General features: G+C 73.2%; 50 protein-coding genes, 3 tRNA genes and 2 pseudogenes (1 of these 55 cut by a window edge). 30 read left to right on the top strand and 25 right to left on the bottom strand.

Translation table 11 applies throughout. The annotated features are described in order from the left end of the window. The 3 genes and pseudogenes from AB0J08_RS08585 to AB0J08_RS08575 all read right to left on the bottom strand — a co-directional run. A pseudogene (locus AB0J08_RS08585) lies at positions 1-122 on the bottom strand (IS630 family transposase); the annotation flags it as partial. 78 nt (positions 123-200) lie between these two features. Next, on the bottom strand, positions 201-467 hold the full coding sequence (locus AB0J08_RS08580; protein WP_360629024.1) for a protealysin inhibitor emfourin: 267 nt from the start codon (positions 465-467) through the stop codon (positions 201-203). Positions 468-581: 114 nt separating this feature from the next. Beyond that, complete coding sequence (locus AB0J08_RS08575; protein WP_360629021.1) at positions 582-1,601, bottom strand: M4 family metallopeptidase; 1,020 nt, start codon at positions 1,599-1,601, stop codon at positions 582-584. Between the two features lie 331 nt (positions 1,602-1,932). Here AB0J08_RS08575 and leuA point away from each other — a divergent pair, with 331 nt between their 5' ends. The 4 genes from leuA (at position 1,933) to AB0J08_RS08555 (ending at position 6,664) form a co-directional block, all read left to right on the top strand. Next, positions 1,933-3,729: a 2-isopropylmalate synthase gene (gene leuA, locus AB0J08_RS08570; RefSeq protein ID WP_360629018.1), complete on the top strand. Its 1,797-nt coding sequence runs from the start codon at positions 1,933-1,935 to the stop codon at positions 3,727-3,729. 249 nt (positions 3,730-3,978) lie between these two features. Beyond that, the gene (locus tag AB0J08_RS08565) at positions 3,979-4,671 is read left to right on the top strand and encodes a TerB family tellurite resistance protein (RefSeq protein ID WP_360629015.1); all 693 of its coding nucleotides are present in this window, start codon (positions 3,979-3,981) and stop codon (positions 4,669-4,671) included. A 393-nt stretch (positions 4,672-5,064) separates the two neighbouring features. Beyond that, a complete protein-coding gene (gene recO / locus AB0J08_RS08560; RefSeq protein WP_360629012.1) occupies positions 5,065-5,811 on the top strand; it encodes a DNA repair protein RecO in 747 nt (248 codons plus the stop codon). A 4-nt stretch (positions 5,812-5,815) separates the two neighbouring features. Further along, a complete protein-coding gene (locus AB0J08_RS08555; RefSeq protein ID WP_360629009.1) occupies positions 5,816-6,664 on the top strand; it encodes an isoprenyl transferase in 849 nt (282 codons plus the stop codon). Positions 6,665-6,766: 102 nt separating this feature from the next. On the opposite strand, the gene AB0J08_RS08550 is transcribed toward AB0J08_RS08555, so the two are convergent. Genes AB0J08_RS08550 through AB0J08_RS08535 form a run of 4 tightly spaced genes read right to left on the bottom strand, consistent with a single transcriptional unit; the run spans position 6,767 to position 9,877 of the window. After that, positions 6,767-7,177, bottom strand: a complete 411-nt coding sequence (locus AB0J08_RS08550) for a Fur family transcriptional regulator (RefSeq protein WP_329487566.1) — start codon at positions 7,175-7,177, stop codon at positions 6,767-6,769. Positions 7,178-7,212: 35 nt separating this feature from the next. Further along, entirely contained in the window at positions 7,213-8,133 is a 921-nt protein-coding gene (locus AB0J08_RS08545; protein ID WP_360629006.1) for a metal ABC transporter permease, read from the bottom strand. Further along, on the bottom strand, positions 8,130-8,894 hold the full coding sequence (locus tag AB0J08_RS08540; RefSeq protein WP_360629003.1) for a metal ABC transporter ATP-binding protein: 765 nt from the start codon (positions 8,892-8,894) through the stop codon (positions 8,130-8,132). The genes AB0J08_RS08545 and AB0J08_RS08540 overlap by 4 nt, the downstream gene beginning before the upstream one ends. A gap of 17 nt (positions 8,895-8,911) precedes the next feature. Beyond that, positions 8,912-9,877, bottom strand: a complete 966-nt coding sequence (locus tag AB0J08_RS08535) for a metal ABC transporter substrate-binding protein (protein ID WP_360629000.1) — start codon at positions 9,875-9,877, stop codon at positions 8,912-8,914. 190 nt (positions 9,878-10,067) lie between these two features. Here AB0J08_RS08535 and AB0J08_RS08530 point away from each other — a divergent pair, with 190 nt between their 5' ends. Beyond that, positions 10,068-11,450, top strand: coding sequence for a glycine--tRNA ligase (locus tag AB0J08_RS08530; RefSeq protein ID WP_360628997.1), 1,383 nt, complete (start codon positions 10,068-10,070; stop codon positions 11,448-11,450). An 82-nt stretch (positions 11,451-11,532) separates the two neighbouring features. Here AB0J08_RS08530 and AB0J08_RS08525 read toward each other — a convergent pair whose 3' ends face one another. Further along, positions 11,533-12,819, bottom strand: a complete 1,287-nt coding sequence (locus tag AB0J08_RS08525; protein ID WP_360628994.1) for a hypothetical protein — start codon at positions 12,817-12,819, stop codon at positions 11,533-11,535. Between the two features lie 275 nt (positions 12,820-13,094). Then, positions 13,095-13,673: an NADAR family protein gene (locus AB0J08_RS08520; protein ID WP_360628991.1), complete on the bottom strand. Its 579-nt coding sequence runs from the start codon at positions 13,671-13,673 to the stop codon at positions 13,095-13,097. A gap of 242 nt (positions 13,674-13,915) precedes the next feature. On the opposite strand from AB0J08_RS08520, the gene AB0J08_RS08515 reads away from it, so the two are divergent. Next, on the top strand, positions 13,916-14,836 hold the full coding sequence (locus AB0J08_RS08515) for a hypothetical protein (RefSeq protein WP_360628987.1): 921 nt from the start codon (positions 13,916-13,918) through the stop codon (positions 14,834-14,836). 366 nt (positions 14,837-15,202) lie between these two features. On the opposite strand, the gene AB0J08_RS08510 is transcribed toward AB0J08_RS08515, so the two are convergent. Continuing rightward, a complete protein-coding gene (locus AB0J08_RS08510) occupies positions 15,203-16,561 on the bottom strand; it encodes an ALF repeat-containing protein (RefSeq protein WP_360628984.1) in 1,359 nt (452 codons plus the stop codon). Positions 16,562-16,933: 372 nt separating this feature from the next. Then, a complete protein-coding gene (locus tag AB0J08_RS08505) occupies positions 16,934-18,280 on the bottom strand; it encodes a hypothetical protein (RefSeq protein ID WP_360628981.1) in 1,347 nt (448 codons plus the stop codon). A 181-nt stretch (positions 18,281-18,461) separates the two neighbouring features. Between AB0J08_RS08505 and AB0J08_RS08500 the strand changes: the two genes are divergently transcribed. After that, a complete protein-coding gene (locus AB0J08_RS08500; protein WP_360628978.1) occupies positions 18,462-18,962 on the top strand; it encodes an ATP-binding protein in 501 nt (166 codons plus the stop codon). Positions 18,963-19,161: 199 nt separating this feature from the next. Continuing rightward, positions 19,162-20,028: an alpha/beta hydrolase gene (locus AB0J08_RS08495; protein ID WP_360628975.1), complete on the top strand. Its 867-nt coding sequence runs from the start codon at positions 19,162-19,164 to the stop codon at positions 20,026-20,028. A gap of 59 nt (positions 20,029-20,087) precedes the next feature. On the opposite strand, the gene AB0J08_RS08490 is transcribed toward AB0J08_RS08495, so the two are convergent. Then, positions 20,088-20,474: a VOC family protein gene (locus AB0J08_RS08490; RefSeq protein WP_360628972.1), complete on the bottom strand. Its 387-nt coding sequence runs from the start codon at positions 20,472-20,474 to the stop codon at positions 20,088-20,090. Between the two features lie 399 nt (positions 20,475-20,873). Between AB0J08_RS08490 and AB0J08_RS08485 the strand changes: the two genes are divergently transcribed. Together AB0J08_RS08485 and AB0J08_RS08480 are read left to right on the top strand one after the other, a co-directional pair. Then, positions 20,874-21,437, top strand: coding sequence for a sigma-70 family RNA polymerase sigma factor (locus tag AB0J08_RS08485; RefSeq protein ID WP_360628969.1), 564 nt, complete (start codon positions 20,874-20,876; stop codon positions 21,435-21,437). Then, positions 21,430-21,699 (top strand): hypothetical protein, encoded by a 270-nt coding sequence (locus tag AB0J08_RS08480; RefSeq protein WP_360628966.1) that lies wholly within the window; start codon positions 21,430-21,432, stop codon positions 21,697-21,699. The genes AB0J08_RS08485 and AB0J08_RS08480 overlap by 8 nt, the downstream gene beginning before the upstream one ends. Before the next feature lie 291 nt (positions 21,700-21,990). Here the strand turns inward: AB0J08_RS08480 and AB0J08_RS08475 are convergent, their stop codons facing one another. After that, positions 21,991-22,464 carry a hypothetical protein gene (locus AB0J08_RS08475; protein ID WP_360628963.1) on the bottom strand — a complete coding sequence of 158 codons (474 nt, stop codon included), beginning with the start codon at positions 22,462-22,464 and terminating at the stop codon, positions 21,991-21,993. Continuing rightward, positions 22,461-23,033, bottom strand: coding sequence for a hypothetical protein (locus AB0J08_RS08470; RefSeq protein ID WP_360628960.1), 573 nt, complete (start codon positions 23,031-23,033; stop codon positions 22,461-22,463). The genes AB0J08_RS08475 and AB0J08_RS08470 overlap by 4 nt, the downstream gene beginning before the upstream one ends. Before the next feature lie 135 nt (positions 23,034-23,168). Between AB0J08_RS08470 and AB0J08_RS08465 the strand changes: the two genes are divergently transcribed. From AB0J08_RS08465 to AB0J08_RS08430, 8 genes are all read left to right on the top strand, one after another. Further along, positions 23,169-24,398 (top strand): histidine kinase, encoded by a 1,230-nt coding sequence (locus tag AB0J08_RS08465; RefSeq protein ID WP_360628957.1) that lies wholly within the window; start codon positions 23,169-23,171, stop codon positions 24,396-24,398. Further along, a complete protein-coding gene (locus AB0J08_RS08460; protein WP_360628954.1) occupies positions 24,386-25,030 on the top strand; it encodes a response regulator transcription factor in 645 nt (214 codons plus the stop codon). Before AB0J08_RS08465 ends, AB0J08_RS08460 begins: the two co-directional genes overlap by 13 nt. Positions 25,031-25,032: 2 nt before the next feature. Continuing rightward, entirely contained in the window at positions 25,033-25,812 is a 780-nt protein-coding gene (locus tag AB0J08_RS08455) for a DUF4097 family beta strand repeat-containing protein (RefSeq protein ID WP_360628951.1), read from the top strand. 332 nt (positions 25,813-26,144) lie between these two features. Further along, a complete protein-coding gene (gene dusB, locus AB0J08_RS08450; RefSeq protein ID WP_360629033.1) occupies positions 26,145-27,251 on the top strand; it encodes a tRNA dihydrouridine synthase DusB in 1,107 nt (368 codons plus the stop codon). Positions 27,252-27,815: 564 nt separating this feature from the next. Then, positions 27,816-30,524 (top strand): pyruvate, phosphate dikinase, encoded by a 2,709-nt coding sequence (gene ppdK / locus AB0J08_RS08445; RefSeq protein ID WP_360628948.1) that lies wholly within the window; start codon positions 27,816-27,818, stop codon positions 30,522-30,524. Between the two features lie 329 nt (positions 30,525-30,853). Further along, the gene (locus tag AB0J08_RS08440; protein WP_360628945.1) at positions 30,854-31,372 is read left to right on the top strand and encodes a ribonuclease domain-containing protein; all 519 of its coding nucleotides are present in this window, start codon (positions 30,854-30,856) and stop codon (positions 31,370-31,372) included. 105 nt (positions 31,373-31,477) lie between these two features. Next, entirely contained in the window at positions 31,478-31,963 is a 486-nt protein-coding gene (locus AB0J08_RS08435; RefSeq protein WP_360628942.1) for a hypothetical protein, read from the top strand. Next, on the top strand, positions 31,963-32,280 hold the full coding sequence (locus tag AB0J08_RS08430) for a transcriptional regulator (protein ID WP_360628939.1): 318 nt from the start codon (positions 31,963-31,965) through the stop codon (positions 32,278-32,280). The genes AB0J08_RS08435 and AB0J08_RS08430 overlap by 1 nt, the downstream gene beginning before the upstream one ends. A gap of 20 nt (positions 32,281-32,300) precedes the next feature. Here AB0J08_RS08430 and AB0J08_RS08425 read toward each other — a convergent pair whose 3' ends face one another. Both AB0J08_RS08425 and AB0J08_RS08420 read right to left on the bottom strand, forming a co-directional pair. Continuing rightward, entirely contained in the window at positions 32,301-32,960 is a 660-nt protein-coding gene (locus AB0J08_RS08425) for a hypothetical protein (RefSeq protein ID WP_360628936.1), read from the bottom strand. 137 nt (positions 32,961-33,097) lie between these two features. Further along, entirely contained in the window at positions 33,098-33,823 is a 726-nt protein-coding gene (locus tag AB0J08_RS08420) for a GNAT family protein (protein ID WP_360628933.1), read from the bottom strand. A 691-nt stretch (positions 33,824-34,514) separates the two neighbouring features. Here AB0J08_RS08420 and AB0J08_RS08415 point away from each other — a divergent pair. The 5 genes from AB0J08_RS08415 (at position 34,515) to AB0J08_RS08395 (ending at position 41,430) form a co-directional block, all read left to right on the top strand. Beyond that, complete coding sequence (locus AB0J08_RS08415; protein ID WP_360628930.1) at positions 34,515-35,459, top strand: PAC2 family protein; 945 nt, start codon at positions 34,515-34,517, stop codon at positions 35,457-35,459. A 183-nt stretch (positions 35,460-35,642) separates the two neighbouring features. Further along, positions 35,643-36,632, top strand: coding sequence for an SGNH/GDSL hydrolase family protein (locus AB0J08_RS08410; RefSeq protein WP_360628927.1), 990 nt, complete (start codon positions 35,643-35,645; stop codon positions 36,630-36,632). Positions 36,633-36,768: 136 nt separating this feature from the next. Further along, positions 36,769-38,079 carry a deoxyguanosinetriphosphate triphosphohydrolase gene (locus tag AB0J08_RS08405; protein ID WP_360628924.1) on the top strand — a complete coding sequence of 437 codons (1,311 nt, stop codon included), beginning with the start codon at positions 36,769-36,771 and terminating at the stop codon, positions 38,077-38,079. Positions 38,080-38,132: 53 nt separating this feature from the next. Further along, on the top strand, positions 38,133-40,040 hold the full coding sequence (dnaG, locus tag AB0J08_RS08400) for a DNA primase (protein ID WP_360628921.1): 1,908 nt from the start codon (positions 38,133-38,135) through the stop codon (positions 40,038-40,040). A gap of 217 nt (positions 40,041-40,257) precedes the next feature. Further along, entirely contained in the window at positions 40,258-41,430 is a 1,173-nt protein-coding gene (locus tag AB0J08_RS08395; protein WP_360628918.1) for an RNA polymerase sigma factor, read from the top strand. Here the strand turns inward: AB0J08_RS08395 and AB0J08_RS08390 are convergent. The 4 genes from AB0J08_RS08390 to AB0J08_RS08375 form a co-directional block, all read right to left on the bottom strand. Continuing rightward, a complete protein-coding gene (locus AB0J08_RS08390; protein ID WP_360628915.1) occupies positions 41,427-42,545 on the bottom strand; it encodes a DUF2690 domain-containing protein in 1,119 nt (372 codons plus the stop codon). The genes AB0J08_RS08395 and AB0J08_RS08390 overlap by 4 nt on opposite strands. 424 nt (positions 42,546-42,969) lie before the next feature. After that, positions 42,970-44,373, bottom strand: a complete 1,404-nt coding sequence (locus AB0J08_RS08385) for a glutamate decarboxylase (protein WP_360628912.1) — start codon at positions 44,371-44,373, stop codon at positions 42,970-42,972. Between the two features lie 147 nt (positions 44,374-44,520). After that, positions 44,521-45,954, bottom strand: a complete 1,434-nt coding sequence (locus tag AB0J08_RS08380) for an FGGY family carbohydrate kinase (RefSeq protein WP_360628909.1) — start codon at positions 45,952-45,954, stop codon at positions 44,521-44,523. Positions 45,955-46,061: 107 nt separating this feature from the next. Next, positions 46,062-46,355 carry a hypothetical protein gene (locus tag AB0J08_RS08375; RefSeq protein WP_360628906.1) on the bottom strand — a complete coding sequence of 98 codons (294 nt, stop codon included), beginning with the start codon at positions 46,353-46,355 and terminating at the stop codon, positions 46,062-46,064. Between the two features lie 245 nt (positions 46,356-46,600). On the opposite strand from AB0J08_RS08375, the gene AB0J08_RS08370 reads away from it, so the two are divergent. Further along, positions 46,601-46,673 (top strand) — tRNA-Asn (locus AB0J08_RS08370). A 61-nt stretch (positions 46,674-46,734) separates the two neighbouring features. Next, positions 46,735-46,807 (top strand) — tRNA-Asn (locus AB0J08_RS08365). A 92-nt stretch (positions 46,808-46,899) separates the two neighbouring features. Here the strand turns inward: AB0J08_RS08365 and AB0J08_RS08360 are convergent. Both AB0J08_RS08360 and AB0J08_RS08355 read right to left on the bottom strand, forming a co-directional pair. Next, positions 46,900-47,646, bottom strand: a complete 747-nt coding sequence (locus AB0J08_RS08360; RefSeq protein WP_360628903.1) for a trypsin-like peptidase domain-containing protein — start codon at positions 47,644-47,646, stop codon at positions 46,900-46,902. Between the two features lie 103 nt (positions 47,647-47,749). Further along, on the bottom strand, positions 47,750-48,604 hold the full coding sequence (locus AB0J08_RS08355; RefSeq protein ID WP_360628900.1) for a hypothetical protein: 855 nt from the start codon (positions 48,602-48,604) through the stop codon (positions 47,750-47,752). A gap of 190 nt (positions 48,605-48,794) precedes the next feature. On the opposite strand from AB0J08_RS08355, the gene AB0J08_RS08350 reads away from it, so the two are divergent. The 4 genes and pseudogenes from AB0J08_RS08350 to AB0J08_RS08335 all read left to right on the top strand — a co-directional run. Further along, positions 48,795-48,868 (top strand) — tRNA-Ile (locus tag AB0J08_RS08350). A gap of 885 nt (positions 48,869-49,753) precedes the next feature. Then, entirely contained in the window at positions 49,754-50,101 is a 348-nt protein-coding gene (locus tag AB0J08_RS08345) for a PadR family transcriptional regulator (protein WP_360628896.1), read from the top strand. Further along, positions 50,098-51,075 carry a hypothetical protein gene (locus tag AB0J08_RS08340; RefSeq protein ID WP_360628893.1) on the top strand — a complete coding sequence of 326 codons (978 nt, stop codon included), beginning with the start codon at positions 50,098-50,100 and terminating at the stop codon, positions 51,073-51,075. Before AB0J08_RS08345 ends, AB0J08_RS08340 begins: the two co-directional genes overlap by 4 nt. A gap of 220 nt (positions 51,076-51,295) precedes the next feature. Beyond that, positions 51,296-51,467, top strand: a pseudogene (locus AB0J08_RS08335) (IS630 family transposase); the annotation flags it as partial. Positions 51,468-51,489: 22 nt separating this feature from the next. On the opposite strand, the gene AB0J08_RS08330 reads toward AB0J08_RS08335, so the two are convergent. Together AB0J08_RS08330 and AB0J08_RS08325 are read right to left on the bottom strand one after the other, a co-directional pair. Beyond that, the gene (locus AB0J08_RS08330) at positions 51,490-51,867 is read right to left on the bottom strand and encodes a nuclear transport factor 2 family protein (RefSeq protein ID WP_360628890.1); all 378 of its coding nucleotides are present in this window, start codon (positions 51,865-51,867) and stop codon (positions 51,490-51,492) included. Between the two features lie 152 nt (positions 51,868-52,019). Continuing rightward, on the bottom strand, positions 52,020-54,077 hold the full coding sequence (locus tag AB0J08_RS08325; RefSeq protein WP_360628887.1) for a hypothetical protein: 2,058 nt from the start codon (positions 54,075-54,077) through the stop codon (positions 52,020-52,022). A 239-nt stretch (positions 54,078-54,316) separates the two neighbouring features. On the opposite strand from AB0J08_RS08325, the gene AB0J08_RS08320 reads away from it, so the two are divergent. Continuing rightward, on the top strand, positions 54,317-55,252 hold the full coding sequence (locus AB0J08_RS08320) for a pyridoxal-phosphate dependent enzyme (RefSeq protein ID WP_360628884.1): 936 nt from the start codon (positions 54,317-54,319) through the stop codon (positions 55,250-55,252). Here the strand turns inward: AB0J08_RS08320 and AB0J08_RS08315 are convergent. Next, positions 55,249-55,637, bottom strand: the end of a protein-coding gene (locus AB0J08_RS08315) for an LCP family protein (RefSeq protein ID WP_360628881.1). It continues 1,147 nt past the right edge of the window; 389 of the gene's 1,536 nt are visible here — the last part of the coding sequence; its start codon lies beyond the right edge, outside the window; its stop codon occupies positions 55,249-55,251. The two genes, AB0J08_RS08320 and AB0J08_RS08315, sit on opposite strands and share 4 nt — an antisense overlap.

Below are 55,637 nucleotides of genomic sequence, written 5' to 3'. Positions count from 1 at the left end.
TCCAGACCGTCGCACGCCAACACGATCCGGGCCCGCAGAGCCAGCGCCTGGGCGGACGAGGCTCTGCGGGCCCACCGCGTCAGCGCAGCCCGCTCCTCGTCGGACAGCAACAACGGCTTCAATGCGGGACCCCGACGGCGCACCGGGAGATCAGAGGAAGAGCTCACACGCAACTAACGACGGATCTCCGGCGCAGGACACTAGGTGCCCTCGCGCAGCACCAGCGAGACCAGCTCCTGCTGTGAGTCGGTGAGCTTCGGGTCGGCGCAGTGCACCGTCCGGCCGTCGACGGTGATCTCGTAGTGGAAGCCGTCCGGGACCCCGTACGAGGGAGCCCGCAGCCCGCCCGCGACGGCCTCGCGGGCGAGCGCGTGCACGTGCGGGGCGTCCGTCCGCGCGGTGGTGTCGAGCTCCGCGCGGCGGACGTTCCCCGCGAGGCCGCCGGTCCGGGTCACCTGGATACGCATGGTGTCCATGGTGCTACGCAGGGATGGCGTTCGCCGGGCTTTTCCAGGACCTTGACCTTATGGGCTCTTAAACCTTATGCCCGCTCAAGTCGGACTCGGCCCCGGTCGGGCGGTTCAGGCCGTGCTGACACCCACCTTCGCCCAGGCCGCCGTCACGGTGTCGGCCACCGCGGGCTCCGGATAGCGGGCCCCGGCGGCCGCGACGGTGGCGCGGGCGAAGGCGGTGAAGTCGGCGCCGGAGGTCAGCCGCCGGCCGGTCAGCGCGTCGTACCAGATCTGCCCGGCCCGCTCCCAGGCCGGGCCGCCGAGTGCGGTGGCGAGCAGGTAGAAGGCGTGGTTGGGGATGCCGGAGTTGATGTGCACGCCGCCGTTGTCCTGGGCGGTGCGCACGTAGTCGCGCAGATGCGCCGGTTGCGGGTCCTTGCCGAGCCGGGGGTCGTCGTACGCGGTGCCGGGCGCCTTCATCGAGCGCAGGGCCACCCCCTGCACGCCCGGGGCGAGCAGTCCGGCGCCGATCAGCCAGTCCGCGTCGCCGGCGTCCTGGCGCAGCGCGTACTGCTTGACGAGCGAGCCGAACACGTCGGAGACGGACTCGTTGAGCGCGCCGGACTGGCCCCGGTACTCCAGCCCGGCGGTGAACTGGGTGACGCCGTGGGTGAGTTCGTGGCCGATCACGTCGATGCAGGCGGTGAAGTCGCCGAACACCTCACCGTCGCCGTCCCCGAAGACCATCCGGTGGCCGTCCCAGAAGGCGTTGTCGTAGCTGCGGCCGTAGTGCACGGTGGCGTCCAGGCGCAGGCCCTGGTCGTCGATCGAGCGGCGGCCGTAGGCGTCGGCGAACAGGGCGAAGGTGGCGCCGAGGCCGTCGTAGGCGTGGTTGACGGACTGGTCGGGGACGGGCCCCTGGTCCTCCCGGCGCACGGTGCGGCCGGGCAGTCGCTCGGTGTGTCCGGCGTCGCAGACCACCCGTTCCAGCCGGGCGGCGCCGGGCTGTGCCGGGACGGCGGTGAGGCGGGCCGTGCGGTGCACGGCGTCCAGGGCGAGGGAGCGGGCGGCGGGCTCGTGACCGTCCTCGGCGAGGCGGTCCAGGACGTACGGCGGAACGATCGCGCAGAGCGGCGCTTCGGCGGTCATGCGACCAAGGGTGAGGCATTCGTGACGTGTTGTCACCGGCGCGTACTGAATCGACCGCCGTCTCAAGGGATGGAATGTCCGCCCGGCTCACTTCGGGGGCGCGTGTCCCTGGGTTACGCTGGTGAACATCATGCGCAATTGGCTGCTCCTTCTTAGCTGCCGCGTCGAGGGCCTGTAGTCCACCAGGGCCGGCTCCCTCGCCGCGGGGACTGTGCTGTGCGCGTAGGAATCGGGCGACCCGACGACGGGTCGCGAGCGGCAGCAGGCCGGCCAGTCGGGTGTCCTCCTCACCCCGACACGCCCCGCATACAGGAAGCCGAGAGTCACCTCCATGACCGAGCAGAGCTCCGCCGCGTCCATCCCCGCCGGTCGCGCGTTCGTCGACCGTCCCACCCCGATCACCGCCGCGAGCGTGCGCCAGCAGGGTGCGGGCATGCGCCACGGCCGCTACCTGCCCTTCGGCACCGTCGACCTGCCGGACCGCAGCTGGCCGTCGAAGGTGATCACCAAGGCGCCGCGCTGGCTCTCCACCGACCTGCGGGACGGCAATCAGGCGCTGATCGACCCGATGTCCCCGGCCCGCAAGCGCAAGATGTTCGACCTGCTGGTCGGGATGGGCTACAAGGAGATCGAGGTCGGGTTCCCCTCCTCCGGCGCCACCGACCACGCCTTCGTGCGGTCGCTGATCGAGGAGGGGGCGATCCCGGAGGACGTCACCATCTCGGTGCTGACCCAGGCCCGCGAGGAGCTGATCGAGAAGACCGTCGAGTCGCTGGTCGGCGCGCCGCGGGCGACCGTCCACCTGTACAACGCGACCGCGCCGCTGTTCCGCCGGGTGGTGTTCCGCAACGACCGGGCGGCCACCAAGGCGATCGCCACCGACGGCACCCGGCTGGTGATGGAGTACGCGGAGAAGCTGCTGGGCGACGACACCGTCTTCGGCTACCAGTACTCGCCGGAGATCTTCGTCGACACCGAGCTGGACTTCGCGCTGGAGGTCTGTGAGGCGGTGATGGACGTCTGGCAGCCGGGCGAGGGCCGCGAGATCATCCTGAACCTGCCGGCCACCATCGAGCGGGCCACCCCGAACGTCCAGGCCGACCAGTTCGAGTGGATGTCGCGCAACCTGTCCCGCCGCGAGTACGTCTGCCTGTCGGTGCACCCGCACAACGACCGCGGTACCGCCGTCGCCTCCGCCGAGCTGGCCTACCTGGCCGGCGCCGACCGCATCGAGGGCTGCCTGTTCGGCCAGGGCGAGCGGACCGGCAACGTCGACCTGGTGACCCTGGGCATGAACCTGTTCTCGCAGGGGATCGACCCGCAGATCGACTTCTCCGACATCGACGAGGTGCGCCGCACCGCCGAGTACTGCAACCAGATGGAGGTGCACCCGCGCCACCCGTACGCCGGCGACCTGGTGTACACCTCCTTCTCGGGCTCGCACCAGGACGCGATCAAGAAGGGCTTCGACGCCCTGGAGGCCGACGCCAAGGCGGCCGGCGTACCGGTGGAGGAGCACACCTGGGGCGTGCCGTACCTGCCGATCGACCCGAAGGACGTCGGCCGCACGTACGAGGCGGTCATCCGGGTCAACAGCCAGTCCGGCAAGGGCGGCGTCGCGTACGTCCTGAAGAACGACCACAAGCTGGACCTGCCGCGCCGGATGCAGATCGAGTTCTCCCGGATCATCCAGGCCAAGACCGACGCCGAGGGCGGCGAGGTCACCCCGGCGGCGATCTGGGCGGTCTTCCAGGACGAGTACCTGCCGACCACCGACAACCCGTGGGGCCGGATCTCGCTGAGCGGCTCGCGCAGCCTGACCACCGAGGACGGCCGGGACGCGCTGACCACCCAGGCCCTGGTCGACGGCGCGCCCGTCACCCTGGAGGGCACCGGCAACGGCCCGGTCTCCGCCTTCGCCGACGCGCTGGCCCGGATCGGGCTGGACGTCCGGGTGCTGGACTACGCCGAGCACGCGTTGAGCGAGGGCGGCGACGCCCAGGCCGCCGCGTACGTCGAGTGCGCGGTGGACGGCAAGGTGCTGTGGGGTGTGGGCATCGACGGCAACACCGTGCTGGCCTCGCTGAAGGCGATGATCAGCGCCGTCAACCGGGCGCAGCGCGGATAGTTCGTACGAGTGATAGTCGACGGGTCGTCCTGCGGGGCGGCCCGTCGCCGTTCCGGGTGACCCCGGGCGGCCACTGTGGCCTGCGCCACATTTTTTCGGGTCGGAAGCCGTTCGAGGTACTGACACGTGCCGGTAACCGTGGCAACATCGACCCACCGGAAAACCGGGTCGGTGGGACGGCCCCGGGCTCCGGTCGCGTGACCTGCCCATTGTTGTGCAGGCCGCCTGCCATGTCTGGGGAGTGGCGCCGTGACAGGGTTGTGGGGTGTTCGCCCGCGGTGGCGGACTGACGTTCTCGGTGACTTCTTCTGTCCAGGCTGCGGCGGGGACCGCAACTACCGCCGGCAGCACGGCCGGCGGTGGCTGCGGCTGCTGGGAGCGGCGGTCCTGCCGCTCGGCTCGGTGGTCCGGAGCGTGCAGTGCACCACCTGCCACGGCCGCTACGGGGTGGAGAGCCTGGACCAGCCCACCTGCGTCCGGCTGGGCGGGATGCTGCGCGACGCCCAGTACACCGTCGCCCTCGCCCTGTTGGCGGCCGGCGGTACGGCGCACCGGGCGGCTCGCGAGGCGGCCTGCGCGGCCGTCCGGGAGGCGGGCTTCGACGACTGCGGCGAGGCCCAGGTGCTCGCCGCGCTGGCCGCGCTCTCCGGGCTCGGCGGCGAACTCCACGACGCGCACGACCTGGAGGCGCCCTCCGGTCACGGGTCGGGGGAGGCCGGTGCTCTGGCGGTGGAACTGCACGCGGTGCTCGAACCGCTCGCCCCGCACCTGGCGCACCACGGCCGGGAGCGGCTGCTGCTGCAGGGTGCGGGGATCGCGCTGGCCGACGGTCGGTACCTGCCCCAGGAGCGTGAGGCGCTGGCCGCCGTGGGGCGCTGCCTGGAACTGCCGCAGGCGAGGGTCGGCGCGCTGCTGGAGGCGGCCACCCGCGCTTCGTACTAGAGCTTCGCCACGCGTTCGTCGGCCCGGATCCCCGGCGCCGGACCCTCGTCACTCGACCTTCGCGAGACGACCATCGTGATCCGGCCCTCGCGGCGGATCCTCGTGCACGGCCCCCCCGGGACACCCACGAACCGGGCCCGACCCGCCCCCCGCCCCCCGACGGGGAGGCGCCCCCACCCCGGGCCCGCCGTGACCCGCACCGATCGAGCCTCCCCCACGGCCCCGGTGCGGGCCACACGGCTGCCGTCCGGGGCCGGCTGGTAGGGGACAATGGTGGGATGTCCACACTGTTCGACACCGGCCGCGAGGCTGCGGCATGAGTGAGCGGAGCGAGCGAATCATCACGGGGCGCGCGTCGGTGGACGCCGCTGCCGTGCGCGGCGAGGTGGGCGCATGAGCCTGTTCCGGGACGACGGGGTGGTGCTCCGGGCGCAGAAGCTCGGCGAGGCCGACCGGATCATCACCCTGCTCACGCGCCAGCACGGCAAGGTGCGCGCGGTGGCCCGCGGGGTGCGCAAGACCAAGTCCAAGTTCGGTGCCCGGCTGGAGCCGTTCTCGCACGTGGACGTCCAGTTCTTCAGCCGGGGGAGCGAGCTGGTGGGGCGCGGGCTGCCGCTCTGCACCCAGGTGGAGACGATCGCCCCGTACGGCGGCTCGATCGTCACCGACTACGGCCGCTACACCGCGGGGACGGCCATGCTGGAGACGGCGGAGCGGTTCGCCGAGAACGAGGGCGAGCCCGCCGTCCAGCAGTACCTGCTGCTGGTCGGCGGCCTGCGGACGCTGGCCGCCGGGGTGCACGAGTCGCACCTGGTGATGGATGCCTTCCTGCTCCGCTCGCTGGCCGTCAACGGCTACGGCGCGAGCTTCACCGACTGCGCCAAGTGCGGCCTGGAGGGCCCCAACCGGTTCTTCTCGCTCCAGGCGGGCGGTGTGCTCTGCGCAGACTGCCGAGTCCCCGGTTGTGCCGTACCCTCCCCTGAGACACTGGTACTGCTCGGGGCGCTGCTGTCAGGGGACTGGCGGACGGCCGACACCTGCGAGCCGAGGTACTGGCGGGAGGGCAGCGGCCTGGTCGCGGCCTATCTGCAGTGGCACCTGGAGCGGGGCATCCGCTCGATGAGATACGTGGAGAAGTGAGCACATGGCAGCGCGACGGCTCTTCGGCGGTGGCAAGCAAAGGGAGTACCTCCCCCCGACCCCGCACCCCAGCGGCGCACAGCCCCCGAAGATCCCCGGTGAGCTGGTCCCCGGCCACGTCGCGATCGTGATGGACGGGAACGGGCGCTGGGCCAAGGAGCGCGGGCTGCCGCGCACCGAGGGGCACAAGATCGGCGAGGCCGTGGTGCTGGACGTGCTCAAGGGCGCGATCGAGCTCGGCGTGAAGAACATCTCGCTGTACGCGTTCTCCACCGAGAACTGGAAGCGCTCGCCCGACGAGGTGAAGTTCCTGATGAACTTCAACCGGGACGTCATCCACCGCCGCCGCGACGAGATGGACGCGATGGGCGTGCGGGTCCGCTGGGCCGGCCGGATGCCCAAGCTGTGGAAGAGCGTCGTCCAGGAGCTCAAGGTCGCCGAGGAGCAGACCAAGGAGAACGACGCCGTGACGCTCTACATGTGCGTCAACTACGGCGGCCGGGCCGAGATCGCGGACGCGGCGGCGGCCATGGCGGCCGATGTCGCGGCGGGCCGGCTCGACCCGAAGAAGGTCAACGAGAAGACCATCGCCAAGTACCTCTACCACCCGGACATGCCGGACGTGGACCTCTTCCTGCGCCCGAGCGGTGAGCAGCGGACGTCCAACTTCCTGCTCTGGCAGTCGGCGTACGCCGAGTTCGTGTTCCAGGACGTGCTCTGGCCGGACTTCGACCGCCGGGACCTCTGGCGGGCCTGCGAGCAGTACGCGCGGCGCGACCGCCGCTTCGGCGGGGCGATCCCCAACGAGGTCGCCGCCGGCGAGGCCGCCGCCGAGGTCCCTGCGCAGCGCTGAGGCCGCCTGCGCCCGCGCGGCCGCTGCGGCCGGGGACTGGGTCGGGGACCGATGCCGAAGGGCCCGTGGGAAACCTCCCACGGGCCCTTCGGCATGGCCGGATCAGGCCTTCTTGGCGCACTCCGCGCAGGTCCCGAAGATCTCCAGGGTGTGCGCGATGTCGCTGAAGCCGTGCTCGGCGGCGACCGAGTTGGCCCAGCGCTCGACGGCCGGTCCCTCCACCTCGACGGTGGCACCGCAGTGCCGGCAGACCAGGTGGTGGTGGTGCCCGCTGCTGCAGCGGCGGTAGACGGCCTCGCCGTCGGCGGTGCGCAGCACGTCCACCTCGCCCGCGTCGGCGAGCGACTGCAGGGTGCGGTAGACCGTGGTCAGACCCACCGAGTCGCCTCGGTGCTTGAGCATGTCGTGGAGCTCCTGCGCGCTGCGGAAGTCCTCGATCTCGTCCAGGGCCGCCGAGACGGCGGCTCGCTGCCGGGTCGAGCGGGCGCGCGGCGACGGGCCTGCGGTGGTCACCGTGGGTCCTCCTGGGGGTGTGGGCATCTCGCACCTCATTGTGCCAGCCCCGCACTCCGGTCCGGAGTGGTCGCGTCGGACGGGCTCTGCCCGGGCAGTTGGACGTCGCATACCGCGGGGCCGGGGTCGGCCTTCGACCGGTGCCGGCGGCGGGCCAGCGGTGCGGCGATCACGCTGAACACCGCGAACACCGCGATGGCGAGCAGCACGATGGCCGGGCCGGACGGGACGTCGAGCTGGTAGGAGCCGGTGACACCGGCCAGCGAGACCACCACACCGAGGGCGATCGAGGCGGCCTGGGTGGCGGCGAAGGAGCGGGTCAGCTGCTGGGCGGCCACCACCGGGACCACCATCAGCGCGCTGACCAGCAGCAGGCCGACCACCCGCATGGCGACGGTGACGGTGATCGCGGCCATCACCGCGAGCAGCAGGTTGAGGAACCGCACCGGCAGACCGGTGACCCGGGCGAAGTCCTCGTCCTGGCAGATCGCGAAGAGCTGGCGGCGCAGGCCGACGGTGACGCCGATCACCACGGCGCCGAGGATGCCGATGGTGACGAGGTCGGCGGGGGCGACGGTCAGGATGGAGCCCCAGAGGTAGCTCTCCAGGCTGCCGGCGCCGGCCTGGGCGGACTTCGAGACCAGCAGCTTGCCGCAGGCCATGCCGCCGTAGAACAGCATCGCGAGGGCGATGTCGCCGCGCTGGTTGCCGCGGGAGCGGACCAGCTCCATGGTGACGGCGCCGAGCACGCAGACCAGGACGGCCATCCAGACCGGGCTGGTGTTGAAGATGAAGCCGAGGCCGACGCCGGTCATCGCGACGTGGCCCATGCCGTCGCCCAGCAGGGCCTGACGCCGCTGCACCAGGTAGATCCCGACGGCGGGCGCGGTGATGCCGACCAGCACGGCGGCGAGCAGGGCTCGCTGCATGAAGTCGTAGGAGAGCATCTCGGTCATGCGAGCAGCCTCGGCGGGGTGTGGTCGGCGTGCGGGTGGACGTGGTCGTGGCCGGGCAGGGCATGCAGGCCGGTGTTGGGGACGGGCGGGCCGTCGTGCGCGACACAGCCGTCGCGCAGCACCACGGCGCGGTCGATCAGCGGCTCCAGCGGCCCGAGTTCGTGCAGCACCAGCAGCACGGCCGCGCCGCGCCCGACCTCGGCGCGCAGGGTGTCGGCGAGCACCTGCTGGCTGACGGCGTCCACCCCGGCCATCGGCTCGTCCATGATCAGCAGGTCGGGGGTGCCGACCAGGGCGCGGGCGATCAGCACCCGCTGCTGCTGGCCGCCGGAGAGGTCGGCGACGCCGTCCCCGGCCCGGTCCAGCATGCCGACGGCGGCGAGCGCGCGGTCCACCGCGTCCCGGTCCCGGCGGCGCAGCGGCAGCAGCCGGTGCTGCGGCAGCCGCCCGGTGGAGACCACCTCGCGCACGGTGGCCGGGACGCCGGAGGCGGCGGTGGTGCGCTGCGGCACGTAGCCGATCCGGTGCCAGGCGCGGAACTTGGCGAACGGGATGCCGAACAGCTCCAGGCCGCCGTGCTCCAGTGCGACGGCGCCGGTCACGGCCTTGACGGTGGTGGACTTGCCGGAGCCGTTGGCGCCGAGCAGCGCGACGACCTCGCCGGGCTGCACCGTGAGGTCGACGCCGCGCAGCACCGGCCGGCCGCCGCGAGAGGCGACGGCGTCGTGCAGGCGGACGGCCGGGGGTATCGGGTGGGTCATGGCGTGCTGTCGTCCCCTCAGCTGGTGGTGGTCGCGCCGAGCGCGGCCTGCAGGTGGGCGAGGTTCTGCCTCATCACCGTCAGGTAGGTGTCCTTGGCCGGGTCCTTGACGCCCTCCAGCGGGTCCAGCACCGCGGTCCTGAGACCGAGGTCCTTGGCGACCGTCTCGGCGAGCTTGGGGCTGACCAGGGTCTCGAAGAAGATCGTGGTGACGCCGTTGTCCCTGGCGGCCTTCTGGACGTCGGCCAGCCGGGCCGGGGTGGGCTCGGACTCCGGGTCGACGCCGTTGATGGCGACCTGGGTGAGGCCGTAGTGCTCGGCCAGGTAGCCGAAGGCTGCGTGGCTGGTGACGAAGGTCTTGCTCTTGGCGTCCTTCAGGCCGTCCCGGAACTCCTGGTCCAGGGTGGTGAGCTTGTCGACCAGTTCGCCGGTGTTCTTCTCGTAGTCGGCCGCGTGCCCCGGGTCGGCCTTGGCGAACTCGGCGCCGACGCTCTTGGCGACCGCCGCGTAGCGGGTCGGATCGAGCCAGATGTGCGGGTCGCCGGGGGCCTCGTCGTGCTGGTGGCCGTCGTCCTCGGCGTGGCCCTCCGCGCCCTCGCCGAGGTGGTGGTCGACCAGCGGGCTGGCGGCGGTGGCGTCGACGACGTGCTTCGCGCCGGAGCCGGCGACCGCCTTGTCGACGGTGGGCTGGAGGCCCTTGAGGTAGAGCAGGGCGTCGGCCTTCTTGACGCTCGCGACCTGCTTGGCGGTGAGGTCCAGGTCGTGCGGCTCGGTGCCGGCCGGGGTCAGGGTGGTGACCTTGACGTGCTCGCCGCCGATCTGCGTGGCGAGGAACTCCATGGGATAGAAGGAGGCGACGACGTTCAGCTTGCCGTCCGTGCCCTTGGCGCTGCTGTCCCCGCCGCAGGCGGTGAGGAGGAGGCTGCCGGCGAGGGCGGTCGCGGTCAGGGCGAGGGCGGTGCGAGTAGGTCGTCGGATCATCATGACAACCATTCTCAGCTTAGATGGAAATGATTGTCAAATCACTCGGATGGGTGAACGGTGCATGGTGATGAGTGGGCGGGGCGGAGCGATACCGATTTGAACCTCGTACCCATATGGCCGGTAACCTGAGGTATTCGGGTACGCGCAACCAGCCGTGCCCTGACCGTGCCGTCGTACTGAAGAGAGCACTGTGGCCGCCGACAAGATCGACACGATCGTCAGCCTGAGCAAGCGCCGTGGCTTCGTCTACCCCTGCAGCGAGATCTACGGCGGCACTCGTGCCGCCTGGGACTACGGGCCGCTGGGCGTCGAGCTGAAGGAGAACATCAAGCGCCAGTGGTGGCGCGCGATGGTCCAGGCCCGTGAGGACGTCGTCGGGCTCGATTCGTCGGTGATCCTGGCCCGCGAGGTCTGGGAGGCCTCCGGTCACGTCGCGACCTTCAACGACCCGCTGACCGAGTGCCTCTCCTGCCACAAGCGCCACCGGGCCGACCACCTGGAGGAGAAGTACGAGGCCAAGCACGGCTTCCCGCCGCCGAACGGTCTCAAGGACATCAACTGCCCCGACTGCGGCACCAAGGGCTCCTTCACCGAGCCCCGGGAGTTCTCGGGCATGCTGAAGACCCACCTCGGCGTCACCGAGGAGGCCGGCGGCCTGGCGTACCTGCGCCCGGAGACGGCGCAGGGCATCTTCACCAACTTCAAGGCCGTCCAGACCACCTCGCGCAAGAAGCCGCCGTTCGGCATCGCCCAGACCGGCAAGAGCTTCCGCAACGAGATCACGCCCGGCAACTTCATCTTCCGCACGCGCGAGTTCGAGCAGATGGAGATGGAGTTCTTCGTCAAGCCGGGCGAGGACGAGCAGTGGCACGACTACTGGCTCCAGCAGCGCTGGGACTGGTACGTCGACCTCGGCCTGCGGACCGAGAACATGCGCTTCTTCGAGCACCCGAAGGAGAAGCTCTCCCACTACGCCAAGCGCACGGTGGACATCGAGTACCGCTTCAACTTCGGCGGCCAGGAGTTCTCCGAGCTGGAGGGCGTCGCCAACCGCACCGACTACGACCTGACGGTGCACAGCGAGGCCTCCGGTCAGGACCTCAAGTACTTCGACCAGGAGTCCGGCGAGCGGTACTTCCCGTACGTCATCGAGCCGGCAGCGGGCCTCAACCGCGCGATGCTGGCCTTCCTGATCGACGCCTACTTCGAGGACGAGGCGCCGAACGCCAAGGGCGTCCTGGAGAAGCGCGTCGGCATGCGGCTCGACCCGCGCCTGGCCCCGGTCAAGGTCGCGGTGCTGCCGCTGTCGCGCAACGCCAACCTGTCGCCGAAGGCCCGCGGCCTGGCCGCCGACCTGCGCACCGCGTGGAACGTCGAGTTCGACGACGCCGGCGCGATCGGCAAGCGCTACCGTCGCCAGGACGAGATCGGCACGCCGTTCTGCGTCACCGTCGACTTCGACACCCTTGAGGACGACGCGGTGACCGTGCGCGAGCGCGACACCATGTCGCAGGAGCGCGTCTCGCTCGACCAGGTGAAGTCGTACCTGGCGGCGCGGCTGATCGGCTGCTGACGTCCGGCAGTCGCCCTTCGGGAGCCCCCGTTCGCCTTCGGGCGGGCGGGGGCTCCCGGCGTCTCGGTGCCCGGTCCGGCGCCTACCGGCGGCCCCAGCGGGAACGGGGCGCGGCGGCCTGGGTGGTGGGCAGGCCGGCGCTGCGCAGCGAGGCGAGGGTGGTGCGGTGGCGGCCCTCGTCCTCCATGAGGGCCGCCAGCAGCCCGTCGTACAGGTCCCGGTGTGCCCGGCTCTCCCGGTGCACGGCGAACGCGGTGGCGAGCCGGACCAGTTCGGTGGCCGGACGCAGCGCCGCGAGTTCGCGCAGCAGGACGGCCGACAGCGGCGCGGGCAGGGTGGTGGCCAGTTCCGTGAGGTCGGCGGTGGGCCGTCCGGCGGCCTGGCGCAGCAGCGTCCGGGCGTCGTCGGAGCGGCCGGCCTGCTCCAGCCCGGAGGCGAGGGCGGCCAGCTCGGCGGTGGGCGCCGAGCCCCACTCCCAGAGCAGGGTGGCGCTGTCCGCGTGCTGGCCGGCGCGTTCCAGGGCCGCCAGCAGGGCCGGCAGCGCGTCGGTCGGGTAGGCCCAGAGGGCGTGGAACAGTTCGGTGGCCTCCTGTGCAAGCCCGGCCTGGCGCAGCTCGGCGAGGGTGCTGGCGGCCTGCGCCGGGGTGCCGGCCGCGGCGCCGCGGGCCAACTGGACGGAGGCGTCGGGCGGCCCGCTGCGGGCGAGCAGGCCGGCGAGCCGGACGGTGTCGAGCGGGAGCAGCAGGGCGGCGGCCTGGCCGAGCAGGGCGGTGATCTCCTGAGCGGCGCCCTGGCGGTGCAGGGTGGTGATCCGCCCGGCGAGGGCGGTGAGTTCGGCGGGGGAGCGGCGCCGGGGCGGCTCCGGCGCGGGCTGGGGCGGCGGTGGCGGCGGGGCCGCGGCCTTCGGAGGCGGCGCGGGTTCGGCGGCCTCCTCGGGGCGCGGGCGCGGGGCGCCGAACCGGGCTCCGGTGGCGGGTGGTGGTGGGGGAGCTTGTTGCACCGATGGGGCGTGCACTTCCTCGTACGCGCCCCCGAAGCGGGCGCCGGTGGGCTGCCGGGGTATCGGGCTGCGCAGTGCCGGCTGGCGCAGACGGTCCTCCAGTGCCGTCAACTGCTCGCTCAGCTCCAGGCAGCGTGCGCCGAGACCCTCGCGCAGCGTCCGCGCCTGGGCCAGCTGCCGCAGCAGCTCCGCGTCCGGCCGCTGCCGCTCCGGCACGGCCCGCACCGCCTCGGCGAGGCGCCGTTCCCGCTGGTTGGCGTACTGGCGGGCTCGTAGTAACTCGTCCAGCTCGGCCCGGAGTTCGAGTACGTCCTCTTCGCTCTCGCCGCCGTGCCGGTCCGTGGGTTGTTCTGTGTGCCGTATCCGCATGATCGCCGCACCCTGTCCATCTCGACCCTGACTGCGGGTCATCCTGGCGTCGGTATACGGCGACAGCGTTACGGCAGTGCGTCGAAATGTTTGCGACTGCGGTCCAGGAGCGCGCAGCCGGCGGTGGTGGCGAGGAGCGCGACCACGGCCGCCCGCAGGAGGGCCGCCTCGTAGGAGGGGGCGGCGGACCACCACCGGACGGCCGGGAACCCGGCCGCCGCGCCCGCCGCAGCGCGCTCGGCGCGAGGGCGAGCGCGGCGCCCGGGCGATCGTGCTCACCGCGCCAGTCGTGCGCGGGCCTCCATCAGGGCGAAGCCGAGCAGGTTCTCGCCGCGCCAGTCGGCCGGTCGGGCCGCCCGCTCGTCGTCGGCGGCCAGGCCGATGCCCCAGAGCCGGTCCACCGGGCTGGCCTCGACCAGAACGCGCCGGTGGGTGCCGAGGAGGTAGCCGCGCAGGGCTTCGTCCTGCCCGAACTTGGCGACGTTGCCGGTCACCACCAGCTCGAACCGCCCGGCGGCCCACGTGGGTTCGTCGAAGCCCCGGACCTGGCGCCCCAGCTTCTTCGCCTCGGCCGGGGTGCGGGCGGCGAGGATGCGCGGGACGATCGCCGCGTCCCCGAACATCCGGGCCTTGCCGGCCATCATCCAGTGCTCGGCGGTCGCGTACGCCACGCCGTCCACGGTGAACTCGGACGGCCACCACTGGCTCAGCGCGCCCTGCCCGACCGACCCGTCCTGCTGTGGCTGGTGCCCCCAGAACATCAGCCACTTCGGCTCGGCGCCGGAGGCGACGGCCGCCACCAGGGCGGCCCGGTCGCGGGTGTCGAGGGGGTTCCCCGTGTGCTCGCTGCTCATATCGTCATTCTGACGCAAAGCGGATGGCGAGGGCCAATGATTTTGATCGGGGAGCGCGATGTGGGATCGCTTCTGCCCGATGGTGGGCGGGAGTTGACCGACCCTGGCGCCCCCGGTGATCTCATCGCCCGGCGGGCCGTGCGTGTGCTACGTTCCGGAATCACACCATCACACAGAGGCATAGTTGACCCCGGCGGTGCTACCAACACCCCGGGGCCCGACAGCAGGAGCACACACTCCCGATGCACGTTCATCGTAGCGCTCACGCGCGCAACTTCACCGTGCTGCCCAACGGTCTGCTCCAGGACCGTCGGCTCAGCTACACTGCCCGCGGCCTGCTCGCCGACCTGCTCTCCCGGCCCGACGGGCGGTGCGAGGACGGTCGCCAGATGGCCGACACCAGCCCGCAGGGGCGCGGCGCCGTCCGCCGGGCGCTGAAGGAGTTGACGGCCGCCGGCTACTACCGGGTCGAGACCGTCCGACTGCCCAACGGCACGCTCCGCAGCGAGAGTCACGTCTACGACTGCCCGTACGCGCGGCCGGATGTCACCCGTCCGGGATCCGGTCGACCGGCTGCCGCCGCACCTGTCGCCCCTTCGGTAAAGGACCGGGAGAAACCACCCACCCTCCCGCCTCCTCCCGAGCCTTCCGGGCCTGTCGAGCCTTCCGGGCCTTCCGGGGCTGTCGACGAGGCGACGCGCGTGGCGGTCGCCACGCTCTTCCGCGCGATCCGCCCGGAACCGCGCCTGCGCCTCGGCGAGGCCGAGGCGCTGCGCCTCGCGCCGCTGGTCGCCCGGTGGTTGGAGCGCGGCAGTACGGTCGACGACCTCGCCCGTGCCCTGCTGCCCGGCCTGCCGACGCCCCTGCACTCCCCGCTGGGCGTGCTGCGCAGTCGCCTGGAACGCAAGCTGCCACCCGAGCACGTGCCCGGCGCCGCCCCGGCGGCCGGCTACGCCGAGTGCGCCAAGTGCCATGACCCGGTGCCCGAACCGGGCATCTGCCGTGCCTGCGCCGGCCTCGGGCACCGGCCGGTCGTGCTCGGCACCGGCGCGGCTGACGCCCGCGCCGGCGTGACGCGCGCCGGCGTCACGCGCGCCCGCGCCGCCCTGCGCGGCGGCAGGGGCGGCGGGCTGCACCTGGGCGGTGCGGCGACGGCCGGGTAGGGGCGCCGACTCGGGTGCGACACCCCGCCGTTCGGGATCCGGACGGCTTCGCTTCTGCCTACTCTTCGGCAGGAGAGGCGGTTGGCACGGAGGGTCCTGCTGGCGCTGGCAGGTGTCCCGGCGGGCTGCGTTACGACAGCAGCCCTTGCCCTTGGCTCGGGAGGTGTCGCGGTCCGGGAGAACGGCCCACTGTCTCCGGAGATGCGGAGGGGCGTTCAGGATCCGGAAGCGTTCGAGGACTTCCTGCTCTCGCATCCGCCGATGCCGATGACGGGTGAGATCCGCAAGTAGTCGACCCCGGGCTGGCCGCCACATGCGAAGGTGCCCCGGCCGGAGGGCCGGGGCACCGGGGCGAGCGGGCTGCGATCAGCTGTCGGCGGCGTGCCGGCGGCGCGAGACCGCGACCAGGGCGGCACCGGCGGCGACGGCCGCGGCGGCGCCGCCGGCCTCCCAGCCGAGGCCCTCGTCCGTGCCGGTGGCGGCGAGCTGGCCGGAGGTCGGGGCCGTGATGCCGGTGGTGGTGGTGACCCGGGCGGGAGCCACGGCCGGGGCCGGGGTCGCGTTGGTGCTCACGGCACCGGCGGTCTGGGCGGTCTGGGCGATCTGGGTGGTCTGGGTGGTCTGGGTGGCCTGCCCGGTGCCGGAGTTCTGGGCCTGCTCCGGCTGCTGGACCGGCGCGGTCGGCTTGGCGGCGGCCGCCGCGTTGGCCTCGTCCTCGGCGCGGGCCGTGTACTGGCCCTCCTTGAGGAACTTGACGACGTCCGCGTACGTGCCGTCGAGGGCGGCGCCGGCGGCCTTCTTGACGGCGGGGCCACCGGTCTCCAGGAGCTGGGAGACCTTCACCCGGTCGTCGCTCTCGCGCAGCGACGGCAGCTCGACCTCAAGGAAGCGGCGCAGATCGGCGGGCGAGCCGTCGAGGGCCTTCTGGGCCGCCGCGAAGACGCGCGGGCTGACGTCCTTGTTGGCGATGACGACCAGGATCGCGACCCGGTCGTCCTCGGCGCGGGCCGTGTACTGGCCCTCCTTGAGGAACTTGACGACGTCCGCGTACGTGCCGTCGAGCGCCGCGCCGGCGGCCTCCCTGACGGCACGACCGCCGGTGGCGATGAGCTTGGCGACCTCGACCCGGTCGTCGTCCTGGCGCTGCTTGTCGAGTTCGACGGTGAGGAAGTGGCGCAGGTCGGCGGCGGTGCCGGTGAGGGCCTTCTCGGCGGCCTCGCGGACGCCCCGGCCGGTCGACTTGTCGGCCAGGATCCGCTGGATCTCGGCACGGTCGTCGTCCTCGGCGCGGGCCGTGTACTGGCCCTCCTTGAGGAACTTGACGACGTCCGCGTACGTGCCGTCGAGGGCGGCGCCGGCGGCCTTCTTGACGGCGGGGCCGCCGGTGGCGATGAGCTTGGTGACCTCGACCCGGTCGTCGTCCTGGCGCTGCTTGTCGAGTTCGACGGTGAGGAAGTGGCGCAGGTCGGCGGCGGTGCCGGTGAGGGCCTTCTCGGCGGCCTCGCGGACGCCCCGGCCGGTCGACTTGTCGGCCAGGATCCGCTGGATCTCGGCACGGTCCAGCGCCTCCTGGGAGTCGTGGTCCGCCACGGTGTCGGACGCCGTGTCCGGACCGGACACCCCGGCGGGCGCCGGCTGTTCGGCAGCGGAGGCCATCGACGGGAACAGGACGGTGGGTGCGAGCGCGGCCGCGGCGATGACGGCGGACACCTTGGGCAACTTCATCAAGAGACCTGCTTCTTGAGCGGAGAACACGGGGAGAGATCGTGAACGCGCTCAGCATAGATCTTCTTGTCGGGTTGTCAGATCAACATTATTCGAGGGGGCTTGCTGCCTGGCCGGAGGCGTCGACGCAGGGCGGAGAGCAATTCCGGACGTATGGGGACAGCCCTCCAGGGGAGGGCTCTCAAGGGCGGAAATGTGGGGTGGATGACGGCCCAGCGGACGGTCCTTTGAGGCCGGATTTCCCCTGACCGGAACCCGAGCCGCCGTACATGGGCGACGACGTCGACGGCTCCGTCGTAGGCCTGGGTCGGTAAGCCGCCGCGAACGGCGAGGAGGCCGAGGTCCTCGCGCCGAGGCCGCTCGCTCAGCCCGTCAGGCCGCGGCCTTCCGGAGGGCCACATCGCGTGTGCGCTGCTGGAGTTGGCGGACGACGGGTGTGTCGGGGCGGGTCGCCACGGTGGTGGAGAGCGCCCGGAAGTGTTCGTCGCCGCGGACGGAGCTCAGCGTGACGTAGTCGTCCAGGAAGGTGTTCCACGTCGCGCAGGCGGCCTCCACGTGACCCAGCTCCATCTGGCGCCGCGCGAGCAGGCCGTTGGCGTGCGCCCGGCCCTGCTTCTCGTTCACGGGCCGGGCCCGGTTCGAGAGCTGGAGTTCCTTGATCGCTCCCGGGAGGTCGCCGAGTTCGTACAGGACGTGCGAGACGTGGAAGTGATAGGCGGCCTGGTCGTAGCCCCCGACCGCGTCGTTGCGCCCGTCCGCGAGGGCGAGAGCCGTCTCCGTCTCGTTCAGCCGGGCGAAGGCCTGCCGCCGGTCCTTCACCATGGCCGCGCCGTGGGCCTGCTGGCCGGCGAGGAACGCGCGCAGTCGCGGGCCCGACACGGGCGCGGCCTCGGCGGCCGAGTCCGCCAGTTCCAGCGCCTTCGGGCCGTGGCCGAGGCTGGCGGCCTGGAGGGCCATGCCACGGAGGGTGCGGCAGTACGTCACGTGGTCCTGGGCGTCGCGGGCGAGCTTGAGGGCCTCGACGTAGTACTTCTGGCCGAGCCCGTGGGCGGTCTCGTACATGGCCATCCACCCGGTCAGGTAGGTGAGGTCGGCCGCGGCCGAGAGGAGGTCGGACTTCACCTCGGCGGTGCCGGAGGCCTGGAGCCACGGCCCCACGGAGTTGACCAGGAACGCGGCGGCCATCGGGCGGGCGTGCGCCGCACCGAGCTCGTCGAGGATTCCGGCGATCCGGTCGGTCATGTTCCGGACGGTCTCGACCTCGCCCTGTCCGACGCGCACGGTCGGGCCCGCCGACGCACGACTGATCCGGTCGGGGGCGCTGTCGTCGAACACCGGCAGGCTCAGCGCGGCGGAGTACAGTCCGGCCGCGAGCACGCTCCGCCGGGACGGATCCATGTCGGCCCGGCCGATCGCCATCAGGTCGGCTGGGCCGGGCCGGTCGCCGGCCGGCTCGGGGGCGGCCTCGAAGCCCGTCTCCTCAGCGGTGACCGGACGCCCGAGGCGGCGTGCGAACGTCTCCCGCACGACCTCGCGGACCTCGGCCCGCGGCTGGACGCCGGAGAGCCAGTGCGAGACGGACGACTTGTCGTAGGTCAGTCGCAGACCCGCCTCCGTCCCGGTCCGGTTGACCGCACGGGCGAGCCGGTCGTTGCCCCAGGCGGTCTCCTGCATGAGCGCGGCCAACGCGGTGTTCGGCGTACGCGGTCGTTGCGCCATCACGATCCCCGTCTCCTTCGTTCAACCGATTCAACCCCCGGACCAGCATGGCTCGTTCTCCTGTCCTGTGTAACCCCGTTGACTTGATGTCAGCCCAACGGGTGGTCGGGGCGCCGCAGTCCGTACGACTTACCGACCGGGCGTACCCGATGTGACCCCTGTGGTGGGACGGAGCAGACCGGTGACCAGCAGTCCTCTCGGCAACGTGAGATTCCAGGTGCCCTGTGAGTGGGACGTGCCGCCCGATGCGGCCGCTGTGCCGCAGGCACGGCGTTCGGTCGTGGCGGTCCTCCGGGAGTGGGGGGTGCCGCTGTCGGAGGAGGCCCTGGAAGACGTGGAGTTGTGCGCCGGCGAGGTGATCGCCAACGCGGTGGAGCACACGGGCGGCCGGTGTTCGGTCCGCGTGGGGTGGCAGGGGGAGCGGCTGCGGGTCGAAGTCGCGGACGCCTGCGCCCTGCTGGCCCGCCCGGAGCCGGAGGAGGCGGACGAGGAGGCCACGAGGGGGCGTGGCCTCCTGTTGGTGGAGGCGCTGGCGAGCGCCTGGGGCTGGCACCGGCAGGGCGCGGGCAAGGTGGTCTGGTTCGAGTACGCGGTCGGGGCGGTGGCCGACGAGTCGCCGTCCGCCACGCACGGGTGGGGGCCGGCGAGGGTCCTGCGCCGGCCCGGGCGGGTGGCCTTGTGAGGCTCGTCCGCCGGCCCGTTTCGCCGGAACGGGCCGGCGGGGGCGGCCTGACGGCCTTCGCGGAGTGCGGTGCCGGACGAGTCGTCCCCGGGGTGGTTGAGATCTGTAGTCTGTGCAGCTGTTCGATCGCGGCCGACGCGGTGCCATTCCGCAAACGCGCCCGCAACAGGTCGAATTGATCATCAATCAGGGGGAAGAGATGACAACGCAGGTCGCGACAGCAAGATTCTCCGTCGAGTCGGTGCACTCGCCGGACGGCACCGTCATCAGCTACCGCAGCGTGGGGTCGGGTGGTCCCGCGCTGCTCGTCGTGCCCGGGGCGCTGTCCGTGGCCGAGGAGTTCGACGGAGTCGCCGCCGAGCTCGCCCGGCACTTCACCGTGCACACCATCGAGCGGCGCGGCCGCGGGGCCAGCGGCCCGCAGGGCGCCGGCTACGGCGTCGACGCCGAGTGCGCCGACATCGAGGCGGTGCGGGCCGCGACCGGTGCGCGCCTGGTCTTCGCGCACAGCTTCGGCGCCTTCGTCACCCTGGAATCCGCCCTGCGCGGATCCGCCTTCGACGGGATCGCCCTCTACGAGCCCGGGGTCTCCATCGACGGCTCCGTCCCGATGGGCTGGGCCCCCGAAGCCGAACGGCTGCTGGCGCAGGGCAAGGGCGCCGAGGCGTTCCTGACCTTCGTGCGCGGGATCAACCCGGATACCTCCGGCAAGGCACCGCGCTGGCTGCTGCGGATCATCCTCCGGTTCGTGATGAAGAAGCCGGAGCGGCTGCGCAAGCACGCCCTGCTCGGGGGCGCGATCCGCGAGCACGCCGAGGCGGCCCGGCTGGACAACGAGTACCCGAAGTACGCCGGGCTCGCCGCTCCCGTCCTGCTGATGGTCGGCAAGGACGAGACCACGACGGGGGCGGGCCGCGCGACCGTCCGCCTCGCCGAGGTCTTCACCACCTCCGAGCTGGTCCGCTTCCCCAAGCTCGACCACTTCGGTTACGAGAAGGACCCGGCGGGCGTCGCCGGCGCCGTGAGCACCTTCCTCCGCGGCGGCGGCCGGCCCGCGGCGCAGTAACCCGCCGGGCCCGTCGGACGCCCTCGTCAGGGGGCGCCGGCGGGCCCGGCCGGTACGGCTCAGCGGAGCTGGAGCAGGTCCCAGCGGTTGCCGTACAGATCCTCGAACACCGCCACCGTGCCGTACGGTTCGTGCCTCGGCTCCTCCAGGAAGCGGACCCCGGCGGCGGTCATCCGGCGGTGGTCGCGCTCGAAGTCCTCGGTGTTGAGGAACAGTCCGACCCGTCCGCCGGTCTGGTCCCCGATCCGCGCCGTCTGCTCCGGCTTCGACGGGCGTGCCAGCAGCAACCCGGTCTCCGTCGACCCGCGCGGCGCCACCACCACCCAGCGTGCGCCGCCCTCACGCGGTGCGTCCTCGCGCAGCTCGAAGCCGACGGCGTCCACGTAGAAGGAGATCGCCTCGTCGTAGTCCCGTACGAGCACGGTGGTCAGTCCGATATGTGCCATCCCGTGATCGTGCCACGTCGCCTGCGGCCGGCTCATCCGACCCGACTACCGGTCCGGTCCAAGAGCCTTCATGAGCTCGCCCCGTACGACGGGTCCGCCCCGTCTGCCGGGTCCGCCGGGTCCGGGTCCAGCGGCAGCACGACCGGCCCCAGCCCGAGGCCGCCCCCCCCGACTCCGGCAACCGTTCACCACCCGCCGGCCCCGGCGGGAAGAAGGCGTTCGGGATCGGAGAAGCCGGGCTGAATCCTTTGACCGGGGGCGAGCCTCCTATGAATGTGTCCGACGAACACGTCGGACGGGATCTGGAGGTAGTCGTGATCATCGGAATCGCCATCGCCGTCACCGTGGTGCTCCTGTGCACCTGCAGTGTGGTCGTGCTGAGGAAGCGGGGGCGGGGCCGTGGCTGACTCCGCGGCCTGGCCGGGGGAGCAGCTGGTCTTCGCGGCGCAGCGCGGGGACGTCGACTCGCTCGCCGCGCTGGTGTCGGGTGCGCACCCGCATGTGCGGCGGTTCGCCCGGTCGTTGTGCGCGACGCCGGAGGACGCCGAGGACGCGGCGCAGGAGGCGCTGATCATCCTGTACCGGAAGATCGGGATGCTGCGGGCGTCCGGTGCGCTGGCGTCGTGGATGTTCCGCATCGTCCGCAACGAGTGCCTGCGCCGCGCGCGGATCCTGCGGCGCGAGCACCCGCTGGTGGGGGAGGACACCGAGTTGTCGGCCGAGGAGGAGGTGCTGCAGCGCCTGGAGGCCGGGCGGGTGGCCGCGGCGATCGCCGCGCTCCCGGCCGACCAGCGTCGGGTGCTGGTCATGCGGGACATCCAGGGCCTCAGCGGGCGGACGGTCGCCGACGCGCTGGGCGTGAGCAGCGCCGCGATGAAGTCGCGGCTGCACCGCGCCCGCACGACGGTCCGCTGCGCGCTGCGGGCCACATCCGAATCGACTCCGGGAGGCACCGATGACTGACCGCCCCGACTTCGCGAGCGCGTCTCTGCCCCGGCACCTGGCGCGCGGCGCACTGGGCTTCGGCGCTCTGATCGGCTCGTTCGCGCTCATCCCGGTCGTGGGGCCGGGGGCGCTGCTGCTGCTCCCGGTCGGCGTGCTCGCCCTGCGCGGCTGCCCGATGTGCTGGGCGATCGGGCTGATCCAGACCGTCTCGCGCGGCCGCCTGAAGCGCTCCTGCACGGTGGACGGCCAGTGCCGGCTGACCGTCGCCGGGCCCAAGTGAACACGCCCCGGCCGCGGTGCGCCCACCTGGAGGTCGCGGGCGGGCGCGCCGGTCGGGGTGCCGGTCGTGCGTGTGCCGGTCGTGACCCGGCCGTCCGGGGGCACCCCATGGAGCGGGGAGGTGTGGGCCCCAGGGTGAGGGGCGGTGAAGGCCGGCGAGGGTGACGCCGGGCACCATCCGCGGTGGGGAGAAGACGGGCTCAGGCAGGTCCTCGCCCCCTGGGGTCGGACTGCCGCACTGCGCCTGCACGAGCCGGTGGCTCGGGTCGCCTCCCGGTACGCGTCTGATCGCCTACACCCCGAGGGAGGAGGAGACGCGGGCGCGTATGGACGGCAGGGCGAGCGGCCTCCGAGCCGGACCCCGCCCCTGACCGGCGCCCGCCCGCCGGCCGAGCGCCAGGCAGAGGACGGCCAGCGGCAGTTCGACGCAGCAGGCCATCACCAGGGCGGCGAGCAGCGGCAGGCCCGGAGCGGCGGTGCCGATGTCGGCCAGGGCGTCGCCCGCGAGCAGCAGCGCCACCACGCAGGCGGACCCGAACGCGGCCGGGCTGCGGCGGCGCAGCAGCGTGTCCAGCCCGAGCAGGGCGGTCAGTTCGGCCAGGTCGAGGGCGACCCAGGCGGTCTCGTGGCAGGCGACCAGCACGGCCAGCCAGGGCAGCAGGGCCAGTGCCGCCAGGGCGGGCACCCGGGGGGCCCAGGCGGGCAGCGCCGGAATGGCCGGTCGAGTGAGCGGGGCCGGCCGGGCGGTCAGGAGGGCGGTGCTCACCGTGCCCTCCGACCGTAGCGGCGGACCCGCTCCAGCGGCTGCCGCTCGCGGCCGGCGTGGTGCTCCACCAGCACGCCGTCGAACGGACCCTGCGCCCAGGCGAGCCAGAACTCCCCGGCCACCGTGAGGACGTCGGGCCTCTCGACGACCGCGGCAGCCCGCCCGGCGCGGCGCAGCCGCCCGGCGGTGAACGCCACGACGGGCGCCGGGCCGTCCTGCGGGAGCCGGCCCCAGGCCAGCCCGAACGACCCCCATGTGCCGGGTGTCGGGCACCGCCGGGCGCCGCGCAGCACCTGGGGGGCGAGCCGGGCCGCGACCACGACGTCCAGCAACTCGCCGTGCTCGTACACCTCCAGTGCCGCCCGCCCCCGGGACGCGGGGACGCCCCGCACCGACCACGGCCCGAACAGGTCGAGCGGTCCGGGGTGTTCGAGCAGCCCGGGCCCCGCCACCACGGCGCCCGGCAGCGCCCCCGTACCGGAGGCGCTCCCGTTCGCGGAGGCGTTCCCGTTCCCGGTGAGGGGCCGCCGGTGCGGCGGGGTGGCGGAGTGCGGTCGAGTGCTCGTCATGCCGTCAAGAATTCCGTCGGACGGCACCCGCTGTCGGTAGTGCACCGCTCCGAACCGGGGGTGTAGCCAGGTACACCCCTACTCTCCACTCCCCTTCATGGCGGCAGTCGATCTTCGAGGCCTACGCTGTCCGTCATGCCCTCCACCCTGCTGCGCCGCGCGCTCGCCAGGAGCGCCGGCCGGCCACCGTGGTCGGCCGCCGTCTGGCGCGAGACCCGCTTCATAGCCGCCGGCATCCCCCTGGCCGCGCCGATCTGGCTCTCCCTCACCTATTCCGTGCTCTTCCTGCCGGTCGTCGGCCTCTGCCTGCTAGGTCTGCGCCTGTTGACGGCGGCCCAGCGCGGCCGGCTGCGCACCCTGCGCGGGGTCGAGGTGCCGCCGCTGCTCCGGCCGGTCAGTACCCCGGCGGGCCTGTTGACCGGGCTGCGCACCGGGGTGAGCTGGCGCCAGGTCGGTTACCACCTGCTGGTGGGCCCGCTGCTCGCGCTCGGCGCGCTCGGGCTGCTGTACGCCTGGGGCGCGGGTCTGGTGATGGCCACCGTCTACGGCTGGGCCTGGCTGATGCCGCCCTCGAACCCGGCGCGCGAGTCGCTGGTGACGCTGGACGTCCCGGTGACCGTGGCCGGCGCCGTCCTGCTCCTCGTGCTGCCCTGGGTGACGGCCTTGCTGGCCCGGCTGGAGGAGTGGGCGGCCGTGCGGCTGCTCGGCCCCGGCCGGGCGGAGACCCTGGAACGCCGGGTCGAGGAGATCGCCGAGAGCCGGGCCGGCCTGGTCGACGCCGTCGACACCGAGCGCCGACGGATCGAGCGCGACCTGCACGACGGCGCCCAGCAGCGGCTGACCTCGCTGGCGATGAACCTGGGCCTGGCCCGGCGCACCTTCAAGGACGCCCCGCCCGAGGTCATGCAGGTGATCGTGGACGCGCACGAGGAGGCCCAGGCGGCCATCGACGAGCTGCGGGACCTCGTCCGCGGCCTGCACCCGGCCGTCCTGGAGGACCGCGGTCTGGACGCGGCGCTGTCCGGCATCGCCGCCCGCTCGCCGCTGCCGGTACGCCTCGACGTCGCGCTGACCGAGCCGATCGCCCCCACCGTCGAGGCGGTCGCCTACTTCACCGTCTCCGAGGCGCTGACCAACGTCGCGAAGCACGCCCGCGCCTCCCGGGTCGACCTCTCGGTGCGGACGGCCGGCGGCCGGCTGCGCCTGGTCGTCAGCGACGACGGTGTCGGCGGCGCGGACGCCGCGCGAGGCACCGGCCTGACCGGGCTGCGCAAGCGGGCCGCCTCGGTCGACGGCGCGCTGTCCGTTCTCAGCCCCCTCGGGGGTCCCACCACCATCACCGTGGAGTTGCCGTGCGCGCTGTGATCGCCGAGGACTCGGTCCTGCTCAGGGTCGGCCTGGTCAAGGTCCTGGAGGCGGTGGGCTTCGAGGTGGCCGCCGCGGTCGGGGACGCCGAGGAACTGCTCTCCGCCGTGGAGGAGCACCGCCCGCAGGTGGTGGTCGCGGACGTCCGGATGCCGCCCGGCTACACCGACGAGGGGGTCCGGGCCGCGCTGCTGATCCGCCGGCAGTGGCCGGAGGTCGCGGTGCTGCTGCTCTCCCAGTACGTCGAGGAGCGGTACGCGGCCGACCTGCTGGCCACCAACACCAGCGGGGTGGGCTACCTGCTCAAGCAGCGGGTGGCCAATGTCGACGACTTCGTCGAGGCGCTCCAGCGGGTGGCCGAGGGCGGGACGGCGCTGGACCCGGAGGTGGTCGCCCAGCTGCTGGTGCGCCGCCACCGGGATCCGCTGGAGAAGCTGACTCCGCGCGAGCGGGCCGTGCTCGGCCTGATGGCGGAGGGCCGCTCCAACGCGGCCATCGCGGCCGCCCTGGTGGTCAGTGACAGCGCCGTGGCGAAACACATCAACTCGATCTTCACCAAGCTCGATCTGCCGCCGGCCGACAACAGCCACCGCCGGGTCCTCGCGGTGCTGCGGTTCCTGGAGGTCGGGTAGCCGTGCGGGGAGGTCGTGGCTGGCAGGTCACCGGGACGCTCGCGCTGGCCTTCGTCGTGGTGTTCGGCGCCGTGCAGACCTGGGCGATGGTGGTGCAGCAGAAGGCGGTGTCCGAGCACAGCTACCAGGTCCCGGTGACCAGGGTGGAGCTGGACACCGGGACGGCGGCCGTCCGGATCCGGCCGGGAGCGCCGGGGCGGGTGCTGGTGAAGCAGTTCCTGGACTGGACGGTCCGCAAGCCCACCGTCTCGACCGTCTTCGAGGGCGACGTGCTCACCGTCCGGATGCGCTGCAACCAGCTGCTGCCGGCCGTGGACGTGGGCTGCGACGCGCTGATCGATCTGGAGGTGCCGGCCGCGACGTCGGTGTCCGGCGGGGGGACGTCCGGCAGCATGGAGGTCCGGGACCTGACCGGGGACGTCCGGCTCTCCGCGACCTCGGGGGCGATCCGGCTGTCCGGGCTCTCCGGGCAGGTGTACGCGCGCACCACCTCCGGCCAGGTGGCGGCCGACGGGCTCGGCTCCACGCGGGTGGAGGCGAGGGCCTTCTCCGGAGAGATCCGCCTGGGCTTCGTGCGGCCGCCGCACCTGGTGGACGTCGGCGCGACCTCCGGCTCGGTGTCGCTCGTCCTGCCGAAGGGCTCCCGGTACGCCTTCGACTACAACGGGGGCGTCGGCGGCGAGCGCCACATCGACCCCGAGTTGGGCGACACCGCCAGCGCCGACACCGTCCGGGTGGTGACCACCTCGGGCGAGGTACGGATCGTCTCCTCGGAGGGCTGACCAGGGCCGACCGGGGCCGACCGGGCCGACCAGGGCTGCTGGGCCGACCAGGGCCGACCAGGGCGGCTACCGGAGCAGGCCGACCGGCCCCCGCGCGCGGTGGGGGACAATGAAGAGTCCCGAACCCCCGTCCACGAGGTCAGCCGCGCATGACAGCCACGCTCGACACCACCGCGTCCGCCCCGGCATCCGCCGCCGCGCCCGCGTCCGCCGCCGCGCCCGCATCCGCCGCCGCGCCCGCGTCCGCCGCCGCGCCCGCGTCCGCCGCCGCGCCCGCGTCCGCCGCCGCGCCCGCGACCAGCACCGAGTTCGCGCCGCTGACGATCGGCCCGATGCAGGTGTGGCCGCCCGTCGTGCTGGCGCCCATGGCCGGCATCACCAACGCGCCCTTCCGCACCCTCTGCCGCGAGCAGAGCGGCGGCAAGGGTCTGTACGTGAGCGAGATGATCACCACCCGGGCCCTGGTCGAGCGCAACGCCAAGACCATGCAGCTGATCAGGTTCGACGCGAGCGAGAAGCCGCGCTCGATCCAGCTGTACGGGGTGGACCCGGTGACCGTCGGCAAGGCTGCCCGGATGATCGCCGACGAGGGCCTGGCCGACCACATCGACCTCAACTTCGGCTGCCCCGTCCCCAAGGTGACCCGCAAGGGCGGCGGCTCGGCGCTGCCGTACAAGCGCAACCTGCTGCGCGAGCTGCTGCGCGAGGCCGTGGCCAACGCGGGGGACCTCCCGGTCACGATGAAGATGCGCAAGGGCATCGACGACGACCACCTCACCTATCTGGACGCGGGCCGGATCGGCGCCGAGGAGGGCGTGGCCGCCATCGCCCTGCACGGGCGCACCGCCGCCCAGCACTACGGGGGCACGGCGGACTGGTCGGCGATCGCCCGGCTGCGCGAGTCCGTCCCGGCGCACATTCCGGTGCTCGGCAACGGAGACATCTGGTCGGCGGACGACGCGGTGCGGATGATGCGCGAGACCGGCTGCGACGGCGTGGTGGTCGGGCGCGGCTGCCTCGGCCGGCCGTGGCTGTTCAAGGACCTGGTCTCGATCTTCGAGGGCGAGGTCGACCCCGCCCGCCCGAGCTTCGCCGACGTGGCCCGGGCGATGGTGCGCCACGCGCAGCTGCTCGGGGAGTGGATCGGGGACGAGGCTCGCGGCGTGATCGACTTCCGCAAGCACGTCGCCTGGTACACCAAGGGCTTCTCGGTCGGGTCCGAGCTGCGGGTGAAGCTGGCGAACTCCTCCTCGTTGGCCGAGTTGGCCGAAACCCTGTCCATGGTGGAGCAGTCCCAGCTCTGGCCGGCCGGTGCGGACGGCCCGCGCGGGCGCACCAGCGGCAACAACCGGGTGGTTCTGCCGGAAGGCTGGTTGGACGATCCGTATGACTGCGCCCTCCCCAGCGCAGACGCCGAATCGGACACCTCTGGCGGTTGATCTATACGCACCGGCGAAAACGGCCCTTGACGGCCCCTCGCCACCGCGTCCCGGCCCTCTTGTCCAACCTGGACAGGAGGGCTCCTTTTTGGCGCGACTCCATGACGGAACGAGCACGAATCTGGACACAGTGCGACGATCGGCGGAGGGGGACTACGTTCGACGGGCGAGATGCGTCCGTGACGCTTGCCACATACCGTGGCCCCTGACGGCCATTCAGAGGACGAAATGGACAGGTCGGCGGGGAAACGCTTCCCGAAGGGGGGTGGTGCGGGATCGGGTGCTCGGGGTGCAGGAAATCAAGCCGGAGCAACATGCTGGACCGCCGACCGCTACCCTCCGTCCCCTTCGTGTGATCTTCCGGTTTCCTTGTGTTCAAGAGTTGAACGATAGCTAGCGTCATCCGGACGATTTCACCAACAGAGGTGAACGCCTTTACGTGCATTCGATCTATTGGGTTACCGCCGGGTACCGGCCTCGTACGGCCTATTGGCGGCGCGGAAGCGCCTTCGAAATGGGTATGTTCTCCGGCGTCAGGGCAACCGTGTGCGAGGAGACCGACCCGTGCCGTCCCAGCAGAAGTTTGTTTACTCCTTCACCGAAGGAAACAAGGACCTCAAGGATCTTCTTGGCGGCAAGGGCGCGAACCTGGCCGAGATGACCAACCTGGGCCTCCCCGTCCCTCCGGGGTTCACCATCACCACCGAGGCCTGCAAGGTCTTCCTGGAGACCGGCAGCGAGCCCGCTTCGCTGCACAAGGAGATCAGCGCCCACCTGGACGCCCTTGAGCAGGAGATGGGCAAGCAGCTCGGCCAGGCCGACAACCCGCTGCTGGTCTCGGTTCGCTCCGGGGCCAAGTTCTCCATGCCCGGCATGATGGACACCGTCCTGAACATCGGCCTCTCCGACACCTCGGTGGTCGGTCTGGTCGCGCAGTCCGGCAACGAGCGCTTCGCGTGGGACTCCTACCGCCGCCTGGTCCAGATGTTCGGCAAGACCGTGCTGGGCGTCGACGGCGAGCTGTTCGAGGAGGCCCTGGACGAGGCCAAGCACGCCAAGGGCACCACCAACGACCTGGACCTGGACGCTTCCGACCTCCGGGAACTGGTCGAGGTGTTCAAGGGCATCGTCGAGCGCGAGACCGGGCGGGCCTTCCCGCAGGACCCGCGCGAGCAGATGGACCTCGCCATCCACGCCGTCTTCCACTCCTGGAACGGCGACCGGGCGCGGCTCTACCGTCGCCAGGAGCGCATCCCGAACGACCTCGGCACCGCCGTCAACGTCTGTTCCATGGTCTTCGGCAACCTCGGCGAGGACTCCGGCACCGGTGTCGCCTTCACCCGTGACCCCTCCACCGGCGCCGTCGGCGTCTACGGAGACTACCTCTCCAACGCCCAGGGCGAGGACGTCGTCGCCGGCATCCGCAACACCCTGCCGCTCGCGGACCTGGAGCAGCTCGACAAGAAGTCGTACGACGAGCTGATGGCGATCATGCTGAAGCTCGAGAACCACTACCGCGACCTCTGCGACATCGAGTTCACCATCGAGCGCGGCAAGCTCTGGATGCTCCAGACCCGGGTCGGCAAGCGCACCGCCGCCGCGGCCTTCCGGATCGCCGTCCAGCTGGTCGACCAGGGCCTGATCGACCTGGACGAGGCCCTGATGCGGGTCACCGGTGGTCAGCTCTCGCAGCTGATGTTCCCGCGCTTCGCGCCGAACGCCGAGTCCAAGCAGATCGCCTGGGGCCTGGCCGCCTCGCCCGGCGCCGCGATCGGCAAGGTGGTCTTCGACTCCTACACCGCCGTCAAGTGGTCCCGCTCCGGCGAGAAGGTCATTCTGGTCCGCCGCGAGACCAACCCGGACGACCTGGACGGCATGATCGCCGCCGAGGGCATCCTCACCTCGCGCGGCGGAAAGACCTCGCACGCCGCCGTGGTCGCCCGCGGCATGGGCAAGACCTGTGTCTGCGGTGCCGAGGAGCTGGAGGTCGACACCAAGCGCCGCCGGATGACCACCTCCGACGGCCTGGTGCTGGAGGAGGGTGACGTCGTCTCCATCGACGGCGCGACCGGCAAGGTCTACCTGGGCGAGGTACCCGTCCTCCCGTCCCCGGTGGTCGAGTACTTCGAGGGCACCCTGCACGCCGGCGCCGACGTCCAGGGCGGTCTGGTCCAGGCCGTGCACCGGCTGATGTCGCACGCCGACGGCCGCCGCCGGCTGGCCGTGCGGGCCAACGCCGACAACGCCGAGGACGGCGGCCGCGCCCGCCGCTACGGCGCCCAGGGCATCGGCCTCTGCCGCACCGAGCACATGTTCCTCGGTGAGGAGCGCCGCAAGGAGGTCGAGCACCTGATCCTGGCGGACAACGACAAGGACCGCGAGACCGCGCTGTCGACCCTGCTGCCGCTGCAGAAGAGCGACTTCCTGGAGCTCTTCCAGGCGATGGACGGGCTGCCGGTCACCGTCCGCCTGCTCGACCCGCCGCTGCACGAGTTCCTTCCCGACATCACCGAGCTGTCGGTGCGCGTCGCCCTCGCCGAGGCCCGCAAGGACCCGAACGAGAACGACCTGCGCCTGCTCCAGGCGGTGCACAAGCTGCACGAGCAGAACCCGATGCTCGGCCTGCGCGGCGTCCGCCTCGGCCTGGTCATCCCCGGGCTGTTCGGCATGCAGGTCCGTGCCATCGCCGAGGCCGCCGCCGAGCGCAAGCTGGCCGGCGGGGACCCCCGTCCCGAGGTGATGATCCCGCTGGTCGGCACCGTCCAGGAGCTGGAGCTGGTCCGCGACGAGTGCGAGCGCGTGCTGGCCGAGGTCGCCCAGTCCACCGGCGTCCAGCTGGACATCAAGCTCGGCACCATGATCGAGCTGCCGCGCGCCGCCGTGACGGCCGGCCAGATCGCCGAGGCCGCCGAGTTCTTCTCCTTCGGCACCAACGACCTCACCCAGACGGTCTGGGGCTTCTCCCGGGACGACGTGGAGGCCTCCTTCTTCACGGCCTACCTGGAGAAGGGCATCTTCGGGGTCTCCCCGTTCGAGACCATCGACCGCGACGGCGTCGGCGCGCTGGTCAAGCACGCCGTCGAGGCCGGCCGGGCCACCCGCCCCGACCTCAAGCTCGGTGTCTGCGGCGAGCACGGCGGCGACCCGGAGTCGGTGCACTTCTTCCACGAGGTGGGGCTGGACTACGTCTCCTGCTCCCCCTTCCGGATCCCGGTGGCGCGCCTGGAGGCAGGCCGCGCCGCCATCGAGACGGCGGGCAGCGACTCGCGCTGAGTGCGGTGCCCCGGCCGGGCATCGGCCGGGGCACCGTCGGCGCGACTCTGTCGCTGACCGCACCCCCTCCCACCGGGGAGGGCGTACACCGGAGCTCGGCGCAGGAGAACCGGCGTACGTAACGCGAGCGGGGCGGGAACGGACAACGGCGTCCGTTCCCGCCCCGCTCGTCCGTCTGCCCGCAGGTCTGCCCGCCCGGCCGCCGTCTCGCCGCCCGGGTCTGCCCGCAGGTCTGCCCGCCCGGCTGCCCGAAGGGGCGCCGCGGCCGTGGCCGTGGCCACGCGTGTGGCGGGCCGGCCGTGGCCCGGCCGGCTGCCAAGCTGGAGCGCATGACCAGCAAGAACCGCCTGTTCGCCCTGGTGGCCGTCCTGATCTGCGCGTTCGCCGCGGTCGCCGGGTACCTCCTCTCGGGCGACGGGCCGGACCGCCCGAAGGCCGCCTCCGCCACCGCCTCCGCCACCGTCTCCGCCGGCGTGAGCGCCACGGGCCCGAAGCCCTCCGCCCCCAGGACGTCCCCGCCCGCCGGCGCGACCCCGGCCGGCGGCTGGGTGCCCAGCGACCCCGCGCTGGCCGACGTCTGCCGCACCCAGCTGCCCGGCCAGGCCCTCGACACCCTCGGTCTGATCGCCAAGGGCGGCCCGTACCCCTACCGCTCCGACGGCATCGCCTTCGAGAACCGTGAGAACCGCCTTCCGCGCAGGGCCTCCGGCTACTACCACGAGTTCACCGTCGTGACCCCGGGCTCCGGCGACCGCGGCGCCCGACGCGTCGTCACCGGCAGTACCGGCGAGCAGTACTGGACGACCGACCACTACGGCACCTTCCAGGAGATCGACGCGCGCTGCTGAACCCTTCGGGCCGGGAAGTACTTTCCACTTTGGAAAGTAGATGCCATAGTGGAAGTACAGACAACGCCGGGTGCCCACGGGCACCCGGGCACCCAGGGGGATTCCATGAACGCTGTCGAAACGAACGCCGCCGAACCCGTCGACCTGCCCGCCGCCGAGGCGCTGCGCCTGGCCGAGCGCGCCACGGCCGCCGCCCAGGCGCCCGGTCGGCTGCCCGGCTGGTACGGGCCGGCCTTCGCGGTGGCCTTCGCCGTCTACGGCATCGGCGTCGGGCAGGCCATCGGGGCCGACGCGGGTTGGCTGAGCGGGGTGTTCGGGGGGCTCTTCGCCGTGATGACGGGCGTCCTGGCCCGGCTCGCCGTCAACCAGGGGGGCATCATGCACCGGCTGACGCCCGGCCTCGGGCGCCCGGTCCTGCTGGCCGTCCTCGGAGTGATCGCGGCAGGTCTGGCCGGGATGCTGCTCGCCTGGCTGGCGGGCGGCGGCGCGCGCTGGATGGGCGCGGTGGCGGGCGTGGTGGCCGGCGCGGCGTTCTGGGCGGCGACGGACCGGCTCGACGCGCGGATCCGCCGGATGCCGGCGGTCCGCTGATGCCCGCCGCGCTCGACCCGCTGCTCCAGCACCCGACCAGGCTGACCGTCCTCGCCTTCCTGAGCGCCTGCACCGAGGCCGAGTTCGGTACCGTCCGCGACCACTGCGAGGTCTCCGACTCGGCGCTCAGCAAGGCGGCGGCCGCCCTGGAGGAGGCCGGCTACGTGGCGGTGAAGAAGGGGTACGTCGGCAAGCGCCCGCGGACCTGGCTGGCCGCCACGAGGTCCGGCCGCAAGGCGCTGGCCGTCCACCTCGCCGAGCTGCAGCGGCTGGTGGCGGCGGCCGAGGCCGCCGGCGCCGCGCAGGACCGGAGCTGAGGCCGGGCCACGGGCGTGCCCTACCGGGCCCGGCGCCAGCCGATCCGCGCGTGCGGACCGTGCGGGCCGCCGGCGAGCAGGGCGCGCAGCTCCCGCAGCACCGGCTCCGGCTCCCGCCGCAACTGGACCGGGGTGGCGCGGACGACCGGGAGGCCGGCGGCGGTGAGGCGGTTGGCCCGGGCCAGGCTCCGCTCGTGGTCGGCCGGGCGCAGGTGCCAGGCCCGGGAGTCGATCTCCAGTGCCACGCAGGCCTGCGGCCAGTAGGCGTCGGGGACGGCGAGGAAGCGTCCGTCCAGGAACAGCACCGGATTCCAGAGCGGCTCCGGCAGGCCGGCCCCGCGCAGCAGCTCCCGGGCCTCGCCCTCGACGACCGAGCGCACCCCGGCGGCGAGGTCCTCCACCACCTGCGCGACGTGCGGCAGTGCCGGGGCCCCCGGCCGGGCGAGCAACTGGTCCAGCAGTTCGCCGAGATCGCAGTGCCGCCGCTGGACCGCCTCCGAGCAGAGCGCCCGGAACCGGCGCCGCCCGCTCTCCCGGGGTGCGAGGTCGGCCAGGGCCCGGGCGACCGTCGCGCTCCAGAGCCCGTCGTCCCGCTCGAACCCGCCCGGCATCGGCCCGCAGGCCCGGTGGATCCGGACGAACGCCCGGTCCGCGACCCGGCGCGGGCCCGGGATCAGCACGTCGACCTCCGTCGGGTCCGCCGGGTGTCCGGCGGTCGGCAGCCCGGCCGACGCCAGGACCGCCTCCCCGGTCAGCAGTACCTCGCCGGGCTGCGCCGGCCGCCCCTTCGGAGCCGCGTACGCCAGGGCGGTGACCCTCAGGCGGTGATCAGCTGCCCGCTGCCGCCGTGTCTAAGGCACTCCTGGTTGATCGTGCGCTCCGGGGCGCTCGGCGAGGTGGCGGCGGCGATCCGCAGCTCGATGATGTCCCGCACGGCGGGCCACTCGGAGTCGAGGATCGAGTAGAACGCGGTCGAGCGCACCACACCGTCCAGCCCGCGCGAGTGCGCTCGGCGCACGCCCTCCGAGGTCGCGCCGAGGCGCTCGATCGCGGCCCGGGAGCGCAGGTTGCGGGCGTCCGCACGCATCGAGATCCGCTGCACCCGCCACTCCTCGAAGGCGTAGCGCAGCATCAGCAGCTTCGCCTCGGCGTTGACGCCGGTGCCCTGGGCACGCGGGGAGAGCCAGGTGTTGCCGATCTCGGCGGCGTCCGGGACGGCCGTGGCCGGGTCGCCGAACGGCACGCCGGGCACCGGCGGCCAGACGACCGGGCCCTGCCAGTAGTCGAGTTCGAGGAACCGGGTGGAGCCGACCACCCGGCCGTCCGCCAGGTTCACCGTCGCGAACGGCAGCGCCCGGCCCGCGGCCCGGTCGGCGAGGGCGCGCGCGATGTAGTCGCGGGCGGCTTCCAGGCCGTGCGGCACGGGGGTGAAGGCGTAGGTCGTACGGTCCTCGGCGCCGGCCTCGGCGATGGCCTCGGCGTGATGCGCGGCAAGGGGCTCCAGCCGCACGGTGCGGCCGGTGAGGATGACAGGTACGGGCACGGAACCTTCGGTCCTTCATCGGTCGGAGGGCGCGTCCCGCGCCGGGGTGCGGCTCGGGGTGCGTGGACGTTCGCCCCGGCCCCGGAATCCGTCCGCCCGTGCCCGCGCATGCCGGAGGTCCGGTCGAGCGGGGTGGGGGCGGCGGCCCGGAGGCGGGCAGCGCGGTGCCGGAACGGACACGGGTCTACGGACCGGTCCGGCGGGATGAGCGAGGGGACAGTGTGCGTCCGCGAGATGGCCGAAGAGGAAACGGGAGCGCGAAGGGGAGCAGGCGGCCAGATGAAGGCAAGATGCGTCGTGGTGGCTGGCCGAGCACCGGGCCGGGACGTGATCGACGGCGTTACGGGACGACGTGACGACGACGCGACGATGCGAGGCAGCGAGAGGACGATACCCGCCAGAAGGCGGTGCGTCACCTCGCGGCACACGAATGGGCGCGCGGGCCTCCCGGGCGCACGCCCGGGAGGGGCTTCGAGCGCCCGTGACCAGCGGGTTTGCCGTCGGGTGCGATCATGGTTCGGACGGCACTTCGGCGCGGCGCCGGGGCACCACGGCCGCTCGCCGGGCGTTCACCGGGGAAGCCGCCGCGCGACGGCCGCGCGCGGCGGGAATTCCGGCGGCGCCCGGCACGCTGCAGAGACACGAGAAGCCGGTACGAGTCGACGAGTAGAGAACGGGGTGTGGGTGCGCGGTGCGTGATCCCCAGGCGCTGTACGAGCTGGATCAGCAGGGCGTGGCCGCCGTGGCCGCGGCGAAGGCCGCGATGGCCGACACCGGCGCGGGTCTGGTGCTGCTCCACCACTTCGAGGGCTTCATGGACGCCGGCGAGGCCGGCGGCCAGGTGGTGGCCCACCTGCTGGAGGAGGGCGCGCCGCAGGTGGTGGCCCGCTTCGACCACGACCGCCTGGTGGACTACCGGGCCCGCCGCCCCGCGATGGTCTTCGACCGCGAGCACTGGGCCTCCTACGACCCGCCGGAGATCCTCCTCCAGCTGGTCCACGACGCGGCGGGCTCGCCGTTCCTGCTGCTCACCGGGCCCGAGCCGGACGTCGAGTGGGAGCGCTTCGGCGCCGCCGTGCGCCAGCTCGTCGAGCGCTTCGAGGTCCGGCTGACGCTGGACTTCCACGGCATCCCGATGGGCGTGCCGCACACCCGGCCGGTCGGCCTGACCCCGCACGGCACCCGGCTGGACCTCGCCGCCGGCTACCCGCAGTGGTTCGAGCAGGCCCAGGTGCCGGGCAGCGCCCAGGCCCTGCTGGAGTACCGACTCGCCGAGGCCGGTCACGACGTGCTGGGCTTCGCCGTGCACGTGCCGCACTACGTGGCGCGCTCGGCCTACCCGGCGGCCGCGGTGCTGATCCTGGAGGCCGTGCAGTCGGCCACCGGCCTGGTGCTGCCGGGCACCCGGCTGCGCGAGCGGGTGGGCGAGGTGTACGCCGACATCGAGGAGCAGTTGGCCCACGGGGACGGCGAGTTGCGCTCGGCGATCCGTGGCATGGAGGGCCAGTACGACGCCGTCGCGGGGGCGGAGGGTCGGGAGAGCCTGCTGGCCGAGCCGGTCGACCTGCCGTCCGCGGACGAGCTGGGCCGGCGCTTCGAGCAGTTCCTGGCCGAGCACGAGCGCGGCCCCGAGTAGCCCGGCCCGCACCACGAGAAGTCGGCCCGCGGCCCCGAGCGGTGTGGTGGTCTGCCGCGGCCCCGGGGGATTCTCCGCCGGGCGGGAGAGATCGGACGCCGTCGTTCGTTGGGCGGTGAGGTGCCCGGGGGACGGGCCGCCGTGGAGAGATACGTCGCCGGTTCCGGCCCCCGGGGGGATCCCATGCCTGTTTCCACACGCCCGACCGCCGTTCTGGCCGCAGGGCTGGCCGCGCTGCTGCTGGCCGCCTGCAGCGGCGGCGGCGGTTCCGCCGCGCCCCCGACGGCGGACGGCCCCCGTCCGCTGCGGGCCACCCCGACGCCCACCCCCACCCCGCCGCCCACCGGTCCCTACGTCGCCCTCGGGGACTCCTACACCTCGGGTCTGAAGATCGCCCCGCAGGTGGGCGAGCCGAAGGGCTGTGCCCGCTCGGCCGTGAACTACCCGTCCCTGCTGGCGAAGGCGCTCGGCCTGGCGGACGGCCAGTTCACGGACGTCAGCTGCAGCGGTGCCCGCACGGGGGACTTGACGGCCTCCCAGCAGACCGACGGCGGCGGGGCCAATCCGCCCCAGCTGGACGCGCTCTCCCCGGCCACCCGTCTGGTCACGGTGGGGATCGGCGGCAACGACGCCGGGTTCATGGAGGTCGTCGGCGAGTGCGCCAAGGAGAACCTGGCGGACGCGGTGAAGAGCCTGATCGGCTCCGAGCGGGCGTCGGCGCCGTGCCGGGACCACTACGCCTCGGCCGGTGGCGCCGCCGACCAGGTGCAGCGCAAGGTGGACGCGGCCGGCGAGCGGCTGGGCCAGGTGCTGCACGAGGTCAAACGCCGCTCGCCGCAGGCCCGGGTGTACGTGGTCGGCTACCCGACGCTGCTGCCGGCCGACCCGGCGAGCTGCCTGCCGGTGCTCGGCCGGACCGTCGCCGAGGCCGACCTGGGCTTCCTGGCCGAGAAGGAGCAGCAGCTGAACGCGATGCTCAAGCGCCGCGCGGAGGCGGCGGGCGCGGCCTTCGTGGACGCGGCCGCACCCTCGGCCGGCCACGACATGTGCGCCGGCGCGGCGGCCCGCTGGGTGGAACCGCCCTTCCCGGCCCCCGGGCTGGCGGCGATCCACCCCAATGCCAGGGGCCAGGAAGGCTTGGCCGCAGCGGTGTTGAAGGCCGTCCGGGGCTGAGCCGGGGCGGGTCGGCCCGACCCTCCCGGGCTCCGGTCCGTCTCCGTCCGGCCGGCCAAGGTTCACGCCCCGGCCCGCGCCCCTTCGCGCGCGGCACCCCCCGGCTGTCGGAGCCGCGGCGTACGGTGATTGGCATATGGACGACACCGCGCACCGCCTCACCGCCGCCCCGCTTCCGTACGACCACGCCGCCGAGGCCCGCTGGGTGCCCGAGCCGGACAAGCGCCCCGGCCGGACGGCGTTCCAGCGCGATCGCGCCCGTGTGCTCCACTCCGCCGCCCTGCGCCGGCTGGCCGGCACCACCCAGGTGGTCGCCCCGATGCGCAGTGACTTCCCCCGTACCCGGCTGACCCACTCGCTCGAATGCGCGCAGGTCGGGCGGGAATTGGGCGCCGCCCTCGGCTGTGACCCGGACCTCGTCGAGACCGCCTGTCTGGCCCACGACATCGGCCACCCGCCGTTCGGCCACACCGGCGAGGAGGCCCTCGACCAGGCCGCCGAGGCCTGCGGCGGATTCGAGGGCAACGCGCAGTCGCTGCGCATCCTCACCCGCCTGGAGCCCAAGCGCTTCGCCCCGCAGGACGAGCAGCCCGCCCGGCTGGCCCCCTGGCCCGGTCGCAGTGTCGGCCTCAACCTGACCCGTGCCGCGCTGGACGCCGCCACCAAGTACCCCTGGACGCACGGCGCGCACCCGGTCGATCCGGCCTCGTCCAAGTACGGCGTCTACGCCGACGACCTGCCGGTGTTCCGCTGGCTGCGGGCCGGCACCCCGCCCGGCCGCAAGTGCTTCGAGGCCACCGTCATGGACTGGTCCGACGATGTGGCCTACTCCACCCACGACGTGGAGGACGGCCTCCAGGCCGGCCACATCGAGCCGGCGGTGCTGCGCGCCCCGAGCGAGCGCACCGAGCTGTTCAAGGTGGCCGGGCGCTACGCCCCGGACGCCGAGCCCGAGGAGCTGGCCGCCGCGCTGGACCGGCTGCTCGGCCAGGAGTGGTGGCCCAGCTCCTACGACGGCTCGGCCCGCGCCCGGGCCGGTCTGAAGGACCTCACCAGCCAGCTGATCGGCCGGTTCTGCCTGGCCGCCGAGCAGGCCACCCGGGCCAGCTACGGCCCCGGCCGGCTCAGCCGGTACGCGGCCGAGCTGGTGGTGCCGCGGGACGTCCGGCTGGAGTGCGCGGTGCTCAAGGCCGTCGCCGTGCGCTTCGTGATGCAGCGCGACGAGCAGGCCCAGCTCCGGGCCCGCCAGCGGATCGTGATCGCCGAGCTGGCCTACGTCCTCGCGCAGCGCGCCCCGGAGGGCCTGGACCCGGTCTTCGCCACCCTCTACCGCGAGGCGGAGGACGACCGCGGCGCGCTGCGCGCGGTGATCGACCAGATCGCCACCCTCACCGACGCCTCCGCCCTGGCGCTGCACGCCAAGCTGGTCGGAGCGGCCTGGTCGTGAGGAGGCCGCCCCGGCGCGGTCGGTAACCGGCGCCACCCCAGTAGACTTCCGGGGTGGCCGGGCGGATCAGGGACGAAGACGTACAGGCGGTGCGCAGCGCACTGCCGATCGACGTGGTCGTCGGCGACTACGTACAGCTCACCAACGGTGGCGGGGGCGAGTACAAGGGCGTCTGCCCCTTCCACGACGAGAAGTCCGCCTCCTTCTACGTGAACCCGGCCAAGGGCGTCTTCCACTGCTTCGGCTGCCAGGAGAACGGCGACACCATCGCCTTCCTGATGAAGATCGAGCACTTCACCTTCGCCGAGGCCGTCGAGCGGATGGCCGCCCAGGCCAACATCACGCTCCGCTACGAGGAGGGCGGCTACAGCCCCCGCCACCAGCAGGGCGAGCGCACCCGCCTGGTCGAAGCGCACAAGGTGGCCGCCGCCTGGTTCCGGGAGCAGCTCGGCTCGCCCGAGGCGGAGATCGGGCGGCGCTTCCTCGCCGAGCGCGGCTTCGACGAGGAGGCGGCGGCGACCTTCGGCGTCGGCTACGCCCCGGTCGGCTGGGAGAACCTGGTCCGCTACCTGCGCGGCAAGGGCTTCAGCGACAAGGAGATCCTGCTCGGCGGCCTGGCCTCGCAGGGCCAGCGCGGCGGGCTGATCGACCGCTTCCGCGGGCGGCTGGTCTGGCCGATCCGCGACATCGCGGGGGAGACGGTCGGCTTCGGCGCCCGCCGCCTGCGTGAGGACGACAACGGGCCGAAGTACCTGAACACCCCCGAGACGCCGATCTACAAGAAGTCCCACGTGCTGTACGGCATCGACCTGGCGAAGAAGGAGATCGCCAAGTCGGGCCGGGCCGTGGTGGTCGAGGGCTACACCGACGTCATGGCCTGCCACCTGGCCGGCGTCACGACGGCGGTGGCCACCTGCGGCACCGCGTTCGCCGAGGACCACATCAAGATCATCCGACGGCTGTTGATGGACACCTCCCAGTACCGCGGCGAGACGGTCTTCACCTTCGACGGCGACGCGGCCGGCCAGAAGGCCGCCCTGCGGGCCTTCGAGGACGACCAGAAGTTCGCCGCCAAGACCTCCATCGCGGTCAGCCCCGGCGGGATGGACCCGTGCGAACTCCGGCTGGCCAAGGGCGACGAGGCGGTCCGCGAGCTGATCGACAACCCCGTCCCGCTGTTCGAGTTCGCGCTGCGCTCGGCCGTCGCCCGGCACCGGGTGGAGAACCCGGAGGGCCGCTCGGCGGCGCTGGAGGAGGCCGCACCGATCGTCGCCAAGATCAAGGACCGCTCGATCCAGCACGAGTACGCCGTCCGGCTGGCCGGCATGCTCGGCATCCTGGACGAGCAGTTCGTGGTCCGCCGGATCTCCCAGCTGGCCCGCTGGGACCGCGAGCGCCAGCAGAACCCGCGCGCCAACGGTCAGCAGCGCCGCCCCGAGCAGGCCCAGCCCGTCCGCCCCGCCCAGCCGGCCTTCCGGCTCAACCCGCGGGACCCGGCCCAGTTCGTCGAGCGCGAGCTGCTCAAGCTGGCCCTGCAGCACCCGGACCTGGTCAGCCCGGCCTTCGACCACTACGGCGAGGACGAGTTCCCCACCCCGCCGTACACCGCCGTGCGCCGCGCCATCGGCCAGGCCGGCGGCGCCGCGTACGGGGCCACCGTGGCCGACTTCACCAGCACTGTCCGCGACGTGGCCCCGGACGACCAGGTCCGCTCGCTGGTGACCGAGCTGATCGTCGAGCCGGTGCGCTCGCGCCGCAAGGTGGACGCGATCTACGCCGGGGAGTTCCTGGTCAAGCTGCGGCTGCTGGCGGTCGACCGGCGGGTCGACGAGGTCCGCGGCCACCTCCAGCGGCTCGGCACCCGGGCCTCCGCGGAGGAACTGCACGCGGTGCAGACCGAGCTGTGGCAGCTCCAGCAGTACGGGCAGGGCCTGCGCAGCCGGGGCTCCGCCGCCCTCTGACGGTGGGTCCGGGCCCTGCGGGGTCCGGGTCGCCCGGGACCGATCCGCGCGGGCCGGCCTCCTCGGACCCCTGCCCTTTCCCCGGGTCGGCCGCCGCACGCCCGGCCGGAGAAAGTCCGCGCACGAGTCTCGGCCACGGAACGTGGCGTGCCGCACACTGGAGGGCGTCCCACCTCCGTCCAGCGCGGGTCCGCCAGAGTCGCGCCCGCCCCGAGGGATGCCCGTGGACCAAGGCCTCGCCGCGACCGCCCGCCCGACCACCGATCCGCTCGCCCCCCACGACGACGACCACGGCCGGGCCGGGACACCGCCCGGCGACGGCGCCCGGGTGCCCGTGCAGGGCCTCCCGGAGGGCCACCCCGGTGCGGGCGGTCCCGACGCCGTCCCGGACACCAGGGCCGACCGGGAGGCGGAACCCGGGACCGGGGCCGAACCGGACCCCGACGCCGACCGCGACCCCGGGCCCGCGGGCGTCACCGGCCCGGCGGCGGACCTGTTCCGCCAGTACCTCCGCGAGATCGGCCGGATCCGGCTGCTGAACGCCGCCGAGGAGGTGGAGCTGGCCCGCCGGATCGAGGCCGGTCTGTTCGCCGAGGAGCGGCTGGACCGCGAGCCCCCGCCGCCCGACCCGCTGGCCGGGGAGCTGGACGCCCTGGTGGTGATCGGGCGGGTCGCCAAACGGCGGCTGATCGAGGCCAATCTGCGCCTGGTGGTCTCGGTCGCCAAGCGCTACGTCGGCCGCGGCCTCACCATGCTGGACCTCGTCCAGGAGGGCAATCTCGGCCTGATCCGGGCGGTGGAGAAGTTCGACTACGCCCGTGGCTACAAGTTCTCGACCTACGCGACCTGGTGGATCCGCCAGGCGATGAGCCGGGCCCTGGCCGACCAGGCGCGGACGATCCGGGTGCCGGTGCACGTGGTCGAGCTGATCAACCGGGTGATCCGGGTACAGCGCGCGCTGCTCCAGGAGAGCGGGACCGAACCGGGCCCGGCCGAGATCGCCGTCGCGCTGGAACTGACCGAGGCCCGGGTGCGCGAGCTGCTCCGGCTGGCCCAGGAGCCGATCTCGCTGCACACCCCGGTCGGCGAGGAGGACGACGTGGCGCTCGGCGACCTGATCGAGGACGCGGACGCGGCCTCACCGGCCGAGTCCGCCACCTTCCTGCTGCTGCGCCAGCACCTGGAGGCGGTCCTGGCGACGCTCGGCGACCGCGAGCGTCAGGTGGTCCAGCTCCGCTACGGCCTGGACGACGGCCGCCCGCGCACCCTGGAGGAGATCGGCGCGCTGTTCGGCGTGACCAGGGAGCGGATCCGCCAGATCGAGTCCAAGACCCTGGTCAAGCTCCGGGACCACGCCTTCGCCGCGCAGCTCCGCGGCTACCTCGACTAGGAGGCGGCGGGCGTGGGCGTGGCGGGCGTCGGCGTGGCGGGCGTGGGTGCGGCGGCGGGCGTGGCAGGGGTGGCCGGCGGCGAGGCCGGACCGATCGGGATCGGGGTCGAGGCGACGACGTGGGCCAGGCCGGAGACGCCCGCCGTGCAGTCGTTCCCGTCCGGCTGGTGGCCGCAGACCTGGAAGACGGCGCTCGGGTCCGCCGCGTTCACCATCGCCGAGTAGTTGTCGTACCCCCAGTGGATCAGCGCCGTCTCCGTCTCGCCGTTGCTGCTGGTGATGGTCGCGTAGTCGTTCGGCGCGCCCTCGGTGATGGCCGCCCAGGCCGCCTGGCAGCGCTGGCTGTAGCGGAGGTAGATCACCACCTTGCCGATGTTGCCGGTCAGCAGGGTCCGGGCGTCGGCGCCGCAGCCGGTCGCCTTGGGGTCCTTGTGGGAGCAGCCCATCGCCTGGCAGGAGGGCGTGGCCGGGGCGGTCCGGGAGGTCGAGGTGGCCGTGCCGGACACGGCGGGCTGCTCCAGGGCGGTCGGCTCGGTCCCGTCGTCGCGGCTGTAGCGGACCCCGGCCAGCACCACCAGCACGGCTGCCGCGGCCACGCAGCAGACCAGCGCCACCGGCCGCCGCCACCAGCGGACCGCCGCCGTACGGTCCGGACCGTCCCCGGCCGGCGCCGCGTGGTCGTCGGCCTCCGCGCCCGCCCCCTCCGGGGCCGCCGGCTCGACGTCCGCCGCGTCCGGCTCGACGTCCGCCGCCGCGTCCGAGCCCGAGCCCGAGGCCGGGCCCGCCGTGTCCGTGTCCGTGTCCGCCGCGTCCGGTCCTGCCGCGTCCTGGACGGCGCCCGCCGAGTCCTCGGCACCCGCCACGGTCCGCTCCCAGAGCGCCCGCAGTGCGGGGCCGTCGCATTCGACCGCCTTGGTGAGGGCGTCGAGCGCCTGCTCGGTGATGATCCGCTTGCCGTTCAGCCAGCGTTCCCAGGAGGCCCGGCTGTAGTGGGTCCGGGAGGCGAGGTCGGACAACGAGAGGCCGGTCGCGTCCTTGACGGCACGGAGCTCCTCCGTCAGGAGCTTGGCGGGCACGGAGAGGTCGTCCGGCAGTTGCTTCCAGGCGGAGCCCATACGGTCAATCCCAACATCGGAGCGGCGGTGGGGAGCGGGAGGGGCCCGAGCGGGTTCCGGCCCGGGCCGTGGGCGGCGCTTCCGCGTCTCCAACCTCATCGGCCTGTCGTCCCAAACACCAGGTCCTGGCGCTGAGACGGACGGAAGTGTCTCACAACCCCGGGTGACGCTCGAACATACGCCTGTCCGTCGTGCAGAGTTCTCACACCGGTGCGTTTCGCGGTCCGGACGCTTCGTCCGGACACCGTCCTGACGGCCGGTCCTGACGTCCCGGCCCCCACCGGTCGGGACAGCCTCGCGGGGGGAGGCTGCCCCGGCCGCAGGGACGCGCGGCGAGGGGAGGGCGCTTCGATGCGCCCTCCCCTCGCTGTTTTCACGGGCCGGTCCCGTCTCCCGCCGTCGCCCGTCTCCCGCCGAACCGGTGTCAGTGGTGGAAGGCCGTCCTGGCCGGCACCCCGTACTCCTTGAGCGGCCGGGGCTGGCTCCGCAGCTCCGGGAGCAGCCGGGTGAGGTCGGACAGCAGCAGGTCGGCCAGGTCCCGGGAGAAGCCGTTGCGGCAGACCACCCGCAGCACCGAGAGGTCCTCCCGCTCGGCGGGGAAGGTGTACGCCGGCACCTGCCAGCCGCGCTCGCGCAGTCTCCGCGAGACGTCGAACACGTCGAAGGTCACGTCGTCGGTGGTGGTGAAGGCGAAGACCGGCAGCTCGTCGCCCCGGGTCAGCAGCCGGAAGCAGCCGAGCGCCTCGATCTGCCCGGCCAGATAGACCGCGACCTCACGGCAGGCCCCCTGGACGGCCCGGAAGCCGCTGCGGCCCAGCCGCAGGAAGGTGTAGTACTGCGCGATCACCTCCGCGCCGGGGCGGGAGAAGTTCAGGGCGAAGGTCGGCATCTCCCCGCCGAGGTAGTTGACCCGGAACACCAGTTCCTCGGGCAGCGCCGCACGCTCCCGCCAGAGCGCCCAGCCGACGCCCGGGTAGACCAGGCCGAACTTGTGGCCGGAGGTGTTGATCGAGGCGACCCGTGGCAGACGGAAGTCCCAGATCAGCTCGGGGTCGAGGAAGGGCGCCACCATGGCGCCGGAGGCCCCGTCCACATGGACCGGGACGTCCAGGCCGGTGCGCTGCTGCAACGCGTCCAGGGCGGCGCAGACCTCCGCCACCGGTTCGTAGGAGCCGTCGAAGGTCGAGCCGAGCACGGCCACCACGCCGATGGTGTCCTCGTCGCAGAGTGCCACCGCCTCCTCGGCGCCGAGGTGGTAGCGCTCGCCCGCCATCGGCACGGTGCGCGCCTCGACCTCCCAGAAGGTGCAGAACTTGTCCCAGCAGACCTGCACGTTGACGCCCATCACCAGGTTGGGGCGGGCGCCGGCCGCGTACCGGTCGGCGTTGCGCTGCATCCAACGGCGCTTGAGGGCGAGCCCGGCCAGCATGCAGGCCTCGCTGGAGCCGGTGGTGGAGCAGCCGACGGTGTCGTCCGGGGCGGGGGCGTGCCAGAGGTCGGCGAGGATCGCCACGCAGCGCCGCTCCAGTTCGGCGGTCTGCGGGTACTCGTCCTTGTCGATCATGTTCTTGTCGAGGCACTCGGTCATCAGCCGGGTGGCCTGGATCTCCATCGACGTGGTGACGAAGGTCGCCAGGTTGAGCTTGGCGTTCCCGTCCAGCATCAGCTCGTCGTGGATCAGCTGGTAGGCCGTGTCCGCCGCCACCGGGTTGTCGGCGAGCCGGTGCACCGGTGGGGCCAGCTCCATCGCACTCAGCGGGTCGGCGGCGCCGACGAACGGATTGATGGCCAGCCGGCGGTCGTCGCCGGTCCCCTTGTGCAGCGCCATGAGGTCCTGTCGCCCTTCGTTCCGGTGACCGCGTCGCCTCTCACGCTGCCACCGGCCACCGGAGGGCGCATCTTCGCCGCGGCCACTCCGGCGTCTCCTGACGGCCTCACATGACGGCGCCCCGGCCGCCGCGCCCGATCAGGCTGATCAGGCGGCCGTCTCCGGGTGGATCTGCCCGCGGGCGGCCCGGTACTGCTGACGCACCGCCGAGCCGACCGGCAGGTCGTGCTCGGCGTCCGGCGTGACGGTGACGGCCTCCGGCAGCTCCCAGCGCGGCGGTTCGGGGGTGCCGGCCAGGGCCCAGGCAGCCTGCCGGGCCGCGCCGCGCGCGGCATGGGCGCCCGGCGGCGGGACCACGACCGGGATGCCGAACAGCAGCGGGGCGATCTGCCGTACGGCCGGCAGCCGCCCGGCGGGGCCCAGCAGGAAGACGCGCCTCACCTCGACGCCCTGGGCGCGCAGCACGTCGAGCGCGTCCGCGAGGTTGCAGAGCATGCCCTCGACGGCGGCCCGGGCCAGGTGCTCGGGGGCCATCGACTCGGCCCGGAGCCCGGTCAGGGTGCCGGCCGCGTGGGGCAGCGCGGGTGTCCGTTCGCCGTCCAGGTAGGGCAGCAGCACCAGGCCGTGGGCGCCGGGGGAGGAGCGCAGCGCGAGGTCGCTCAGGCCGTCCAGGTCGCATCCGAGCAGCGCCGCGGTGGAGCGGAGCACCTGGGCGGCGTTCAGGGTGGCCACCATCGGCAGGTGGCGGCCGGTGGCGTCGGCGAAGGAGGAGACCAGCCCGGTGGCGTCCACCACGGCCTGCTCGTGCACGGCGAAGATCGTTCCGGAGCTGCCCAGTGAGACCGCGGCGTCGCCGGGCCGCAGGCCCAGCCCGAGCGCGGCGGCCATGTTGTCGCCGGTGCCGGCCGAGATCAGCAGGCCCTCGGGGGTGTGCCCGGCGGGTTCGGCGGGGCCGAGGACGTCGGGCAGTCGCAGTTCGTGGCCGAGCGCGAGCTCCACCAGATCCTGCCGGTACTCGCCGGTGATCGGCGACCAGTAGCCGGTACCGGAGGCGTCGCCCCGGTCGGTGGTGCGCCGCTTGGGGTGGCCGAGCAGCTGCCAGACCAGCCAGTCGTGCGGCAGCAGCACCTCGGCCACCCGGCGGGCGTTGGCCGGTTCGAACTCGGCCAGCCAGCGCAGCTTGGCGATGGTGTGCATGGGGCCGGGGACGGCGCCGATCGCGGCCGTCCAGGCCGCCGGCCCGCCGAGCGCGTCCAGCAGCGCGGCGGCGGCGCCGCTGGAGCGCGGGTCGTTCCAGAGGATCGCGGGCCGCACCAGCACGCCGCCGGCGTCCAGGCCGATCATGCCGTGCTGCTGTGCGCTGACCCCGATCGCCCGGACGCCCTCCAGCAGACCACCGGCGGCGGCGTCGCCCAGCGAGTGCAGCCAGACCTGCGGGTCGGCCTCGCCGGCCCGCTGGTCCGGCGTTTCCGGCACGGGGTGCGGCGCCTTGCCGGACCGCAGCACCGCGCCGGTCTCGCTGTCGCACGCGACGATCCGGGTGCGACCGGTCGAGCTGTCTATCCCCGCGACGATGGCCATGTCGAGATCATGCCTCAGCACGCGTCCGGACGCGGCAAGGCCCGGTAAGTGTTTCTCGTTCGGCACTGCCCCGGAGCCACCTCGGCCAACCCTCCGTCACCGCCCGGTCACGGGCGGAAGGTGCCCCAGCTGTCGTCTTCGACCCGGGTGCGGTTGAAGTACGAGACCCGGTCGGTGACGGAGTTCGGCAGTTTGTCGCCGACCTTGTCGGCGACGGCACCGGCCGCCTTCCCGGCCACCGCGCCGGCCTGCTGCTTGGCCTTGCCGGCGGCGCCCTGCACCTTGGGGTTCTGGGCGACCTGCCGGGTGACCTTGGCGATCTGTTCGTACCGCTGGCGACCGGCTCGCGAGCCCAGGACGTAGCCCGCCGCGAGTCCGACGATCAACGACAACTTCCACATGATCGGATTCCACCCTCTCCTGGCGGCCATTGCCGCAATGCCCTACCCGTCCATCGGGGCGGCGAACCGTCCCGCCTCCCAGCATCCCCGGGTGCCGTACCGGGCGCGCGCGGGGCACGCCGGGAGGGTGCGCCGGGGGCGGCCGGGGAAAGCGATTGGCGGACCACCCCCCCGAGTGCGCTAATGTATGTCCCGCAGCGAGCGCCGAGGAGCCCGGGGAACCGGGGGCCGAAGCGGAAGCTCGATCCCCCATAGCTCAATTGGCAGAGCAGCCGACTGTTAATCGGCAGGTTATTGGTTCGAGTCCAATTGGGGGAGCTCAGGTGGTGGGCCTTCGGGTCGGCCGTCCTGGCCGTGGTGCGACCGTGGTCCACCGCGATCCCGCATAGCTCAATTGGCAGAGCAGCCGGCTGTTAACCGGCAGGTTTTTGGTTCGAGTCCAAATGCGGGAGCTGCACCGGGTCCGCCCGGTGACTGCTCAGAGCGAAGGCCCCCCGGTCGACCGGGGGGCCTTCGTGTTGCTCCCGCCGGTCCGCTCCCCGGATCAGGCGGTGGCCTGCCGGTACAGCTCGGCGACCCGGTCGTCGAAGGTGATGCTGTACGAGGTGCCGGGCGTCTCGCCGCCCTCCTGGTAGCCGCCGATCACACCGACCACGGTGCCGGCCGCGGTGACCCAGGGGCTTCCGCTGGTGCCGTCGGTGTAGCCGTCGCAGTCGAAGCGCTCCTGGGTCGGGCTCTGTGAGCGGGTATGCGCCGAACAGGTGATCGGTTCATCGCGTTCATTGGGATAGCCGGTCACCGAGACGGCGAGGCCGAAGCCCTGGCCGGTGCCGAGCGGATTGCCGCCGACCGCGTCCTCGACCTCCCGGCCGCCGGCCGGCCGCAGCGTGACGAACGCCACGTCGTACTCGGGGTCGTCGCCGGATGCCCAGCGCGGATCCACGGTGATCGACCGGACCGGCCAACTCCCGTACGGTGAGTAGCCGTTGCGGTAGCCGGGGGTGAAGACCAGGCCGTCCAGCAGTCCGATCCGGCGGCTCTGCACGCAGTGCGCGGCGGTCACCAGCAGATTGCGCCCCGGGCTGTGCACCACGCTCGCCGTGCAGGCCCGCGGGCCCTGGGGGGTGCGGACCGAGAGGGTGCCGATCCGATCGCCCACCGGGCTCTGCGGCGCGACCTCGGCGGTCGGCGCCTGCTCGCTCCCACCGCAGGCGGTGCCGGTGGCGAGCAGCAGGGCGGCCAGCGCGGCCGCCTGGGCCGCACGCGCGGGCCGTACCGGGCGGGAGGGCATCGGGGCTCCGTCTCGTCCTCGGGGCGGGCGCTGCGGGTCGTGCGGTCCGCCGTTCGAGAGGAAGATCTACCAGGCCGGGCCCGGCGACGCCAGCCCGGCCCGGTCAGCCCGTGGCCCGGTCGTAGAGGGCCTGCACGCGGTCGCCGAAATAGCTGCTGTACGAGGTGTCGGGGGAGTCGCCGCCCTCCTGGTAGCCGCCGATCACGCCGACCACGGTGCCGGTCCGGGTGTCCGGGTCGAAGTCGGTCACCCAGGGGCTGCCGCTGGTGCCGCCGGTCCAGTCGGGGCAGTCGATCCGCAGTTGGGTGGGACTCTGCTCGGAGGTGGTGTTGCCACAGGTGATCGGGACGTCGGCGGCGCCGGGGTAGCCGGTGACCTTCACCGGCAGCCGGTAGCCGCGGTCGACACCCAGCCGGTTGGCGCCGAGCACCTGCTGCACCTGTCGGCCGCCCTGCGGCTGGACCACCGCGAAGGCGACGTCCACGTCCGGATCGGCGTCGTCCTTCCAGGCCTGGTCGACGCTGACGGCCAGCAGCGGCCAGACTCCGCTCGGGGTCTCGCCGTCCCGGTAGCCGGGGACGAAGACCAGGTCGCTGCGTTGACCGAGTCCCGGGTCCCAGACGCAGTGCGCCGCGGTGACTATCAGATTGAGCCCGGCGCTGTCCACCACGCTGGCGGTGCAGAAGTGGTCGCCGTCCGCGTTGCGCGTGAAGACGGCGCCGACCAGGCCGTTCTGCACGGTGGCCTTGGCGGTGCGGGTGACGCCGGGGCGCTTGGCGAGCGCGCCGCGCAGCCGCTGCGCGGTCCAGCCGTGGGTGTCGGCGGGCGCCGAGGCCGACTGGGAGCTCACCGTCGGGGTGGCGCCACCGGGGCCCGCCGCGGTGGTGCAGCCCCCCGCCGCCAGCACCGCCAGCACCGCCAGCACGGCGCCGGCCACCGCCGCCTCACGTACCGTCATCCGCCCAGGCTCCCGGGGCCGCCGCGGGCCCGCCAGCGGAGCTGCTCCGGCCGGGGAGGCGTGTATCCGTGCGCACCCATGTGCGCCCCCGGCGCGCACCACGGGTGATCGACCGGCTATGCTGCCCGGGACGGCCTTCCGGGGCCGTCTGCTGCTGCCGCGACCGGGTCACCGGCACGCGCGGCGAACCGGGGCGGTAGCTCAGCCGGTTAGAGCAGGGGACTCATAATCCCTTGGTCGTGGGTTCGAGTCCCACCCGCCCCACCGTCAGACCGGACGTACCGTCAGACAAAAAGGTCCTCTGACCTGGCGGAACGCCCGGTCGCTTGTGTCTCAGGGGTAGGTTAGCGCCCTCGGCGGCGCGTTCGAGGCAGCGCCACGGGGCCCGTCCGTGGAATTTCCGTGGAAGTCGCGCAGGACTCGGCTTCCTGAGCGGCCCCCGTAGCAGAGGTGCCCACGGCTGAGCGGGGGCGTTCGGTGGCGCCTGCTGCCCCCTCAGCCGAGGATCCGGAGGTACGCATATTCGGAGCCGTCATGAGGTTCACTCCTTCGGGAATCGCTCCTGGCTGACTGCTGCGAGGCACATCCGGGGCGGGTAAGGACTCCGCGCCCGGCTCGGGCGACGCGAGACGCGCTGGGCCACGCCGACGGGGCGACGAGCTGGAAGCTTCCCGATCTCGAAGTCACGGCGCTGTGACGCTGTTGTGTGCCGGCTGGGGCCGTGAGGTCCTGCGGCGTGTCCTTGGGCTGTCGGCTACTGCAGCTGGAACAGAAGCTCGCGGCCGCTCACGGAGAGATCCTCCGATTGTGGCGGTGGCCGCCGCGTCCGCCTGGTCCTGGAGCCTGCGGCGTTCCGTGCCGCTCCTTCGGAGTTTCTGTGGGAGGCCGGCGGGCTCGTGTTCGCGCTGTCGTCCGAAGGGGGATGCGAGGCCAGCCTTCGAGCGTCGCCCTCGCCCAGACGACCGGCCCTGCTGTGATCTGGCGGCGGGTCAGCGTGCACCGGTGCCATGAGGCACATCGACGTATATGGAGGACCGTCCACCTCCGGAAGGCGCTGCCCGGGGCCCGGGCGGCCAGCAGGTGACGTCACTCCATCCCACCCACCGTCCGACCATCGACATATAGCGATGATCGCTCTAAGCTCCATGCATGACCGACCGTCAATTACAGGAGCCGACCAGGCTCGTGCTCACCGCACTGGCCGACACCCCCCGGCACGGCTACGCCATCATCCAAGAGGTGCTCGCCATCTCGGACGGCCATAGCCGCCTGAGCACCGGCACGCTCTACACCGCGCTCGACCGGCTGCTCCAGCAGGGCCTGGTGCGGATCGAGAGCGAAGAGGTGGTCAGCGGACGACTGCGCCGCACGTTCGCCCTCACCGACCAGGGACAGGACGCGCTGGCGCAGGAGGCCAAACGCCTGCGGGCCGCCGCCACCGAGGCCGAACGCCGGCTGGGCGCCTTCCGTCCGCGATCCCAGGGGGCGACCTCATGAACGACGTCACGACCGGCCACGACGCCCCCCGGGCGGCCCGCCTGCTGATCGGCCTCTACCCCGCCCGGTACCGCTCCTCACACGGCGACGACATCCACGCCACCTTCGCCGAGGCCACCGAGGGTCGGACACGCAGTGCGGTGCTCCGGGAGTACCGCGACCTCGCCACCCACGCCCTGCGGCTGCGGTTGCGGATCGGCCCCACGGACCCGGCCGGCCGCGTGCTGGCCGGAGCGGCACCGGTCGCACTCGCGCTCGCGGCCGGCTGCGCCCTGTACCTCCTGCTGCCCGGGCTGCGCGAGCTGGTCCACCGGATCCGGTACCCCTACCCCAACCTCGGCCTCGGCCACGCGGTGCTGGCCGCGGTCCTCCAGCTGGCCCGCACCGCGCCGTGGCTGCTCGCCCTCGGGATCGCCGTGACCGGCCGTTGGCGGGCCGCCCGGATCGCGGGCGTGGCAGCCGCCCTCCTCAGTGCCGGCGTGCAGGCCCTAAGCGGGCTGTACCCGTACTCGGCGGGTCAGCTGGCGGGCATGGCACTGGTCGGCGCACTGGTGCTGCTCGCACCGGCTGGACTCGTGGACGTCACCCGGCGGGGCCGTTGGGAGATGGCCGGACTCGCGCTCGCCGTCGCGCTCCCCGTGATCGCGGCCGACCGGTACACGGCGCAGTACCTGCCGCTGCCCATGCTGGGCCTGCTGCCGATCTGGCTCGGCACCGTGACGGCACCGGCCCTGCTGGGCCGACTGGCCGGCCGGCGGAGGGACCCGCTCCGGGCCGTGGGCGTCGGGCTCGGGACACTGCCCTGGCTGATGCCCATGACGGCCGTGGCCGCCTTCGACCCGCCGGCACGTCTGCGCCCGCTGCTCGAATACGCCGGAGCCTGTGTGGCCCCACTCGGGGTGGCCCTGGCGGTGGCCGGAGCGGTCCAGTTCGCCCGGTGGGTCCGGGCGACCGACCGGTCCGACCTGGCCTGACCTCGGCCCGGTGCGCGCGCTCCCTCGGGCCGGCGCACTCCGGGGCCCGCGCGGCCCGGCGGCGGGTTCACCGCCCCCGGCTCAGGTCCGCGAGGCGCCGGGCTGCTGAGCCGCTGACCGGAGTCGGGCGATCTCGGAAGGGCGGGGGCCGGGCGGCGAGGTCGGCCCAGGGGTGGGCGCTACACCGAGGCGTCCGTGCCTTGGGCCTTCCGCTGCCGGGCCCACCGCAGGCTCCTGCTGGGCGAAGCAGGGCAAGCCAAACCGGCTGCCGCGACCTACCGCCGCACCCACGGCGTCACCTACTTCCACGGCTGCTACTCCGTGGGCAACAACCGCCTGTGGGCGTCAACCGCCGCCGCAAGGGCACCGCCAACACCCTGGCCGCGCTCAAGGACTGAGCGACAGAAGGATGACTCAGGAGGCGGACGGCTCGATCTCCCCCGCGAAGACGATGAACTGGTCGATGAGGTTCCGTCGCAGATGGACGACGTCCGTTCCCGCCAGGCGGGGGCCTCCATCAGGTGTGGTGAAGACCCACCGGTACCGGGCCCATTCGTCAGGCATGTCCACCGCTGAGCAGCGCACCATCGTGCCGGGCCCCGCAGGGTGACGCCGGATGTCCAGCACGAACCGCTCGACCGCCGCGATTCCTTCGCTGCGACCCAACGGTCCCCAGAAGACCACGTCTGAGGTCAGGGCCTGGGAGAGCAGGGCAGTCACATAGCTGTCGTCCGAGGCGTTGAACGCGGAGATGAACGTGTCGATCGCGGAGCGTGCGGTCTCTTCCTGCATGCCCCCAGTAATACCAGCCGTTTCGCGGGCGCTCGTCCCACGAGCCGCCTTCCGATCACGGTGAACCATCCCGGTCACAGCACCAGGTGCCTGGTCGGCCGGGGTGCGCGCCGGCTCGTGGCGCCCCCGGTCCTCGGCGCAGGCTGCGCCGCTCAGCCGAGGTCGACCGGCTGGACGGTCAGGCCGCCGCGGCCGTCGTTCGTGAGGACGGAGACCGCCAGGCCCGGAGGCGTGCCGCCGACCGTCAGCGCCTTGAGGTCCGCGAGCAGCTGGGAGGGCTCGTCGACGTAGAACCTCAGCGGGTCCGGGGAGCTGGCCGCGAAGTCCAGCACGTCCTGGGCACTGCGGAGGTGCAGCGCCCACTCCCAGACCCGCCACGAGCGGCCCTGGTCCCGGTTCAGCACCCCGAGCCAGAGGTTGTCCTCGGCCGAGCCCCAGTCCTCGACGGTCTCGCCCCAGGCGCGGCTCCCCGCGAGGGAGACGGCCACCCGCCCGTCCCGGGGCTGGCTCGCCGCGATCACCGCGACCCGTTCGGCCACGCCGGGGCGGGCTGCCTCGCCGCGCAGCAGGTCCCGGCCGGCGCTGCCCGCCCAGCCCGTCGGGCCGCCGTCCGGCTGGGCGTTGCTGACCACGGTGAAGGCCAGGCAGCCCGTCACGGCCAGCACGGCGGCGCCCGAGCGCAGCCTCGCCGCACCCGGTCGGCGCGCTGCGCTCGCCGCCGCCCCCGGGTGCTGTCCGGCGAGCGTCCGGCGCCCGAGCATCGGCAGCAGGCCGGCGGCGAAGCAGATCAGCCCGACCACCAGGAGTTGGTGGAGCATCTTCTCGTAGAAGTAGGACGTCACGCCGACCGTGACCAGCTGGTACTCCATCACGCCGAAGCAGAGCAGCGAGACCGCGGCGAGGGAGCCGAGGGCCACCCGGCGTGGCCGGTTGGCGCGCGCGCTCCGCGTCAGCAGGGCGGCGAAGGCGGCGACCACGAGCGGCAGCAGGAGGTGCCGGCTGACCGGGCCGATGCCGCCGGGCAGCGTCAGGACGTCCGCGGTCCCGGCCGACTGCTGATTGACGTACGGCGGGAACAGCGCGAGCGCACCGCTGAGCAGGGCGATCGGCAGGACGGTCGCCCAGTGCCGGAGCCAGCTGCGCCGGTTCACCACGGCCCAGGCGAGCACCGTGGCGGCGGCGGCCGGAAGCAGCAGGTAGTGGCCGAAGGAGATGCCGACCGTCAGCGCGGCCAGTACGGCGACCTGTTCGCGGGTGCGGTCGAGCGGGCGGATCGCCAGGCCGACCAGGATCGCGAGGAGGCCGAGGGCGAAGACCTCGCTCAGGAAGCCCCGGCTGTGCAGGCGGGGCAGCTCGGCGACGATCAGGTAGGCGGTGGCCGGAACGGCGAGGGCCAGGGCGCGCCAGCCGCGCAGCGCGGGCCCGGCGGCGCGGCGCACCGCCCACAGGACGGCTGCCGTCAGCGCGGCGGTGACCAGGGTGAAGAGCGTGACGAAGAGGGACGCCTGGGCGAGCGGTGTGCCCCGCTCGGTGCCACCGTGCAGGAAGCTGGTCACCACGGCGAGCGTCAGGTGGCTGCCCTGCGGGTAGGTGCCGAGGCCCAGCATCACGGTCTCGGCCGCCTCGCCCTGGTGCAGGGAGGTGAGGCCGCCCAGGCGCAGGATGGTGTCGTAGAGGGCGGCGTGGCGGCCGAGGTCCTCGGCCTCCAGCACGGTGCCGAGGCGGCCGACGGCGTCCCGCCGCAGCAGCGGGTAGAGCAGGAACGCGGCGGCCGCTGCGGCGCAGAGGAGCACCGGGCGGTCGTGGGTCGGGACGGCGCGGCGGAGCCGGGCGCGCAGCGGAAGCGGGACGGTGGTCGGCGCCGGGCGGCGGATCAGCCGGATCGCGGCCAGCGGGAGGGCGGTGGCCTCGGCCAGCACCACCGGGTGCAGCCCCCAGGGCCAGTGGCCGGCCAGCAGGCCGAGCGCGCAGGTCCACCCGATCAATGCGGCGCCGGCGATCACCAGGCGGTCGAACGCGGTGGCGCGCGACCCGATCAGGGTGGCGGCCGCGTACCAGAGCAGACCGAAGGTCAGCAGGTCGGCCGAGGCCAGGTGCAGCACCGGTGGAAGTCCGAGGAGGACGGCGGCGAACCAGAGGTGCCGGGAGCGGCGGCGGCCCTGCAGGCCTCGGAGCCGTCCACCTCCGGCGGAGCCCTGTCCCGTCGTCACCGGATCCGGCGTGGATCTGACGGGTGTCGCGATCGACATCATTCCCCCATGAACATGCTGAAAAGTTGAGAATATCGAGTAGTTAGTATGAATATCCGTGCGGCACCAGTGTGAGCCATGCTGGACGTGCGCAGCACACGCGGGAGGCCCGGTTGGGCGACGGTTTCGTCCCGGCCCCCGCGCCAGGACCAGCGGGCGGCGCCGCCGGGGCGCCGCCGTCGGCTCCGTATCCTGGCCCGATGCTCGAACCCGCACTGCTGCCGACTCCGCTGACGGACTGCACCGACGAGGCGTTGGCGCGGGTCGGCGTGGAGCTGCGGCTCAAGCGCGACGACCTGCTGCACCCGGCGGTGCCGGGCAACAAGTGGCGCAAGCTCGGGCCCAACCTGGCGGCGGCCCTCGCGCAGGGGCACACCAGACTGCTGACCTTCGGCGGGGCGTACTCCACCCATCTGCGGGCGGTGGCGGTGGCCGCCGGCGCGCTCGGGCTGGAGAGCGTCGGGCTGGTCCGGGGCGAGGAACTGGCGGGGGCCCCGCGCAACTGGTCGCTGCGGGCGGCCGAGGCGGCGGGTATGCGGCTGGCGTTCCTGTCCCGGTCGGCGTACCGGGAGACGGCCGGCCGCTGGGCGGCCGATGCCGAGACCGAGGCTGCTCTGCAACGGCGCTGGGGCCCCTGCCTGGTGCTGCCGGAGGGCGGCTCCAACGCACTGGCGGCGATCGGCGCGGCGGCCGTCCCGGCGGAGCTGCCCGACCTCGGCGAGCGGGACGTGGTCTGCTGCCCGGTCGGCACCGGCGGCACCCTCGCCGGTATCGCGGCCGGCCTGCCGCCGGGTGCGCGGGCGCTCGGGGTGGCGGTGCTGCGCGGCGGCGCCGGGTACCTGGAGGGCGAGGTCGGGCGGCTGCACCGGGCCGCGTACGGCCGGGAGTTCGACAACTGGCGGATCGACCACGACCACCACGGCGGCGGCTACGGCAAGGTGCCGGCCGCGCTGGCCGCCTTCGCCGAGCGCTTCGAGCTGCGCCACGGCATCGCGCTGGAGCATCGCTACGTCGCCAAACTGCTCGCGGCCCTGTCGGACCTGGCCGCCGCCGGTGCCTTCCCGGCGGGTACCCGGCTGACCGCGGTGGTCACCGGGCTGCCCGACCCGTCGCCGAGCGGACCGGGCCGGACCTAGCCGAAGGTCAGGTTGGCGCAGGGGTCGGTGTCGGCCCCGCGGGCGTTCTCGGCGATGCCGGTCGGGACGCCGCCGGGCGTGGCCGTCGCGCCGGAGCCCGGACCGGTCGTCGGACCGGTCGTCGGACCGGCCGGGGTGCCGGTGGCGTCGGGCTTCGTGGCCGTCGCCGGGTGGTAGTCGCGGCCCAGCGTGACGGTGATCCCCCCGCTGCCCGGCTCCTCGACCGAGCGGGCCTGCGGGAAGAGCGGCACCAGTTGGTCGGCGGTGGTCCTGAAGGCGGGGTCGTAGGCGATCTCGGTGCGCAGCCGGCTGCCGCTGGTGGCGTCCAGGGCGACGTTCTGGAAGCCCTTGGCGCGGACCGCCTCCGCGCCCTTCCCGGCCAGCC

Origin of the sequence: Kitasatospora sp. NPDC050463, assembly GCF_040655255.1 — a bacterium.
Lineage (GTDB): Bacteria > Actinomycetota > Actinomycetes > Streptomycetales > Streptomycetaceae > Kitasatospora.
The sequence above is the reverse complement of the archived record's forward strand: the minus strand, read 5'-3'. Positions and strand labels throughout refer to the sequence as shown.

Excerpts from the sequence above, each read along its gene's own strand:
- AB0J08_RS08505 (WP_360628981.1), bottom strand. The coding sequence starts at position 18,280 with ATGGCGCAACGACCGCGTACGCCGAACACCGCGTTGGCCGCGCTCATG.
- AB0J08_RS08375 (WP_360628906.1), bottom strand. The coding sequence starts at position 46,355 with ATGTGGAAGTTGTCGTTGATCGTCGGACTCGCGGCGGGCTACGTCCTG.
- AB0J08_RS08525 (WP_360628994.1), bottom strand. The coding sequence starts at position 12,819 with ATGCGGATACGGCACACAGAACAACCCACGGACCGGCACGGCGGCGAG.
- AB0J08_RS08495 (WP_360628975.1), top strand. The coding sequence starts at position 19,162 with ATGACAACGCAGGTCGCGACAGCAAGATTCTCCGTCGAGTCGGTGCAC.
- AB0J08_RS08470 (WP_360628960.1), bottom strand. The coding sequence starts at position 23,033 with ATGACGAGCACTCGACCGCACTCCGCCACCCCGCCGCACCGGCGGCCC.
- AB0J08_RS08360 (WP_360628903.1), bottom strand. The coding sequence starts at position 47,646 with ATGCCCTCCCGCCCGGTACGGCCCGCGCGTGCGGCCCAGGCGGCCGCG.
- AB0J08_RS08330 (WP_360628890.1), bottom strand. The coding sequence starts at position 51,867 with ATGCAGGAAGAGACCGCACGCTCCGCGATCGACACGTTCATCTCCGCG.
- AB0J08_RS08510 (WP_360628984.1), bottom strand. The coding sequence starts at position 16,561 with ATGAAGTTGCCCAAGGTGTCCGCCGTCATCGCCGCGGCCGCGCTCGCA.
- AB0J08_RS08395 (WP_360628918.1), top strand. The coding sequence starts at position 40,258 with ATGCCCGTGGACCAAGGCCTCGCCGCGACCGCCCGCCCGACCACCGAT.
- AB0J08_RS08355 (WP_360628900.1), bottom strand. The coding sequence starts at position 48,604 with ATGACGGTACGTGAGGCGGCGGTGGCCGGCGCCGTGCTGGCGGTGCTG.
- AB0J08_RS08535 (WP_360629000.1), bottom strand. The coding sequence starts at position 9,877 with ATGATGATCCGACGACCTACTCGCACCGCCCTCGCCCTGACCGCGACC.
- AB0J08_RS08320 (WP_360628884.1), top strand. The coding sequence starts at position 54,317 with ATGCTCGAACCCGCACTGCTGCCGACTCCGCTGACGGACTGCACCGAC.
- AB0J08_RS08390 (WP_360628915.1), bottom strand. The coding sequence starts at position 42,545 with ATGGGCTCCGCCTGGAAGCAACTGCCGGACGACCTCTCCGTGCCCGCC.
- dusB (WP_360629033.1), top strand. The coding sequence starts at position 26,145 with ATGCAGGTGTGGCCGCCCGTCGTGCTGGCGCCCATGGCCGGCATCACC.
- recO (WP_360629012.1), top strand. The coding sequence starts at position 5,065 with ATGAGCCTGTTCCGGGACGACGGGGTGGTGCTCCGGGCGCAGAAGCTC.
- AB0J08_RS08465 (WP_360628957.1), top strand. The coding sequence starts at position 23,169 with ATGCCCTCCACCCTGCTGCGCCGCGCGCTCGCCAGGAGCGCCGGCCGG.
- AB0J08_RS08430 (WP_360628939.1), top strand. The coding sequence starts at position 31,963 with ATGCCCGCCGCGCTCGACCCGCTGCTCCAGCACCCGACCAGGCTGACC.
- AB0J08_RS08520 (WP_360628991.1), bottom strand. The coding sequence starts at position 13,673 with ATGAGCAGCGAGCACACGGGGAACCCCCTCGACACCCGCGACCGGGCC.
- AB0J08_RS08410 (WP_360628927.1), top strand. The coding sequence starts at position 35,643 with ATGCCTGTTTCCACACGCCCGACCGCCGTTCTGGCCGCAGGGCTGGCC.
- AB0J08_RS08435 (WP_360628942.1), top strand. The coding sequence starts at position 31,478 with ATGAACGCTGTCGAAACGAACGCCGCCGAACCCGTCGACCTGCCCGCC.
- AB0J08_RS08340 (WP_360628893.1), top strand. The coding sequence starts at position 50,098 with ATGAACGACGTCACGACCGGCCACGACGCCCCCCGGGCGGCCCGCCTG.
- AB0J08_RS08490 (WP_360628972.1), bottom strand. The coding sequence starts at position 20,474 with ATGGCACATATCGGACTGACCACCGTGCTCGTACGGGACTACGACGAG.
- AB0J08_RS08580 (WP_360629024.1), bottom strand. The coding sequence starts at position 467 with ATGCGTATCCAGGTGACCCGGACCGGCGGCCTCGCGGGGAACGTCCGC.
- AB0J08_RS08345 (WP_360628896.1), top strand. The coding sequence starts at position 49,754 with ATGACCGACCGTCAATTACAGGAGCCGACCAGGCTCGTGCTCACCGCA.
- AB0J08_RS08555 (WP_360629009.1), top strand. The coding sequence starts at position 5,816 with ATGGCAGCGCGACGGCTCTTCGGCGGTGGCAAGCAAAGGGAGTACCTC.
- AB0J08_RS08540 (WP_360629003.1), bottom strand. The coding sequence starts at position 8,894 with ATGACCCACCCGATACCCCCGGCCGTCCGCCTGCACGACGCCGTCGCC.
- AB0J08_RS08545 (WP_360629006.1), bottom strand. The coding sequence starts at position 8,133 with ATGACCGAGATGCTCTCCTACGACTTCATGCAGCGAGCCCTGCTCGCC.
- AB0J08_RS08380 (WP_360628909.1), bottom strand. The coding sequence starts at position 45,954 with ATGGCCATCGTCGCGGGGATAGACAGCTCGACCGGTCGCACCCGGATC.
- AB0J08_RS08405 (WP_360628924.1), top strand. The coding sequence starts at position 36,769 with ATGGACGACACCGCGCACCGCCTCACCGCCGCCCCGCTTCCGTACGAC.
- AB0J08_RS08385 (WP_360628912.1), bottom strand. The coding sequence starts at position 44,373 with ATGGCGCTGCACAAGGGGACCGGCGACGACCGCCGGCTGGCCATCAAT.
- AB0J08_RS08575 (WP_360629021.1), bottom strand. The coding sequence starts at position 1,601 with ATGACCGCCGAAGCGCCGCTCTGCGCGATCGTTCCGCCGTACGTCCTG.
- leuA (WP_360629018.1), top strand. The coding sequence starts at position 1,933 with ATGACCGAGCAGAGCTCCGCCGCGTCCATCCCCGCCGGTCGCGCGTTC.
- AB0J08_RS08480 (WP_360628966.1), top strand. The coding sequence starts at position 21,430 with ATGACTGACCGCCCCGACTTCGCGAGCGCGTCTCTGCCCCGGCACCTG.
- AB0J08_RS08515 (WP_360628987.1), top strand. The coding sequence starts at position 13,916 with ATGCACGTTCATCGTAGCGCTCACGCGCGCAACTTCACCGTGCTGCCC.
- AB0J08_RS08440 (WP_360628945.1), top strand. The coding sequence starts at position 30,854 with ATGACCAGCAAGAACCGCCTGTTCGCCCTGGTGGCCGTCCTGATCTGC.